Source organism: Allosphingosinicella sp., from assembly GCF_036403745.1.
Taxonomy (GTDB): Bacteria; Pseudomonadota; Alphaproteobacteria; order Sphingomonadales; family Sphingomonadaceae; genus Allosphingosinicella.
In genome coordinates this window covers 1-57,374 of the sequence record NZ_DASWQI010000005.1, presented here as the reverse complement: position 1 = coordinate 57,374, position 57,374 = coordinate 1, and the positions used below count along the sequence as shown (strand labels likewise).

At 64.5% G+C, this 57,374-nt stretch carries 49 protein-coding genes; 20 read left to right on the top strand and 29 right to left on the bottom strand.

The window, feature by feature from the left end:
- The 4 genes from VGC56_RS00705 to VGC56_RS00690 form a co-directional block, all read right to left on the bottom strand.
- The coding region (locus VGC56_RS00705) for a chaperonin GroEL (RefSeq protein ID WP_464122619.1) at positions 1–1,610 on the bottom strand (1,610 nt) is incomplete at its 3' end.
- Positions 1,610–2,173, bottom strand: coding sequence for a hypothetical protein (locus VGC56_RS00700; protein ID WP_464122618.1), 564 nt, complete (start codon positions 2,171–2,173; stop codon positions 1,610–1,612). The genes VGC56_RS00705 and VGC56_RS00700, both read right to left, overlap by 1 nt.
- Positions 2,170–2,910, bottom strand: a complete 741-nt coding sequence (locus tag VGC56_RS00695) for a hypothetical protein (RefSeq protein WP_464122617.1) — start codon at positions 2,908–2,910, stop codon at positions 2,170–2,172. The genes VGC56_RS00700 and VGC56_RS00695 overlap by 4 nt, the downstream gene beginning before the upstream one ends.
- Before the next feature lie 366 nt (positions 2,911–3,276).
- The gene (locus VGC56_RS00690) at positions 3,277–3,495 is read right to left on the bottom strand and encodes a hypothetical protein (protein ID WP_464122616.1); all 219 of its coding nucleotides are present in this window, start codon (positions 3,493–3,495) and stop codon (positions 3,277–3,279) included.
- 423 nt (positions 3,496–3,918) lie between these two features.
- Between VGC56_RS00690 and VGC56_RS00685 the strand changes: the two genes are divergently transcribed.
- From VGC56_RS00685 to VGC56_RS00670, 4 genes are all read left to right on the top strand, one after another.
- On the top strand, positions 3,919–5,526 hold the full coding sequence (locus tag VGC56_RS00685; protein WP_464122615.1) for a copper amine oxidase: 1,608 nt from the start codon (positions 3,919–3,921) through the stop codon (positions 5,524–5,526).
- A gap of 618 nt (positions 5,527–6,144) precedes the next feature.
- A complete protein-coding gene (locus VGC56_RS00680; RefSeq protein ID WP_464122614.1) occupies positions 6,145–6,768 on the top strand; it encodes a hypothetical protein in 624 nt (207 codons plus the stop codon).
- A 12-nt stretch (positions 6,769–6,780) separates the two neighbouring features.
- Complete coding sequence (locus VGC56_RS00675) at positions 6,781–6,951, top strand: hypothetical protein (RefSeq protein WP_464122613.1); 171 nt, start codon at positions 6,781–6,783, stop codon at positions 6,949–6,951.
- Between the two features lie 428 nt (positions 6,952–7,379).
- Positions 7,380–7,622, top strand: a complete 243-nt coding sequence (locus tag VGC56_RS00670; protein WP_464122612.1) for a hypothetical protein — start codon at positions 7,380–7,382, stop codon at positions 7,620–7,622.
- Positions 7,623–7,864: 242 nt separating this feature from the next.
- Here VGC56_RS00670 and VGC56_RS00665 read toward each other — a convergent pair whose 3' ends face one another.
- Positions 7,865–8,473, bottom strand: a complete 609-nt coding sequence (locus VGC56_RS00665) for a hypothetical protein (protein WP_464122611.1) — start codon at positions 8,471–8,473, stop codon at positions 7,865–7,867.
- Positions 8,474–9,531: 1,058 nt separating this feature from the next.
- Here VGC56_RS00665 and VGC56_RS00660 point away from each other — a divergent pair.
- Positions 9,532–10,902 carry a serine hydrolase domain-containing protein gene (locus VGC56_RS00660; RefSeq protein WP_464122610.1) on the top strand — a complete coding sequence of 457 codons (1,371 nt, stop codon included), beginning with the start codon at positions 9,532–9,534 and terminating at the stop codon, positions 10,900–10,902.
- Here the strand turns inward: VGC56_RS00660 and VGC56_RS00655 are convergent.
- Positions 10,893–11,156 carry a hypothetical protein gene (locus VGC56_RS00655; protein ID WP_464122609.1) on the bottom strand — a complete coding sequence of 88 codons (264 nt, stop codon included), beginning with the start codon at positions 11,154–11,156 and terminating at the stop codon, positions 10,893–10,895. The two genes, VGC56_RS00660 and VGC56_RS00655, sit on opposite strands and share 10 nt — an antisense overlap.
- The gene (locus VGC56_RS00650) at positions 11,153–12,346 is read right to left on the bottom strand and encodes an MFS transporter (RefSeq protein WP_464122608.1); all 1,194 of its coding nucleotides are present in this window, start codon (positions 12,344–12,346) and stop codon (positions 11,153–11,155) included. The genes VGC56_RS00655 and VGC56_RS00650 overlap by 4 nt, the downstream gene beginning before the upstream one ends.
- 517 nt (positions 12,347–12,863) lie before the next feature.
- Here VGC56_RS00650 and VGC56_RS00645 point away from each other — a divergent pair.
- The 4 genes from VGC56_RS00645 (at position 12,864) to VGC56_RS00630 (ending at position 17,757) form a co-directional block, all read left to right on the top strand.
- Positions 12,864–13,307, top strand: coding sequence for a hypothetical protein (locus VGC56_RS00645; RefSeq protein ID WP_464122607.1), 444 nt, complete (start codon positions 12,864–12,866; stop codon positions 13,305–13,307).
- 150 nt (positions 13,308–13,457) lie between these two features.
- A complete protein-coding gene (locus VGC56_RS00640) occupies positions 13,458–15,053 on the top strand; it encodes a hypothetical protein (protein ID WP_464122606.1) in 1,596 nt (531 codons plus the stop codon).
- Positions 15,037–16,272, top strand: coding sequence for an aminotransferase class V-fold PLP-dependent enzyme (locus VGC56_RS00635; RefSeq protein WP_464122605.1), 1,236 nt, complete (start codon positions 15,037–15,039; stop codon positions 16,270–16,272). Before VGC56_RS00640 ends, VGC56_RS00635 begins: the two co-directional genes overlap by 17 nt.
- Before the next feature lie 48 nt (positions 16,273–16,320).
- Positions 16,321–17,757: an amidase gene (locus VGC56_RS00630; protein WP_464122604.1), complete on the top strand. Its 1,437-nt coding sequence runs from the start codon at positions 16,321–16,323 to the stop codon at positions 17,755–17,757.
- On the opposite strand, the gene VGC56_RS00625 is transcribed toward VGC56_RS00630, so the two are convergent.
- The 9 genes from VGC56_RS00625 to VGC56_RS00585 form a co-directional block, all read right to left on the bottom strand.
- On the bottom strand, positions 17,721–19,400 hold the full coding sequence (locus VGC56_RS00625) for a homocitrate synthase/isopropylmalate synthase family protein (RefSeq protein WP_464122603.1): 1,680 nt from the start codon (positions 19,398–19,400) through the stop codon (positions 17,721–17,723). The genes VGC56_RS00630 and VGC56_RS00625 overlap by 37 nt on opposite strands.
- A 44-nt stretch (positions 19,401–19,444) precedes the next feature.
- Positions 19,445–20,200 (bottom strand): class I SAM-dependent methyltransferase, encoded by a 756-nt coding sequence (locus VGC56_RS00620; protein ID WP_464122602.1) that lies wholly within the window; start codon positions 20,198–20,200, stop codon positions 19,445–19,447.
- A complete protein-coding gene (locus tag VGC56_RS00615; protein ID WP_464122601.1) occupies positions 20,193–21,176 on the bottom strand; it encodes a TauD/TfdA family dioxygenase in 984 nt (327 codons plus the stop codon). Before VGC56_RS00615 ends, VGC56_RS00620 begins: the two co-directional genes overlap by 8 nt.
- Positions 21,173–21,760, bottom strand: a complete 588-nt coding sequence (locus tag VGC56_RS00610; RefSeq protein WP_464122600.1) for an alpha/beta hydrolase — start codon at positions 21,758–21,760, stop codon at positions 21,173–21,175. The genes VGC56_RS00615 and VGC56_RS00610 overlap by 4 nt, the downstream gene beginning before the upstream one ends.
- Positions 21,757–22,470: a phytanoyl-CoA dioxygenase family protein gene (locus VGC56_RS00605; RefSeq protein ID WP_464122598.1), complete on the bottom strand. Its 714-nt coding sequence runs from the start codon at positions 22,468–22,470 to the stop codon at positions 21,757–21,759. The genes VGC56_RS00610 and VGC56_RS00605 overlap by 4 nt, the downstream gene beginning before the upstream one ends.
- Complete coding sequence (locus VGC56_RS00600) at positions 22,467–24,002, bottom strand: class I adenylate-forming enzyme family protein (protein WP_464122596.1); 1,536 nt, start codon at positions 24,000–24,002, stop codon at positions 22,467–22,469. The genes VGC56_RS00605 and VGC56_RS00600 overlap by 4 nt, the downstream gene beginning before the upstream one ends.
- A complete protein-coding gene (locus VGC56_RS00595; protein ID WP_464122594.1) occupies positions 23,986–25,500 on the bottom strand; it encodes an asparagine synthase-related protein in 1,515 nt (504 codons plus the stop codon). The genes VGC56_RS00600 and VGC56_RS00595 overlap by 17 nt, the downstream gene beginning before the upstream one ends.
- Positions 25,501–25,679: 179 nt before the next feature.
- Entirely contained in the window at positions 25,680–26,546 is an 867-nt protein-coding gene (locus VGC56_RS00590) for a beta-ketoacyl-[acyl-carrier-protein] synthase family protein (protein WP_464122592.1), read from the bottom strand.
- A gap of 154 nt (positions 26,547–26,700) precedes the next feature.
- Positions 26,701–26,931 carry a hypothetical protein gene (locus VGC56_RS00585; protein ID WP_464122590.1) on the bottom strand — a complete coding sequence of 77 codons (231 nt, stop codon included), beginning with the start codon at positions 26,929–26,931 and terminating at the stop codon, positions 26,701–26,703.
- Positions 26,932–27,872: 941 nt separating this feature from the next.
- Here VGC56_RS00585 and VGC56_RS00580 point away from each other — a divergent pair.
- From VGC56_RS00580 to VGC56_RS00555, 6 genes are all read left to right on the top strand, one after another.
- On the top strand, positions 27,873–28,400 hold the full coding sequence (locus VGC56_RS00580) for a hypothetical protein (protein WP_464122587.1): 528 nt from the start codon (positions 27,873–27,875) through the stop codon (positions 28,398–28,400).
- 48 nt (positions 28,401–28,448) lie between these two features.
- Entirely contained in the window at positions 28,449–28,793 is a 345-nt protein-coding gene (locus VGC56_RS00575) for a hypothetical protein (RefSeq protein ID WP_464122585.1), read from the top strand.
- 31 nt (positions 28,794–28,824) lie between these two features.
- Positions 28,825–29,253: a hypothetical protein gene (locus tag VGC56_RS00570; protein WP_464122582.1), complete on the top strand. Its 429-nt coding sequence runs from the start codon at positions 28,825–28,827 to the stop codon at positions 29,251–29,253.
- 71 nt (positions 29,254–29,324) lie between these two features.
- Positions 29,325–29,654, top strand: coding sequence for a winged helix DNA-binding protein (locus tag VGC56_RS00565; protein WP_464122581.1), 330 nt, complete (start codon positions 29,325–29,327; stop codon positions 29,652–29,654).
- Positions 29,655–29,945: 291 nt separating this feature from the next.
- Positions 29,946–30,338: a hypothetical protein gene (locus VGC56_RS00560; protein ID WP_464122579.1), complete on the top strand. Its 393-nt coding sequence runs from the start codon at positions 29,946–29,948 to the stop codon at positions 30,336–30,338.
- Positions 30,339–31,170: 832 nt separating this feature from the next.
- Positions 31,171–31,737 carry a hypothetical protein gene (locus tag VGC56_RS00555; RefSeq protein ID WP_464122577.1) on the top strand — a complete coding sequence of 189 codons (567 nt, stop codon included), beginning with the start codon at positions 31,171–31,173 and terminating at the stop codon, positions 31,735–31,737.
- A 30-nt stretch (positions 31,738–31,767) separates the two neighbouring features.
- Here VGC56_RS00555 and VGC56_RS00550 read toward each other — a convergent pair whose 3' ends face one another.
- A complete protein-coding gene (locus VGC56_RS00550; RefSeq protein ID WP_464122575.1) occupies positions 31,768–32,232 on the bottom strand; it encodes a Ros/MucR family transcriptional regulator in 465 nt (154 codons plus the stop codon).
- Between the two features lie 102 nt (positions 32,233–32,334).
- The gene (locus tag VGC56_RS00545) at positions 32,335–32,790 is read right to left on the bottom strand and encodes a helix-turn-helix domain-containing protein (RefSeq protein WP_464122572.1); all 456 of its coding nucleotides are present in this window, start codon (positions 32,788–32,790) and stop codon (positions 32,335–32,337) included.
- Between the two features lie 292 nt (positions 32,791–33,082).
- Here VGC56_RS00545 and VGC56_RS00540 point away from each other — a divergent pair, with 292 nt between their 5' ends.
- From VGC56_RS00540 to VGC56_RS00530, 3 genes are all read left to right on the top strand, one after another.
- Positions 33,083–33,760: a GntR family transcriptional regulator gene (locus tag VGC56_RS00540; protein WP_464122570.1), complete on the top strand. Its 678-nt coding sequence runs from the start codon at positions 33,083–33,085 to the stop codon at positions 33,758–33,760.
- Positions 33,761–34,273: 513 nt separating this feature from the next.
- Positions 34,274–34,654, top strand: coding sequence for a lasso peptide biosynthesis B2 protein (locus VGC56_RS00535; RefSeq protein WP_464122567.1), 381 nt, complete (start codon positions 34,274–34,276; stop codon positions 34,652–34,654).
- A gap of 55 nt (positions 34,655–34,709) precedes the next feature.
- Positions 34,710–36,413, top strand: coding sequence for an asparagine synthase-related protein (locus VGC56_RS00530; protein ID WP_464122565.1), 1,704 nt, complete (start codon positions 34,710–34,712; stop codon positions 36,411–36,413).
- Positions 36,414–36,416: 3 nt separating this feature from the next.
- Here the strand turns inward: VGC56_RS00530 and VGC56_RS00525 are convergent, their stop codons facing one another.
- The 4 genes from VGC56_RS00525 to VGC56_RS00510 all read right to left on the bottom strand — a co-directional run bounded on the left by VGC56_RS00525 (position 36,417) and on the right by VGC56_RS00510 (position 43,529).
- Entirely contained in the window at positions 36,417–38,822 is a 2,406-nt protein-coding gene (locus VGC56_RS00525; protein WP_464122562.1) for a S9 family peptidase, read from the bottom strand.
- A gap of 51 nt (positions 38,823–38,873) precedes the next feature.
- Positions 38,874–41,789 (bottom strand): TonB-dependent receptor, encoded by a 2,916-nt coding sequence (locus tag VGC56_RS00520; protein ID WP_464122560.1) that lies wholly within the window; start codon positions 41,787–41,789, stop codon positions 38,874–38,876.
- A gap of 212 nt (positions 41,790–42,001) precedes the next feature.
- Positions 42,002–42,988, bottom strand: a complete 987-nt coding sequence (locus VGC56_RS00515) for a FecR family protein (protein WP_464122558.1) — start codon at positions 42,986–42,988, stop codon at positions 42,002–42,004.
- Positions 42,989–43,001: 13 nt separating this feature from the next.
- Positions 43,002–43,529, bottom strand: a complete 528-nt coding sequence (locus VGC56_RS00510) for an RNA polymerase sigma factor (protein ID WP_464122555.1) — start codon at positions 43,527–43,529, stop codon at positions 43,002–43,004.
- Between the two features lie 634 nt (positions 43,530–44,163).
- On the opposite strand from VGC56_RS00510, the gene VGC56_RS00505 reads away from it, so the two are divergent.
- Positions 44,164–44,883: a hypothetical protein gene (locus tag VGC56_RS00505; protein ID WP_464122553.1), complete on the top strand. Its 720-nt coding sequence runs from the start codon at positions 44,164–44,166 to the stop codon at positions 44,881–44,883.
- Positions 44,884–45,094: 211 nt separating this feature from the next.
- Here the strand turns inward: VGC56_RS00505 and VGC56_RS00500 are convergent, their stop codons facing one another.
- From VGC56_RS00500 to VGC56_RS00480, 5 genes are all read right to left on the bottom strand, one after another.
- The gene (locus tag VGC56_RS00500) at positions 45,095–46,198 is read right to left on the bottom strand and encodes a Fic family protein (RefSeq protein ID WP_464122550.1); all 1,104 of its coding nucleotides are present in this window, start codon (positions 46,196–46,198) and stop codon (positions 45,095–45,097) included.
- Positions 46,199–46,434: 236 nt separating this feature from the next.
- Positions 46,435–47,412 carry a helix-turn-helix domain-containing protein gene (locus tag VGC56_RS00495; protein ID WP_464122547.1) on the bottom strand — a complete coding sequence of 326 codons (978 nt, stop codon included), beginning with the start codon at positions 47,410–47,412 and terminating at the stop codon, positions 46,435–46,437.
- On the bottom strand, positions 47,409–48,569 hold the full coding sequence (locus tag VGC56_RS00490; RefSeq protein ID WP_464122620.1) for a type II toxin-antitoxin system HipA family toxin: 1,161 nt from the start codon (positions 48,567–48,569) through the stop codon (positions 47,409–47,411). The genes VGC56_RS00495 and VGC56_RS00490 overlap by 4 nt, the downstream gene beginning before the upstream one ends.
- Positions 48,570–48,914: 345 nt before the next feature.
- Positions 48,915–49,586 carry a papain-like cysteine protease family protein gene (locus VGC56_RS00485; RefSeq protein ID WP_464122543.1) on the bottom strand — a complete coding sequence of 224 codons (672 nt, stop codon included), beginning with the start codon at positions 49,584–49,586 and terminating at the stop codon, positions 48,915–48,917.
- A gap of 36 nt (positions 49,587–49,622) precedes the next feature.
- Positions 49,623–50,906 (bottom strand): hypothetical protein, encoded by a 1,284-nt coding sequence (locus VGC56_RS00480; RefSeq protein WP_464122541.1) that lies wholly within the window; start codon positions 50,904–50,906, stop codon positions 49,623–49,625.
- Positions 50,907–51,409: 503 nt separating this feature from the next.
- On the opposite strand from VGC56_RS00480, the gene VGC56_RS00475 reads away from it, so the two are divergent.
- Positions 51,410–55,051, top strand: a complete 3,642-nt coding sequence (locus VGC56_RS00475; RefSeq protein ID WP_464122539.1) for an AAA family ATPase — start codon at positions 51,410–51,412, stop codon at positions 55,049–55,051.
- Here the strand turns inward: VGC56_RS00475 and VGC56_RS00470 are convergent.
- Together VGC56_RS00470 and VGC56_RS00465 are read right to left on the bottom strand one after the other, a co-directional pair.
- On the bottom strand, positions 55,045–56,157 hold the full coding sequence (locus tag VGC56_RS00470) for a DegT/DnrJ/EryC1/StrS family aminotransferase (RefSeq protein ID WP_464122537.1): 1,113 nt from the start codon (positions 56,155–56,157) through the stop codon (positions 55,045–55,047). The two genes, VGC56_RS00475 and VGC56_RS00470, sit on opposite strands and share 7 nt — an antisense overlap.
- Positions 56,158–56,165: 8 nt before the next feature.
- On the bottom strand, positions 56,166–57,296 hold the full coding sequence (locus tag VGC56_RS00465) for a glycosyltransferase family 2 protein (protein WP_464122534.1): 1,131 nt from the start codon (positions 57,294–57,296) through the stop codon (positions 56,166–56,168).
- Positions 57,297–57,374 lie beyond the last annotated feature (78 nt).

The window sequence follows — 57,374 nt, the reverse complement described above, 5'->3', positions numbered from 1 at the left end:
CGCGTCTGCTCGTCATTGGCACCCGTCAGGCCGGCCAGAGCCCTCGAGGCATAGAGAAGCGCGGTGCCGCCGCCGGGGACGATGCCCTCCTCGACCGCGGCGCGAGTGGCGCTGAGCGCGTCGTCGACGCGGTCCTTGCGCTCCTTGACCTCCAGCTCCGACGAGCCGCCCACCTTGATGATGGCCACGCCGCCGGCGAGCTTGGCGAGGCGCTCCTGGAGCTTCTCCATGTCATACTCGCTGTCGGAGCGCTCGATCTGGCCGCGGATCGCCTCGACGCGGCCCTTGATGGCTTCCGAGGTGCCGGCGCCGTCGACGACGGTGGTCTTCTCCTTGTCGATGGTGACGCGCTTGGCCGTGCCGAGCATGTCGAGCGTCACCGTCTCGAGCTTGATGCCGAGGTCCTCCGTGATGACCTGGCCGCTCGTCAGGATAGCCATGTCCTCGAGCATCGCCTTGCGGCGATCGCCGAAGCCCGGCGCCTTGACGGCCGCGACCTTCAACCCGCCCCGCAGCTTGTTGACGACGAGGGTGGCGAGCGCCTCGCCCTCGATGTCCTCGGCGATGATCAGGAGCGAACGGCCCGACTGCACCACCGCCTCGAGGATCGGAAGCATCGCCTGGAGATTGGACAGCTTTTTCTCGTGAATGAGGATCAAGGGATCGTCGAGTTCCACCTGCATCTTGTCGGGGTTCGTGATGAAGTAAGGCGAGAGGTAGCCGCGGTCGAACTGCATGCCCTCGACGACGTCGAGTTCGAATTCGAGGCCCTTGGCCTCTTCGACGGTGATGATCCCGTCCGTTCCAACCTTCTTCATCGCCTCGGCGATCTTCTCGCCGACGATGGTGTCGCCGTTGGCCGAAATGATGCCAATCTGCGCGATCTCATTGAAGCCAAAGCCCTGCCCTCCGCGGGAGACCATCGCCAGGGCGGAAATCAACTGCTCTTGGATGGTGAGAACGGAGTCGGCGATCGCGGCGACGTCCACGGCCGCTAGGCCGGCCTGGAGGCAGGTGGCGGTGAAGCCCTCAGGCAGGACCTCGGCCTCTCCGATCCGGTAACTCGCGAGTGCGGGTGGAAGCCCATCGACCCCGACGCGCCCCGCGATTTTTCCGATGGTGGTCCCCCGGCGGGTGAGGAAGTCCGACCGGATGTCCCGTAGCGCGCGCTCGACGTCGGCGGGAGGACGGATCGAGCCGCCTATCGAGCGCTGCCCGAGGTGTTCAACCACCTGCGCCACGGCAATATCAATACCGCGCTTGAGGTCCATCGGGTTCATGCCGGCCGCGACCGACTTCATGCCCGCGTGGACGATCGCCTGGGCGAGGACGGTGGCGGTCGTGGTGCCGTCCCCAGCTAAGTCTTTGGTCTTCGAGGCTACCTCGCGCAGCATCTGCGCGCCCATGTTCTCGAACTTGTCCTTCAACTCGATCTCGTTGGCGACGGTGACGCCGTCCTTGGTGATGCGCGGGCTGCCGAAGCTCTTGTCGAGGACGACGTTACGGCCTTTGGGTCCGAGGGTGACCTTCACCGCGTCGGCGAGGATGTCGACGCCGCGGAGGATCCGCTCCCGGACGTCCCCGGAGAAGCGAATGTCTTTCGCTGCCATCAGCCCTTGCCCCAAGCCATAAAGTATCGGCAATGGCTCAAGAACCGCCGCGCCTCCTGCGGAAACAGGTTCCCGGTTGGAATATATTCTATCCGCGGTTGCTCACGGAATGCGTTGAAGATCGTCTTTCTCGCGTCCGAAACCCAGGGGGCGAGGCCTTCAATCTGGATTCCGTGGGTGAGGAACCAGATTTCGAATTGCTCGACCTTTCGGATTAGAAGGTCGTCGCGCTTGGCGGCGCCGAGGATCCGGATGCAAAGCTGCTCGAGTTCCTGCATCTTCTTTCGGTAGAAGGAGGCATCATCCGGGTCCGCCGAGGCGTCGACGATGGCGCCCACGACGCTGTGCAGCCGCTGCGACTGGAGGATGCTCGCAACCGGCCTGATGATGGCCTGAAAGCTGGCTTTCGGCTCCGCCTCCTTGAGGCCGAGGTTCGACAACAGCTCGTCGAGCTGACGGCACGCCTCCGCAAGGGTCGTAGGCTCGCCGTACCATGGTTGCCAGGCGGCGGGCTCCTCGCCGTCGAGAACCGCGAAGTAGAACGTTTGTGCGGGCTGGCTCATAGCGCGACTGCGTTCCGATTGCGCCGGCGGCGCCCTTCACACAGGGTCGCGAGATCGTCTTTATGGGCGGCTCGAAGCGATCCCAGGGTTTGCTCGATGCCGGCGGTCGGAGCATCTTTGAGGATCGTCGCCAAAGTCTTCGCGGCTTCGACGTAGGTGCGCGCAAATGCGGCTTCGTTCGGCTCCACCACCAGGCTGAGCTCCTCGGCGGTCGATCCGATCACCTCCAATTGCGCCTTCACCGGGGCATACGCAGCCTCGTAATTGCTTTCGTGCAAGCGGCTCTTTCTGATCGCCGCGGCGAATGGCCTTATCGACGCGGCCGCCTTCTTGAAGGCCCGCACAGCGTTGGCCTCGGTCCTTCGAAGCCAGTAAGCCGCGAAGAAGAGCAACGTGGCGAACTGTCCACCAATGAGGATCGTGACAACGGTCCTCCAGTCGATTGCTCGCCATGGGTCGAGGGCATAGGCGCCCGCGAACATTCCGCGGATCAGCATCGCGAGGCTAAACGACAGCCCGACGATCACAACTGTCCCCGACACACGCGGTAAGCCGTAGCGACCCCGCAGGTAGTCGTCTCGTGCGTGCGGCCAGACCAGCGCGAGGTTGAGCAGGGCCATCGCCGCGAGGCCGGATGCCAGGAGCCATGGCGTCCTGTCCGGCGCGATCGTCGCCGGCAGCTTGAGAACATCAAATCCGAGAGCGAGCAGCACGAAGACCAGCAAAAGCCCAAGCATGTTGATGTAACGGTCCTCTCCGACGCTTGGTAGCCATATCAAGCAATTTCGCCGCAACACTCCCTCCAGTTCGGGACCCTTCGAAGCCGGTTCACGCAAAAACTAAAGAAGGCTCGCGGTCTTCGCACTCCACGCCCCCGCTGTCGTTCATGCCTGTCGTGGTGATCCTGCGCAAGCGCGGTCTAGTCGGGATAGTACGCGCGGTCGCCTCAGCTCTGCGCTTCTGCTTGTCCGGCGAGGCGCTGGTGGACCGAAAGCTCTTCGCCGGGGCGTTAGGTTCTGGGTAACAGGGATCGAATGCAATCGGCAGCCACCTCCGGCGGCCGCGCCCCGGCACCCGGAGAGGGTGAAGAGGCGAACACGAGCCTAGCCTGCTGGGTTGGTGAACGCATACGTCTTCGCCGGCGTCTCGCCGGGCTGCTTCAGGTCTTTGAACCGTTCGTGCTCGCCCTTCGTCACGAGAATGCCACTCCATTGGCCCGAGAGACTCGTCCCCAAGAACCGGACCAGCAGAACAGAAGGCATCGGACCGCGTGCAAGCATTGCTTGCTGAATGTTGGGCGCAAAGCCGAGAAAATCGAGCACCTCCTTATCGGAATGGAGCCTCGCATCGGAGCGGCGCGGCCGCGCGAATTGCGTAGCGACCGGCGGTGCTTCGTGCTGCTGGAGCAGGCCTACGTTGGAAGCCGCTATTGGTCGCATTACCCGTATCGGCGCACCTGAGCTCGATTGGCTCTTGGACCGTACCGGAGTGTTGCGGGATTTGGTTGGTCAGGCGTGTAGTGACCGTCTGAGCATGCTGGCGAAGCCACCGAGCTCGGGCGCCACGGCAGTGTAACCGCGGATCTTAGCTAGCCGGCATTCCACCGTTTCGGTTGCGAAACTCATAGGGGGCGCCGAACGGATACCGTAAGTTGCGCTGCTTCTTCATTCTAGAAGACAAAAGACGAGGAGGGGGGCATCCTCCGTAGACTCGTCCAGTGCGCATCCTAACGGGGGAGGACGGTTATGGCCGACAATAGAATAGATGTTTCCGTACAGCCGTTTGGTCCTACGACGGAAGAGCTGACCAGGATCGGTCGTCAAGTGCTCGAACATTCTGCGTTGCAGAAATTCGTAGGGCACGCTGGAGCCCGATTGCTTTACGTAGAGGCTCTCGACGATCGCGAGAAATCCCCAGACGGCGCGCCGAAAGCGCCGACGCACTTTCGCGCAACGCTCTACGACGACAGGGAGCGCCGGGCGATATTCGCCGATGGCCTGCTCGGCGACCTCAAAACCTTGTCCGTTTCGGAATCCGGGATACCACCGGCCCCGTCCGATCAAGAATATGCGGCCGCAGTCGAGTTGCTCCATCGCGATGAGCGGCTGGCGGCCTCCTTGAGGGCAGAGCATGTTCAGCCCTACCCGCCCATCCCCGCGATGATCCTCACGGAGTTACCGGACGGCACCTTCGAGCGGCGCATTGCTGTCGGCCTCCTCCCGCGCGGCGGCGATGTCCGGCACGAAATCGTGGCGGTGGATCTCGCCCGTGCCTCGGTCATTCGCTTTCCCGGCGGGACACCGGGCACCCCGCATCCTGAAGACGCCGGCCTCTGCGGCGTCCCGCACGACGCTCACCAAGCCACGGCAAGCAAGGGAACGGCAGGCCAGGTGTGGGTCACGATCAAACAGGGAGGAACCACCCTCTGGCACTTCCTGGCGGTGCGGCCGGCCGCGTCGAGCGGAACGAACGGGTCGGGAATCGAGCTACGGTTCGTCGATTATAAGGGAAAACGCCTCCTCTACCGCGCCCACGTCCCGATCCTGAATGTGAAGTACGATCACGATGCATGCGGTCCGTACCGCGACTGGCAGTATCAAGAAGGGATGATCCAGGCCAATGGGACGGACGTCGCCCCCGGCTTCCGACTCTGCACCGGGCCGGCGCAGACGATCATGGAGACGGGGTCGGACACCGGGAATTATCTTGGCGTCGCCATCTACGTCTCAGGCAGCGATGTCGTGCTGGTCAGCGAGATGCAGGCCGGCTGGTATCGCTATGTGAGCAAATGGACGTTCGCTGCCAACGGCACCCTAAGTCCCCGTTTCGGCTTTGCGGCGATCGAGAGCCAGTGCGTCTGCAACGTCCACCACCATCACGCCTACTGGCGGCTCGACTTCGATATCGGCACCGCCGCGAACAACCGCGTCCAGGAGTTCAATGATCCGCCGCTGGTCGGCAACAGCAACTGGCATACGAAGACCTATGAGATCAGGCGGCGCCGCGACTACGGCCGCAAGCGCAAATGGCGCGTCTCAAACACGCGCACCGGCGATGCCTACGACATCGTGCCCAATGCGAACGACGGCGTCGCCAGCGCCCAGAGCGATGCGCCCTACGGGCGCGGCGATTTCTGGGTGTTGCGCTACCGCTCGACGGAGATCGATGACGGGTCCGTTGCGATCGGCCCGCCCTATGAGGCGAATATCGATCAGTGGGTAAATGGCGAGCCGGTGTCGGACCATGACGTGGTCGTTTGGTACGGAGCGCACTTCACGCACGACGTTCAAGGTCACGGGCCGTCCGATCCTGCGCATATCGTCGGCCCGGACCTCAAGCTCGTGAAGTGGTGACCGGGAAGCTCTCGACAGCCGCTCCTCGAGATCGCGTTCCGCCCTTGCGCAGCTAAGTCATTCAGAGGACGCGCACGATATGCTGGAGCTCACTCCCCTGGAGGCGGGCGGTTTGAGCTCGGTGCGGATCATCTACACGATAGCGCCCCCGGCGAAGAAAGGGCAATGAAGGACGATACGCCTTAACCAACGCGCTCAGCGTATCCTAACAAGCGGCGCGGCCCCGACATCAAGTCTGAAGGCCGAAATGGCTCATTCGGCCCCCTTCTATGAGTGACGGCGGCGGCAGGTGGTGAAGCATCTGCTCATGTGTTTCAACGAAACCGAAAACTATCTTGCATTCAGTCATCGGAAATGCATTATTTGGGTCGCTTCCACAACAGTGGAGGTCGAGGCTTGACACCCTTGCGGCTGGAACGGTGGCGGCTTCCCGCCAACCGGATGGCGGGCGCGCATGTCCAGGGCCGAGCGGCCTAAAGGCGCCCGCGCCTGTTCAGCCCAGGTTGTCAACGTCCGGTCCGCGGGGGCCGGCGGGGCCTGACATCGGGACGGCGGCCATGTTCGCCGGCAGGGAAGGGGGCGTCGATGATAATTCGTAGGTTCGGTTCTTTTGTCTCGGTGGCGATCGCTGTGGCTGCGGCTGGACCAGTCCGCGCGCAGGATGTGCCGCAGGCGCCATGGAAGATCGCCGACATCGGCCTTGGCGACACCCCCGCAGCTGTGGCGGCCACTCTTGCGCGTGCCGGTTATCGGCGGGACTGGCAGCTTGAAGGTCGCTCTTGGGAAGCTGAGGTCGCGGCCAAAGCCGCCTGGCTGAGGGGGATCCATGCTCCGCCCGAAACGCACGTAACCCAGAACGAGGTGTATCGGAAGGACCAGGAACGCCTGTTTGTCGATTACCTCGCCACTCCGGCCGGCCCCCTCCTCTGGCGCATCGAATATCGTATCCTTGCCAGGCTCGTCGACGAGGGGCGGTTTCGGGCGGCCGTCGGTCAGCGATACGGAGAGCCGAGGCGGCGCTGGACAAACGAACTCGCCTATTGCTCGCCGGCCGGGACGTCCTGCAACCTCTCCATATCGCCCGATGCACGGCAGCTGCCGACCCTCACAGTCCGGTTCAACGACATCACCGACCGCAGCATTGAACTGTCGCACGGGGAGCGGGCGGAGCGAAACTACGCGCAGGCTGTCATCCAGGAAGTCGATCGGCGGTACCCGAAGAAGCAGCAGCCGTCGTTCTGAGAGGAAGCCCAGATGCCCGACCTGGAGGAGCTCAAGGAGGTTCGCGCCGACGCGAGGCGTCTTCTCGGGCGCATGGATCTGCTCGAGCTCCACCTTCCGGCAGCGCATCTCTCGCTCGCACTCGCAGCGCTCGATGCCTATTTGAGCGATGCTGCTGAAAAGAGGCTAGCGCAAATTCACTGACGGCGTGCGGCGACTAGAATGTTGCCACACCGACCGCCAAGTGCCGCAGGGGAGATCAGGGGAAGGAGGCTGTAAAGCCGTTAAGTGAAGGAAAACTTGGCGGCGCTCACGCAGCCGAGGTCGCCATGCAGTCTCCCACGAAGTCTCCTATCGGGCAGCCCGCCGCGCAGCGGCGCGTCCGTGCGCTCATCGATCTCCTCGCGACGACGATGGCAGGGCGTGCCTCGATCGGAATCGATGATCCTCCGCCGGCCGCGGTTGCGGTTCAGCATCTATCGAGTCAGCGTCTCGATATTGCTGTCGCGCGGTCGGCGCGGGGCGAAGACGTGTGGCCGCAACAGGAGAGGGAGTTCCTCTCGTGGGTTCGTGGAAGGCGAACCTCGCTCATCGTTGCGCACCTGCGAGATTCACACCTAGGGAAGGCCGACGTGAGCTTCACCGTCATGCTCTTTGACGGCGGGACAGCGATACTTGAGGACTACGCGCTTTGGACCCGAGACAGCAGCAGCTGGTGGCTCGCAAGGGACAGCATCATCGCACTCCGATTGAGCGACCGAGGTCCCGTTCCGATGACAATCGTCCCTTGGAATTCCGCTGAGGAGAAGTTGCAAGGCTACAAACTGGCCGCCGGAATCGTGAGAGAGAGACTCTGGCCAAAGCCGGCGCGCTAGAGCCGAGCGAAACCGCCTCCTGGGAGCTGTTCCAGCAGACCTGTTCATCGGTGCTGCTCGCGCGCAAGTCGACAAAACCGTCCACGACGCACAGACAGCGCTGCGGCCGATTAGGAACGAGACCGACTGCAAGGGCAGGTGTCCGTGATCTGTCCTGCTCGAGATCATCGAGTGGCGGCGCGAGTTGCCAACGGGGAGGGCCAGCAGTTTAGACGGCGCCTGCGGTCGCGGGCGGGACGTCTTCAGGGATTCCTGGCGGGAATATGGCCCTCGACGTCGGGAGTCGGCCGGAAGGCCTGGAGCAGGTAAGCGCGGACATCGGACATGTCCTCGTGGCCGTACAGGTCCGGCCGCTCCTTCTTCAGCCTGCGGGCGATCTTGTCGAACGCCACTGCATTCGGCGTGTCAGGCGCGGAGGGAGCCGTCCCGGCCGCGGCTGCAGTTGCTGCGACCGGAGCGGCGATCGGCGGCATTGGCGGAAGTAGGTCGCTCCGCGCAGTCGCCGACAGCGCCGCCGAAATACGACCCGTGAGGTGCCCCTGGCGGTCGTTGACCCCAACCGAGTAGCCGTGTCCGGGCGTGAATCTCTCTGCGAGGAAGGCAAGGAAGGACGTGTGATCGAGGTCGGCGGAATAAATGCTGCCGGGTTGCACGAACGGAGAAACGAACCCGAATGGAAGATGGCGGCGATTTGGCTGGGGCCGATTCTCGATGATCGTTTTCTCAGCGGAAGGTACGAATTCAGGATCGAGTTTACGGATCGAGACGGTAAATTGAATATCTGTGCCTCGGACCCGTTCGAAGTCACACGGGACAGCGCCACGAAACCGCGCGCGCCGCACGACGCCCACTGCTTAACCGCTCCCCCCAAATCTGCTAGCCGCCTCACCTCGGCTACCCGCAGCGGTTTATATCGACGCCAGACACGTCTCGATAAATGAGATAGCGTACTTCGTCGGTTTCGCGGAACCAGCCTTGTTTTCTCGCGCCATCGAGCGGTGGACAGGCAAGAACCCTAAGGGCATTCCGTTCTCGAGAAGCGGAGGCGAAGAGCGAAAAATCATCGTGACGCAAGCTGGGGACCACTGGCCAGAGGCATCAAAATGATCTCTCACGAGCCTTGGGGGGCTAGCGAACGCCCTATTTCTTATTCGAGTTGATTTCAAAGGCGGGAATATTGAACTTGCGCCGGAGCTTCTGGAGGGTTCGGCAGCTCGGCGGCGTGGGATGTTCGAGGAACTGCTCCGAGCATGGCGGTCGCTTTGATCATGTCTCTCCGGAAACTCGGCATGCCGCATCCTTCAGGCGGAAGATCGGGGCCACCCGCCGGTAGCCGCAGGCACTCTGTAGCAGCCGAAATGCTGAAACTAAGCATGAGAAGCCCCGCAGTCGTCGCGTCTAATGCGTCACACATTTTGAGGCTGGAGTGGGCGGCCTGGGCGGCAAGTTGCGTGGTCGGGCTCAGCATGACTCGCAATAAGGGTTGGAAGGTTTTGCTGGGGCTGCGCTTGGTCAGCGAGTTCGGAAATATCCCTGATTGACAACGTACCTGAGCGTGCCTAATCTTTGATACGTTAGTTAAATAGGTGAGTCTTGCTTGTCAAACACACCGCTCAGATCTCTGAAATTCTGGCCGATTGATGCGGTGGACCGACTCGATAATAATCTTGTTTTGGTCCACACCGCTGAGCAGGTAATTTACATCTCGCGCCGATTGTCTGGAAACCGCGCCGTGGCCGCAGTGACTGGTCTTCCCCCTTGGGTCGTCGCCCTGCTTGTCAGTCTCTCGGAGCAGGTTCTTGGCGGAGCCCTGAGCCAGGACGCCGCGCGCAATATGGTCGAACATGCAGGAGCATTGGCCGTTGCGCTCCCTGCGGCGCGGCTCGAGCAGTAGCGCTGAGGACGGCGGGTGCTCCGTCGCGAACAGCGAGAGCAACTACAGGCTGTTGCACGGGGCGAGGGCGTCAATGCCGTCCACGCGCTGTGCATCCAGGGCGACGCAGCCTGGGAACTTGCGGTGGACGCGTGCCCAGATCGATCCGGTTTCGATCCCAGGGTTCTCTATCCCTTATGGTCGGCGACGAAGCCGTTCACGGCCATGCTGGTCGCCTCGCTGGCCGCGGCCGGAGAACTCGGTTTCGACGCGCCGATCAACACGATCATCGCCGTCGGTCCCGGCTTGCTCAGCAATGTCACCATCCGCGACCTTCTCTCCCATCAGACCGCTTTGCCCCCTCTGATCGGGGATGCATGGACGTCGCTGGCCGAGCGGATCGCGGCCGCTGCAGGAGCGACGGCGAGGTCCGCCGGCCCGCTTCTGAACTACCAGAGCTTTCACTACCTCCTCGTCGGCTATCTCGCGCAAGAGGCTACGCGCACGCCGTTCGAAGCCCTGTTAGCACGCTATATCCTGCATCCGGCGGGCGCACACGGTGCCTCTGTCCGGCCCGCGGGGTTGGTCCCCGAAGGCCGCCTGATCCAGCCGACCGGGACGGTGCCGCTTCCGCGCGAGTATCTCTGCGAGAATGCCGCGGCGCACGGCCTTCATCTCACCCCCGAGGCCATGGCCGCCCTCTTGCGCTGGACCCTCCAGACGGTGCCCCAGCTCGACGCGGCTACGAAATTCCTCACCCCCCGCGCCACCGCCGCCGGCTCGCTCCTGTTTCGGGTGTCGCACCCCTTCGTGGATGAAGTTTCGTACACGTCCGGCTGGTGGCGGGAGGTCTACGCTGGCCACGTGTTCTACCACCATCCGGGCCTCGGCTCGGGAGGCGAGTCCGCAATTGGCTTCTGCCCCGAACTCGACGCGGCCTATGTCATCTTCTCCGATACGCAACACGGCCCGCGTGCACAGACGAACGCTATTCAATGCACCCGATGGGCGATCTACGCACATTTGTGCGGAACGTCGCCGCCTTCCTTCCCAGCCGCGGCGAAGGGGCGCGCTTCCCTGATGCGATCGGTCTTCGCCGGATCGAGCGGCAGCGCACGAACCGCGCTCGCCGCCGACGAGGCGCGTGCGCTGTGCGGACTTTACGCGGCCGGCGACCGCCATGCGATCGAGATCGGTATCGAGAACGGTCAGGCCTATGTAGATTTCAGCGATCCGCGTCTGAAACGACGCTGGCTCTTCGGATCAACCGAAGACTGTGTCGGACGGCTTCTGCCGCGACAGGAGATAGACATCACCGGACCCGCCACTCCCTCGATCGTTTTCGAGTCCGCCGATACCGCCCGTACCGTTGCCGTGCAGGGCAGGCGGTACGATCGTCACGCCTGAGGGAGACGCGATCGTAGAACATGTTCCAAGGACGCAGCCATTACGGCTGGGCTGGAAACGTCAAGATCCGCCAGTGCTGCCCATTCGATGCCGAGGCCCGTCTCGATGAGAAGGAAGAAGCCGAGCAGGGTTACCGAGTCGATGCCCATGTCTTCGAAAGGAATGTCCCATAGGTCTTGACAACCTGCGGGACGCGGAAACGTCGCGGCGAGGCAATCTAGGATGGTGCTGCGGATGGTGGCCGCGTCGATCATCCGGCCTGCTTCCCCTTTAAGGCTCCGGCATCGCCTCCCTTGCCGGCGCCGCCAGAGGCTGCGAGCAGCCAGATCATCATCAACCCCGGGGCGATGGCGAAGCCGAGCGCATAGCCTTCGCGTTGCACGAGAGCGGCGAGCAGGAGCGGGCTGCCGCGATACCCCACTTCCGACAGCGCAACCATTCCCGCGATGATGCGGCCGTGTTCGGCCTCTTCTCCCATCTGAACGGCGTCGCTCGTCAGGCGCGGCATGGCGAGCCCGTAGCCGAGTCCAGCCACCAGACCGAGCGCCGGAAGCGCAAGGACAGTGAGGGCATTCCCGGCCGCCGTAACGGCCGGGACGGCAAGCGCAGCCGTGGCCAGAGTAAGCAGGTTGAACCGCGGGTTCAGGTGAAGGCGCCCGACAAGCAACCGACCTGCCGCGCTCCCGAACAGCGCCGCTGGGAGCAGGGCGGCAGCCCCGGTGGCCTCATTACGGGTAGAAAGGGTGGACGCCCAGGCCGGGCTGAATTGCGCCAAGACGCCGAAGCTGGCCGCCGCGAGCGCGAAGGGAACGCTCAGCGACCAGGGTACGATCCTGTGAACGGCACGGGGCGCACGTGCTCGATCCGCAGTGACGGCAGCCGAGGGTTCGGCGGATAACGGAATGAGCAGAGGGACCGATAGCGCGGCTCCGGCGAGGCCGATCAGGAGAAACGTGCCGGCCTCACTGCTCAGGATGCGCGCGCCGCAGGCGGCGCCGACCGCCGCGCCGAACTGGAACGCGACGCTGAGCTTACCGAAGCCGGCCGCCCGACGCGCCGGCGGCACTGACCGGCTGACATAGGCGAACATCGGCGTGATCGCGACGAGATGCCCGAAGCCCTGCAGAGCGCGCAGGCCGAGAAGGGCCCCCCGTGCATTCGGGCCGACCGCGGCCATGACCACCTGCGCGAGCATGAACAACAGTACTCCCGAGGCCGAGACGAGGCCAAGTCGTCCTACGCGCGAGACATGGTCGCCAATTCGGGTGGACAATGCCAGGAAGGGCAAAAGCGACACTGCGACAAATGCACCGATGAACAGCGCATCTGCACCACTTCGCCTGAGGTGGTAGGCAAAAACGACGGTGAATGTGCTCGTGAACGCATAGGCAGCGGCAGCAAGCAGCACGGTTACCTGAAGATGCGGGTTTTCACCACCGTTCATGCGAGAACGGCTCGCAGACGATTGCCGCGGCGGATAACCGCAGAGCTTGAGAGAAGCCCAAAGCCCCGGCGGACCTGTAAAGACGCGATCACAGCAAAGACAACTCCCGGTAGTTTTCGTCTGTAAGGGCTACTGAACCCTAGTCCCTGATGGGAACCAGAACGGCTAACGGCTAGCGATGACCCTCTCAAGAATGACAGCGATAACAAGCAGACGCCGCGGTGGCGGCAGAGGCTAGGTCGATGACGCCGCCAGCATCAAGGTTGTTTTCTATGCCCAGCCGATTCCATAACGCTCCGAGTGCCATCGTGTAACGACTCACTATTTTTCCAAGCACTTGGCCCCTTTGACTACCAGGAATCCGAGTGGCCTCGAAGAACATTAGCAAGAATGTGGCTAGAGTCGAGACAATCCTCCAACTCGTGCTTGACATGGTGCAACATGAAACCCACACTCGTTTCGCCTCGGAAATCATAATCGATTCCGAGTCATCGACACGATCAAGAAGGGGCTGATCATGGGCACGGGCAAATCTGGAGGCGGAACTTACAACCGCGAGCTTAGCCAGGAGGAATTCGATTCAGTGGTGAGGTCCGCGGGCGGCATGGCCGCGTCGATGCGGGGCGTGATCGCCTCGCTGCGCGGGCAAATTGCGTCGGCAAGAGGGATTCACGCCTCCTTGCGCGGCGTCGCCAGTTCGGTTGCAGGCATCAGCGGAAGCTCGGTCGGCCTTGCCGCCTCGATGCGCGGCCTCGCCGCTTCGGTGAGCGGTCTCGTCGCCTCCCTGCAGGGCGTGGTGGGTTCGGTCCGTGGAACGGCCGGTTCGCTCGCAGGATCCATGCGCGGCGGCGCGGCTTCCGTTCGGGGCGGCGCGGCTTCCGTTCGGGGCGGCGCAGCTTCCGTTCGGGGCGGCGCAGCTTCCGTGCGAGGCAAAGCCGCTTCCGTGCGTCCCGCCAAGTAAAGCCGTCACGGCCGGGCTTGATGCACGGCCGCTGGGCCGAGCGGTTGCCGGCGCTGGAGACGATCGCGCGAGCGGGGTCCGGCGCGGACGTGCAACCCGCTCCGCCCGAAGATGGCCTCGGCGGTTTCTGCCGGAAGGGGTGCCGCAGCGATGATGATACGTTCTCTGACGAGACTCGCCGGCGTGCTGGCCGTCGCGCTGTTGCTCTGCGGCGCACCCTCCGCGTCCGCGCCGGGCGGGAGCACGAGGCCCGGGTCCCCCGGCACGAGCCAGCCCGGCAATGTCGATTACGACATGTATTTCAACAGTCCCGTGTTCGACGATCCGCAATGCGCGATGGAGGCGGTCGACGGCCGCCTGCGCATCGACCCGGCGCTCACCAACGCTGCGATGTCGTGTCCCGACATGCTCGCGTGGAAGGTGTTCATCGAAACCGTCCGGCAAAATTTCATAACCGAGTGGACGAGCGGGGACCTGATGTGGCCGGCCGAGCCTCTGCCGCTATGCCCGTCGGCGCAGGGGCAGCCCTGCTGCATGCCGGGCAGCAGCAGCAATCCGGGCTATTCGGATTCCAGCGACCCCGGCCGCCACTGCCCTTTCTATACCGGCGGTCGCAATCAGCCGGTCGTGGCGGCGCTCACGGCGCACCGGAAGGACAATTCGCGGGTTGTGGGCCTCCCGGAAATGCACGGTCCGGTCTCGATCACGACGAAGCCGGTCTCCTTCTACAACCGGTCGATGTACGACTATGCGTTCAAGAACAATCTCTACAACAGCGACGGCCTCGTCACCGTCCTCAACAACGCGAACGCGGATCTCGACACCAACTCGCCCTTCCGTGTGCGAAGCGTGCCGGGCCGCCTTACCACCATCTCCTTCAAGATCGACGGATGGATGGTCCGCTCCCAATGGATCAGCAAACAGGACGCGATTGCGGCAGGCGTCAAGGACGATCCGCAAAATCCCTTCATCAGGATCGTTCTTGGCGCCCACCGCAATTATAACTTCAACCCTGAAACCTTCCCACCGGGCGAATATTGGCTGATGTCCTTTCACCTGTCGACGAAGGACATCCCGGTGTGGTTCTGGGCGGATTTCTGGCACGTCAACGCCCCCGGACGCTGCGACTATACCGGCTGCAACGACAGCTACGGCTATTTTTCCGGCTCCAACGTTCCAGCCGGTGTCTCGCGCAATTTCATTCCCCCCGCGACGCGTCAGGCGCCCGCGCGCGACGGCGGCATGGCCCAGCTCTATATCACCGGAACAACCTATCCCGCCGGCACGGCAACTCCGGCACTCGCGACGCTGCTTCGCAAGATGGGCATCGGCACCGGCGCTGCGGCGGGCCCCATGCCGGCACCGGGCGATCCGGCTTGGCTCAGCTATCGGCTGCGGGGCTCGCAATGGGACTTCACAGATCCCGCCGGGCGGCCTTCCTACGTCGGAGCGACCGCTTCGAACGGCGGTATCGTCACCGGCACGTCCTGCGTCAGCTGCCACGCGACGGCAGGGACGCTGGCGACCGGTCCATCGCCCCAAGTGCTCGGGGTCTATTTCAACTGGGCAGGGGCACCCAATGCGGCCAATTTCAACCTCAACGCGCGGCCGGCGACGAACCTCATCCTGCAGAACGATTTCGTCTGGGGGTTCATGCACACCGTGCCGCTTAAAGCTGCGCCGGCTCCGGCAGGCACGGCGGCCGGTCGCCCGTCCCCGGGAGGGCGCCGTGGCGGATCTCGCTAACGATCCGTGGGCGGGAGTCGCCGCCGAATTCTCGTTCGTACCCGGCCTCACTTATCTCAATACCGGCTCCGAAGGATCGATGCCGAGGCGCCTCCAGGCGGTGCTGGGCGAAGCAGTCGCGAAATGGGCGTCCAGCCCGTCGCAGGCCTTTTTCTTCGATCCGCTCCTCGACTCGAAGGAGACCGCCAATCGCGCGCGGATGGCCGCGTTCGTTGGTGCCCGGCCGCAGGAGATCGTCCTTACCGACAACACGACCATGGGACTTGCCATGGTGATCATCGGCTTTCCGTGGCGGCCGCGCGACGAGGTCGTCACCACCCAGCACGATCATTTCTCAATGTATTCGCCGCTCGGCGTGGCCGCCAGCCGCGTCGGCATCGACGTGGTCGAGCTGCCGCTTCCCAGCCCCCCGGAACGCCCCGCCCAGATCATCGACGCCTTCGAGGCGGCGATCACCCCGAACACCCGCGCCTTCTGCTTCTCCCATATCACCTTCACGACGGGCTTGCGGATGCCGGTCTCGCAGCTGTGCGCGCTCGCCAGGTCGCGCGGCATCGCGACCATCGTCGACGGCGCGCATGCCTTGGGGATGCTGGATCTGTCGCTGCACGATCTCGGCTGCGACTTCTACGCCGCCTCGGGCCACAAGTGGCTGAACGGCCCCCCCGCCACCGGCATCCTCTATATCCGAGACGCTCAGACGAACCCCTGGAATCTCGCGGCGGTCATCTCGGAGAAGAGCGCCTCGGTCGGCAACGGCCTCACCATAGCGGAGGCGCTGCAGAAGCGCGGCGAGCTCGGCGGCCCTGCCTATCTGACGCTCGCCCGGACCGCGGACTTCGCGGACACGATCGGCAAGCGCGCCATCGAGACCCGTATCCTCACGCTGTCGGACATCGTGCGCCGCCGCGCGGCCGAGCTGTGGGGTGAGCAATGTCTCTACAGTGTCGGCACAGCGGCGGACACGGACGCGATGCGGTCCGGCCTCGTCGCCTTCCTGCCGTCCCGCGACCCCCTCAGGGCCTATGACGCCGACTTCGTCAACGGCATCGTCCAAACCCTCGTTCAACGCGGCATCTGGGTGTTGTGTACGCAATTTCCGAACGCGGCGGGAGACACGACCCGGCAGATGAATGCGTTGCGGGTTTCGACGAGCCTCTACAACAATGAAGACGATGTGGATCGGTTGTTCGCGGCGCTCCGGGCGATCTATGACTGAGCGGGCGGACCCAGACGGCAGGGTCTCCTGTCGCGAGGGAGATTGGAATTGAACGGCCCGCAGCACGAAGCAACCGCCCTCGAACTAGCGGCAATGCTCGCCAGCGGCGAAATTTCGTCGGTCAAGCTGACGGAGTATTTTCTGCGCCGGATCGACGCGCTCGATCCTCGCTACGGCGCGTTCCGCCTGGTTCTCACCGAGCGCGCCCTCGCGCAGGCGCGGGCGGCGGACGAAGCCTTTTCCCACGGTAAGCGGCTGGGTCCGCTGCAGGGCGTTCCTTATGCCGTGAAGGACCTGTTCGACGTGGCCGGTGTACCGACGACGGCGGGCTGCGATCTTCTGGCGGACAACAACGCCGCCACCTCGGCCGCCGTGGTGCAGGCGCTCGACCGGTCGGGCATGGTCCTGCTGGGAAAGACCAACCTCGTCCAGTTCGCCCACGGTTCGCTCGGCATCAACCTCAACCAGGGCACGCCGCTCAACCCTTGGGCGGCTGTTCCTGTCGCCCCGGGCGGGTCGAGCAGCGGTTCGGCGGTGGCGGTCGCGACCGGCATGACGCCCGTTGCGCTGGGGACCGATACCGGCGGCTCGATCCGTGTACCGGCCGCGCTCAACGGCATCGTAGGCCTGAAGACGACATACGACCGCATCAGCCGCGAAGGCGTCTATCCGCTCAGCCCCACGCTCGACACCGTCGGGGTCCTGGCGACCTCGGCGGCCGACGCCGCGATCCTGTTCGAACTCATGCTTGCGGCCCCGCACCGCGCGCCCGCGAGGGCGAAGCTCGCGCCGCCGACCGTGAAGGGCCTGAGTCTGGCCTTCGCCGACAGCTTGTTCGAAGGCGTCGACGAGGATGTCGCGCGCGCGGTGATGGAGGCGGGCACTCTGCTGGCCGAGCTCGGAGCGTCCATCGAACATATTCCCTTTCCCGAGGCGCAGGCCGCCGTGGACGACAATCCGCACGGCCTGATCAGCGCGGTCGAGGGGTACCGGCAGAACAGCGCTCTCATCGCCACCAACTCGCCGTGGCTTGACCCGATGGTCGTCCAAAGCTTCGCCGCCGGCTCGACCGCGCTGGCGGTCGACTATTATGACGCAATCAGCGGGCTGGCCCCGTTGCGGGCGAAGACCGCGGCGGCGCTCGGGCCCTATGACGGCCTGCTGGCTCCGACCTTGCCGACAGCGGCGACGCCGATCTCGCTCATCAGCCAGTCGGGCGACGCCTACGAGCAGGAGAATTCCACCTATGCGCGGATCACCAGGGTGGGGAACGTTCTGAACCTGTGCGGGGTCAGCGTGCCTTGCGGCTTCTCGGCGGCAGGCTTGCCGATCGGTCTGCAGATCATGGCCACCGCGGATCGTGAGGCCCTCTTGCTGCGCATCGCCGGAGACTATCTGCAGGCGAGATGGGGCGGGAGGATACCCCGCCCGCCGTCACAGATGCGCGATCACTCGGCCGCCTCCGCCTGCACGAAGGTGTCGTAGATGCTGCGGATCGTGCGCACCGACTCGAAATTCACCGCGCGGCCGGCGAGCGGCGCGCCGGTCAGCTTCTCGAGGAAGGCGTAGAGCTCAAGCAGGCCGAGCGAATCGAGGACGCCGGTCTCCAGCAGGTCCATCTGGTCGGTGAAGCAACCGGGGGACAGGCCGGACGTCGTTGCCAGGAAATTGCGGATCGCCCGCGTCTCCGCATGCCGTGCTTCGGGCGCGGCCGAGGCGTCCCGGCCGCACTTCGCCGCCTGCCCCTCCGGCGGTAGTCCGGCTGGCGGATCGAGCAGGCTGCCCTCATAATCGCCATGGGCGACATGGTTGATGTAGCAGCCCTCGCCGCCGAGGACGCGATAGGAGTGAAGGGCGCCGGCCGGAATGAACATCGCCGCCGGGCTTCGCAGGGCGCGCACCTCGCCGTCGAGCATCACCTCGACCTCGAGGCCGGCCAAGCCCGGCCCGCTGCCGAGGAACATGAAGAGGCTGTCGCAAACGTGGCGATGGGGGTCGACATGGCCGGGCGCCGGTCCGTCCTGGTGCGGGATCTCGCGGACGATGCAATATTGGCGGGCGTGGCGGACGAAACGCTCGTCTATCATGACGTGCCGAAAGCCCGGGCCGGCACGGTGATGGCGTAGCTCGGTCGCCGATATCACCTTGGGTTTGACCACGAACTCGTCGATCGGCCGCTCCGCCGCCGGCTCCGCCACCGCAATCGTCCGCCCGACCCGCTCGGCGTCAAACACCGCATAGGCAAGGGGAGTCCGGAGCACCGCCTGCGTATGAAGCCGGGCGGTGTGGGTGAAGGCGTTCTTGCCGACGATCGGCCGCCGCTCATCGACCGGCGACCGCGTAACGGCGGCGACGTAGCGCGACAATTCCTGGAGCAGCGCCGGAGCGCGGAGAGGACGGTAGCCGGCGAGATCGAGATTGGCGAGAAAAGCGGTGAGATCGGTGATGCCGCACCGCTCGCCCAGGCCATTCACCGACGTCGAAACCCATCCAGCGCCCGCCTCGATCCCCGACCAGGCATTGGCCATGGCGAAGCCGCGATCGTCGTGGACGTGGATTTCCAGCTCGGTGCCCGGGAGCGCGTCCCGGATCGTCGCGATTGTCTCGGCGAAGCTTGCCGGCGTCATCGCCCCGAGCGTGTCGGCATAGCAGATACGATCCGCCCCTTCCGCCACCGCCGCGCGCAGGACATCGATCACCAGATCGAGCGGAGTGCGGGTTCCATCCTCCAGCGTGTAGCGCACCTTCAGGCCCTGCGCGCGGGCGAACGCGATCGAGCGGCGGATCATGTCCAGCACCGATTCCCGCGATTTCCCATGGAGCCGCGACAGCCGCGATATGCGATTGACCCCGCAAAAGATGCCGACCCAGTCGGACCCGCTCTCCTTGGCGGCGAGGATATCCTCGTCCCGCGCCCGCGCATGCGACAGCAGCGGCACCGACAGGCCGAGCCGCGACAGGGCCAGGATCCGCTCGCGCTCGTGCGGACCGACGATGGCGTGGCCGCATTCGATCATGTCGACGCCGAGGCCCTCCAGCATCCTCGCCACGTCCACCGCCTGGGCGTTCGTGAAGCGGACGCCCGGCGACTGATTGCCCTCCCGCAAGGTCGCATCGATGATTTTCACGGTACCGTCCATGAGAACATTGCCTCCACGTCTTGCGGTCAGTCTCACTCGATGTAACCGGCAACCATTTTGAGCGGCATGGCGATTGAGAGTGGTGGCCGCCCGGCGAATTCCTTTTCAGCCTCTTCGACGATGCTTGCGAGCTTGGTCGCGGTCCGATCGTCTTCCTGGCTTCTCTTGTAGGCCGACCAAGTCTGCATGTAGGCGATCAGCTGGGGAAGGGTCCATTTGACTTCGATCGCGAACGCCGGCGTCTGCAGCCGCCTGTAAGGAAAATGAATGTCGGCATTGCCGTAGCCGCGCCACAGAATGGCATTGTTGCGCGCCCAGAAGGGTTCGATCAGCGCGCGGAACGGCCGGACCAGCCGGCGCTCGACGTCGGGGTCGCAATCGAACCACGCATAGCCCCAGGCGCAGAACAGGGCGCCGGGCTTCGATACGCGCGCCGCTTCCGGCCAGAACCTCTCGTAATCGAACCAGTGCAGCGCCTGCGCGACGGTGACGAGGTCGAACAGCTCGTCGGGATAGTCGGTCTTCTCGGCGGCGCCGGGGGCATAGACGATATTGGGCCGCTTCTCGCCGTGCGCCACCTGCTCGACGCTGATGTCGCTGGCGTGGACGACTTTGAAATACCGGGCGAGATCGACCGCCGCCTGCCCGTTGCCGGTCGCGCAGTCCCACGCCGCCGCCCGCCCGGGGCAATGGGCGAGGAGCCATTCGTAGAGCGCGATCGGATAGCGCGGCCGGAAGACGGCGTAGGCATCCGATTTCTTCCCGAACGTATCGCGTGCATCAGTCATGATCGATCCTTCCGGCGGCGGTTCCCTGGCCTGCGTCCCGGCCAGAATGATGCTCGTACGCGGGCGCCACCCCCCCGCGGTTCGCGCCCGGCTCGCAGCAGCCGGTCAGCGGATGGAGGAACAGGGGCAGGCGCTCGCTGGCGAAGGGGGCGATCCACGTGCGCAGGGCCAGGCGCCGCCGGGGACCGTCGTCGGCGAACGAGGACCGCGCGTGCATCACCCGGTAATTGCCGAGTGCCAGCAGATCGCCGGGCAGGGGCGCGAAGCTGCGCTCCGCCCGCAGCGCGTCGAGAACGGCGTCGAAGCGGTCGAGTGCGTGGGCCTGACGGGAGGTGAGCCGCGGGCAATCGCCATGGCGCTGCGAGTCGGTGATGAAACGGCGGATGTAGTGCCCCCGGATGCCGCTCTCGGTCCGCCACAGGATAGGCCGCCAATGCCAGGCGATCGACGGGAAGGCGCGCTCCTCCCGCAGGTCGAACGGGAAGCCGTCGAACAGGGTCGCGCAGGCGTCGGGATCGACCTGCTCCAGCCGCGCCGCCGCCTCGTCATAGCCGACGACGCTGATCTCGCCGCCGGCCTGTGCGGCATGCACGTAGAGCAGCAGGTTCACGTCGCAGCGATCACTGTGGAAGGCGAGTTCGGCGCCGGTCTGGTGCCCCCGCGTCTTGTGGCTGGCATAATCCTGGCCGGCATCCTCGATCCGCGCGAGCCGGGTGCCGGCGGCGGTCTGCGCCACGATGAAGCCGAGTTCGGCCGAAATCTCGAGGAGGAGACGTTCGAGACAGCGCTCGTTGACCACGTCTTCGCTGTCGAACAGACGCAGTCTCACCCAGCCGCATCGGTCGAGCCGGTCCTGGACAAGGGCGGCAAGCGGCGCCGCCGCCGTCGAAGGAGCGCCGGCGCACCCGGCCGCCGGAACGGCGACAGCGGCGAGAACCGCGCAGGCAAGGGCTGAATCCAGCGGCGCCGCCCTCATTGCGAAGCCTCGGCAAAGGCGGCGCCTTCCACCCAGGCCGCCGAGAAAGCGTGGGGCAAGCGGGCGGCGACGCGATCGCGCACGTCGCTTATGCCGGCATCCCTCAGCCGTTCAACCGTGCGCCGCACCTGGCCGCGGCGGATATACTGATCGCCCTCGGAGGAATGGAGGTGAACGATGGTGTCGTGCCGCGCCGTGCCGCGCCGCGGCGGACCGCCCGCGGGGAGGTAAGCGGCGAAACTGTGCACCGCCGCGATCGGCAGACTTCCGCGGCATGCGAGGTCGAGAGCCAGCATCCCGCCCTGCGAGTGGCCGAACAGGCGGATCGGCCCGTCCCCGTCCGGGCAGGTGCGAAGATGCCCGGCGATCGCCGCCTCGACCCGGTCGGCGGATTCGGCCAGCATCGCGGCGAGGCGGCTCTCGACACCGCTGAACGGGAACCAGCGGCGATGACCCGTGAGCGCCTCCGCCTCAAACCCGTCGAGGAAGACGGCGCCTGGGGCCAGCAGGGGCGCGAACGGCTCCCATTCCTTGCGAAACAGCGCCGCCGAGCTGCCGAAGCCGTGCAGCAGGAAGTCCGTCATGCCGGACCGCCGATTTCGCGGCATCCACCCGACCCGATCTCGACGGCGGATTCGTTGAGAGCGGCGGGCGGGCAGACCGCGAACGCGAGGACGAGGCCGGTTCGCTCGCGCGCCGTTTGGTTGCGGCCACTCGAATGCACCGCCCTCTTGTCCATCAGGATGCAGTCGCCGACTTCGGCACACAGCTCGACCGGCTCGCCCAGCGCCGATACGTCCATGACCTTGTGATAGGGGTGCGACAAATCAACGTAGAGGGCGCCCGGCGGCCGCTTGTGACTGCCCGGCAGGAACCGCAGGCAGCCGCTGCCCGCCGGCACGGGCGTCAGCGGCACCCAGGCGGTCAGCCCGGCCGCCGACGCATGGCCCCAGAGATCCTCGTCGCAGTGCCAGCCGACGGTCGAGTCGCTCCGCGGATATTTGATGAAGGCGGCCGAGCGGATCAGGAAGGGCCGCTCCCCCAGCGCCCGCACCACGAGCGGAAGCACGCCGCTGCGCTCGAGGAAGGCGCTCCAGAAAAGCGGGTCCGCCTGCCACAGCCGCCGCAGCTTGATCGGCCGCGCGTCGGCGCGATTGAACAGGTCGAGGGTCGAAGGAATATCGGTCCGCGACCGGTTCCTGCGCAGCCAGCGCAGCGCATCGCCGGCGGCCCGTGGGTCCACGACCCGCTCGAAGCGGGCGAATCCGCGCGCCTCATAGTCGCTCTCGGTCATCCGCGAGCCTCCTCCCGCAATCGTCCTTCGCGGTGCATCTGCATCAACAGGTTGCGCTGGATCTTGCCGTTGGAGTTGCGCGGCAGCCCCCGCTGCCAGACGTAGAGCGCGTTGGGCAGCTTCGTCGGCCCGAGATTGTCGCGCACCCAATCGAGCAGCACGCCCTCCTCGACCGGCTCCGAAACCTGGACGACGACGCAAAGCTCGTCTCCGGACGGCAGGTCGCGGCCGCGGAACGCGCAGGCGTCGACCACGTTCGGCGCCCGGCGCAGATAATGTTCGAATTCGCCCAGATAGTAAGTGTAGCCGCCGCGCAGCACGACGTCCTTGAGGCGTCCGCGGATATAATATCGCCCATCCGCGTCGCGCTCTGCGATGTCGCCCGTCTTCAACCAGCCCTCCGACCAGGACGCTTCTGTCCCGGCAGGATTGTGCAAATAGCCATCCGTCAGCATCGGACCGGCGATCAGCAGCTCGCCGGCTCCGGGGCCCGATAGGTCGCGTTCTTCGGCGTCGATCAGCCGGGCGCGTATGTCGACCGGATAGCCGATCGATTCCGAAGCGCCACCGTCGGTCGCCCGGCAGCCGAAGAAGACGGCGAAGGTGAGCTCGGTCAGGCCGTAGCTGTTGTAGACCGTGACCGGATAAGCGGCTTCGAGGCTGCGAAGCTCCGGCTCCGCGACCGGTGCGGCCGAGCAGAAGGCGAGGATGGGTCTCCCGCCCGGACGCGGCGGCAGCGCGTTGAGCAGCCGTACGAGTGGCGGCACCAGATAGACGAAGTCGGTTCCGTCCTCGGTCGCCGCCCGCCATGCCCTCGCGGCGTTGGCGATGGTGAAGGACGGATAGATCGTCGTCCCCGCCCCGACTTCGCGCGGCAGGAGGAAGCAGACGCCTAATATGCCGAGGGAATTCAGTTCGAACAGACAGGCGCACCGCTCCACCGCGGCGAAATCGTGTACGGAAAGGCAGGCGCGGTAGGCGGAGCGGATCCGGCGATGGGTTATCGCCACGCATTTAGGGTTGTCCGTCGTGCCGGAGGTCGCCGCATAGAGGGCCACCGCGTCCGGATCGACGGACGGCGGCAGCGGCGCGAAGGTCGCTCCGTCCGCGCAGGCGCGTGCGGGATAAGGGCGAATGGCGGCCGCGTATCTGCCGGCCGCCGACCAGCCGGCTTGCGCGAAGATCGTGCGGCAGCCGACCAGCGCGATCAGGTCCTCGACGATCGCCGGGCCCCAATTGCGGTCGATGAGGAGGACCCCTGCGCCAAGGCGCCAGAGCGCGTTGACGAGGACATGGAAGGCAATTCCGGTGGCGCAGACGATGGCCACCGGCTTGCCCGCGGCTATGTCGCTGCGCAGCATCCCCGCCGCCGCGGCGACCTCGGCGTCGAAGCCGCGCCAGTCGAGCTGCTCCTCCGCGCCGGCGGCCGTGCAGCGCAGGGCCATGTCGTCCGGTCGGCGCGAGGCCCAATAGGCCGCCACCCCGTCGAGGGTCAGCTCCGTGGGCGCGATCCGGTTAGCCGCGGTCGCCATCCGCAGCTCCATTTTCGATCAGGAAGGTCAGCGACATCAGCAGGCAGGCGCAATCCGCGTCGAACGAGTCCGGCCGCGACAGCAGGCCGAGTGCTTCATCCACTCGATCCGCATCCAGCACAGCCCCGGCGGCGGCAACGATCCGGCGGTGCAGCGGCGCGCGCGCCAGGCAGCGCATCAGCATGTCGTCCGAGGTCTTGAAGCGGACCTTCGGACCGTGCGCGCGCGGCCCGAGATCGTCCGCATAGACTTCGCGCAAGGCGGTCTTGCCGGGCGCTCGGCTCAGCTCTTGCCACGGAATGGACATGGCCACGGCCGGAATCCCGTTGTGCAGAAACGGCACCCGGCCCTCGATCGAGCGCGACATAAGGCAGAGGTCGCTGCGAAGCAGCAGGCGGGTAAGCCGCATCTGCACCTCGATCGTGCGGAGATCCGCGGCGCCTGCGTAAAGCTGCCCGAACCGATCGCGAACCGCGTCCGCGGCGCTTTTGCCGAACAAGGCGTTCACGATCGCATCCCGGGGCGGGTGCCGATAATAATTCAGCTCGGCCCCGCCACGGACCTTCGCATAGCTCGCATAGCCGGCGAAATATTCGTCCACCCCCTCGCCGAGGATCAGGGCCCGGACGCCCGCCTCGGCCGCGCCATCGGCAAGGCGCTGGTAGAGGGCGAGGCTCGACATGGTGGTGGGTTGACCGAAGGCGTGCGCCGCGCTTTCGAATGCGTCCAGGAAATCGGCATCGTCGATCGGGATGACGACGTGCTTCCAGCCGCGCCACACGCCCTCGGGCAGGCCAAGCTCAGCGAGCGATTCGAGCCCGTCGTCAGCGCCGTTCGCGCGGACCGTGACGCAGGTGAGATCCTCGACGCCGAGCGCGTTCAGCTCGTAGGCGAGGATCGTTGAGTCGAGGCCTCCGCTCAACGCAAGGCCGAGCGGTCCGATGCCGAGCGTGCTGCGGGCGACGGATGTCCTGATCCTCTCCCTCAGCATTCCGGCGTCCCCGCGCGGGGCGGGCGGAGCCAGGGCGCCGTTCTTCGGATGAAGGCGGACCATGCCGTCCCTCACCTCGACATCGTTCTTCCAGGCGAGGAAGGCGTCGCGCACCCACGTCTGGTCGCTCAAATACCAGCCATAGGCAAACAGCTCGGCGAGCGCTCCGGAATGGACGCGGGGCCGCCCGCCCAGCTTCAGAAGGGGTGCGAGCTCGGAGCAGAAGCCGATCGCCGCGCCCTCGCGGCGGAAGAACATCGGCTTGATGAAGTGGGGATCGGTCGCGAGGACAAGCGCGCCGGCATCGCCGGTGTAGCGGGAATAAGCGTACATTCCGTCCGCGTCCCCGCCCCGGAGCGCTTCGACTTCGCGCTCGAGACCGTCTTCGATCCCGCAATAGCCGCCGGGAGCGAACTGGCCGTAAATCTGGCCGTTATAGGCTGAGATCGCGTCGCCCGCGCGGATCGGGAGCTGTGTGTCGGGCCCTCTGAATCTCAGCCGATGCATGCCCATCTGCAAACGGTGGTCCCGATAGACGCCCGCTGCGTCGGGGCCACGATGCCTTACGGCCGCGAACAGTCCCTCGAAGCCCGCCCCGGCCCCGTTTTCCGCATAGATGCCCGCTATTCCGCACATGGCGACGGCCATTGCGGTTCACAGGTCCGATCCGCCCGCCGCCCCACGGCCTACACCGTCTCGAGCGCGATGGAGCCGCACGAAATCGGGCCGCACAGGAACAGGAGGATCGATTCCGAGGGGCCGAGAACATTCTTCTCCTGAAGATCGCGCAGGCTGATCAGCGGGTCGAAGGGGATATGCCCCATCTTACCAACGTTATCGAGGAACGTGCGCTCGGGCGGGAACCCAAGCAGCTTCGCGTATGTGAGGGTCGTTAGCTTGTTGTAGTCGCCTAGGATCGCCCACTTGAAATCGGCCGGCTGGCGGCAGCAGCTGTCGTAACAATCGGCAGCGGCATTCTTCATCGCGCGAAACATCTCCAGCAGCCGGCTCGCCATATCGGCATCGGCCTGAAATTTCCGGTATGGAGCGGTTCCGACGTGATCGAGGACAAAGCCCCCGGGGGCGGCGTCTCCATTGACGATGCAGGTGGCCACTCCGTCGCCGGCGATCGATATGGCTTCATCCATCAGGCGGGATTTGATCGAACCGAACCGTTCCGCCGCGACAATGAGGACATTTCGGCTGAGTCCGCTTCCAACCATCGCCCGGGCCAGCATCAGCGCCTGCAGCAGGTTTGTGCAGCCGCCATAGGTGGCGCAGAACAGGGAGGCGCTGTTGATGCCGAGGCTGGCGAACAGGTCGAAGGACGCGTTGCGGACTTCGCGGAAGCCTTCGCTGTTTTGGGAATGGCGGGCGTCGAATAACTGGAAGAAACTCTCCGTCGCCAGGATGACGACATCGATATCGTCGGAGGCGAGCCCGGCCAGGCCCAGGGTTTCACGTGTGCATGCCGCGATGGCGTCCGCGAGCGTACCGTGGAATGAGGAATAGCCGGTAACGCCCCGGCCCAGCAGCTCGTCGACAGTCTCCACCGGGACCCCTTCCGGGATCAGCGACCGAATGGACTTCAACTCGCCCAATTCGTAGCTAATCGCCCGCAGGACCGCCGGACCCGCTGTCATGTGGCTTGGCCCGGACGGACGTCCGCCCCGTCGAGAGCGCTGCTCGCCAGCGACTGGATCGAAATCATTGCGTCTGGCCCTCCGTCAGACGGCACAATTGGCCGACGGTCTCGCACGCGACGACGGCATCCAGCGACAGGGAGGAGCCCTTCAGCTCTTCGAGGTAAAGGAACATATCGATGAAGGCGAGAGAATCGAGCACGTCCACCAGAACGGTGTCGAGCGTCACCGTATCGTGACCCGGCCGCTTCCTGAAAAACGCCAGGATTTCTCCCGAGTGATCCGTTTCATCCACTGAATTGATCCAATCCACCCGCTACAGGGCCTACCAAAGGCCGATTCTGCCATGGAACGAACAATGTCGCGCCGGAGATACGATTAAATCACACTAAGTTGGCAATCCCCCCACCTGCTTCAGGCAATTCGCTGATGCGCGAAATCAAGTCAAACGAATCGCCGGATGCCATTCTTGCCGGACTTATCCAAGATCGTCCAGAGCGGGGGTTCGGCGTCTCCAAAGTTCGTCCATGAATGTTTCTGCGACGACGTTTCAGTGAGCGGGCAAGTTCGAGGGCCGCGACGGGCTCTTCTCGGAATTTTAGGAGGCGCGCATGGTACGCGTCGTGCGCCGAGGTCGCGCCCTCATCCGTGCCGCCCGCAAGAGAAGCCGGAGATCTGCCGATCGAGGCTAATCGCACGCTTGCAGAAGTGGGGCCTGCGGAAGGCCCTCGGCGGGGAATCTGCGGGATGGCGACGGGGCCTTTCCCTTGGCGCAGCCGCGCCACGCGCCATCCTTCTCCATGTAGGCCATGAGTCTCAACTGACTGACGCAGCATTCTGCGAGGAGTAGTTCCACGGCTTCACATATTACCGGCTATGGGCGACCTCGGGTGATCCGTGACACAATCTTGCGCGAAAACTGAGGGTCGCCTTCCGCTAGCTGCGGTGGCGGTAGGGGCGTCAGCCGCTGCCGCGTGAGTGCCGCAAAGTAAGTGGACTTGGGATCAGTTTTCTCCAAAACAGACACGGGAACGGAGCAAGGCGCAGCTGACGCGCCGCATCGAGGGTCGAATGTCTTCTAAGTCAAACTCTCGCCGCGGTGTGCACCAACGGCCTCTCGCCTGCTCCGCAACCGCTGAAGCGAACAACTCCGCGCCGGGGGTCGTGCTCCTCGCCCGATCTCTGGTCGGATTCGGCCGTTCGATCCTCGGGCTCACGCACGGGTTGCGGCTTGCCATGGCTGAGCGCCAGATGAGCCGGTTTTCGAAGCTGACGGAGAGGGAGGTGGAATTCCTGGTCCTCTACGACCGGCCTCTCCTTATCAAAGAGATCGCGTTTCGATGCGGCGTGGGAGAACCAACGGTCCACAAGGCTTTCGAATCCGCGAGGCGTAAGCTGGGCACGCGGACCACGCGCGAGGCTGCGCGCCTCGCAGTCGAATGGCACGAGCGGGAGAAATCAATAGCTGGTTTTCATACCCTTGGAAGCTCTGCGGAATCCGTCATGCTGACCCCGTCCAACGAGGACCGGGAGGGGCTCCCCCGCCAAGACGCGCCATCAGTTACAGAAGAGCACGAACATCGCTCTTCAAAGGCACGTTCGTGGGGGATTCTGTCCGTGCTCTGGGGAGGAGGACAGACGTTATCGCCGGGGGAACGCGCTGCAGCCATCGTGCTGCTCACATTCCTGATATCCGGGATGCTGGTGACGATCGGCCGCGGCCTCGGCTATGCTGTAGCCGCTGCGGTCCACGCGCTTCGCTGAACCCCTTCTATAACAAGGAAAGCGGGCACCCGCCCGTCAGGGGAATCTATGACCAAACCCATCATCGCGTGCGCAAGAGAGATCGCCGCTGATCTTCGCGCCCAGGAAAATGACGTGGACGACACCCTCGCTGGCCAGGCGCGGCTCATCAGCCGGTTGGTCGAGGCACGCCGGTCTGCGGGGCTCTCGCCCATGGCAGGCGCGGACATCGTCGATCAGGCCATCGTTGCAGTCTCGCAGTGCGGTGAGCTTCGCAGGACCGTGCGCCCCCTTCACCAATCGCTGGCTGCGCTCGACATCCGCTCCATCGGCGACACCGTCGACTGCCCCGACGTTCTGACGGGAGGCCTTTCGGCAATCTCGAACGCTGAGGCGCAACGCGCGCAGGCTTGACCGGGAAGGGCCTCCGTGGTCGCTCGGCCCCATGCGCATCGCCTTATTCTACTTTCTCCTCGGAACAGTAGTCATCTATGCTTTCGTCTCGGGGAAAAAGCCGGAGCGGATTGGTGCGTCGATCATGCTCGTGGGGACCGTGGTCGGGCATCTCGCATGGTCGACGGGGCCTCAGCGACTCGCCCACATTGAAGCGGGGGCACTGGCCGTCGACATCGCTGCTCTCGCAGCTTTCTCCGCGCTCGCGGTGCGCACGGACCGAAACTGGACATTATGGCTCGCGGCGCTCCAGCTGATCGGCACCCTGGCGCACCTCGCAAGGGCCATCGATCCGGGGATGTTGCCGGCAGGGTACGCGTTCCTGCTGGTGATCTGGAGCTATCCGATGCTGCTGACGATCGCGCTCGGGACCCGAACCCAGCAGAAGAAGAAATTTTACGGGCACGCCTTCGGGAGCTAGCGCCCCAGCTGCGGGAGCTCGCTGAGCTCCTTCTGCCGAGGATCGGCGAGGAGGGAGTCTCCGCTGAGTGGGTGCGCGGCATCTTGAAGGCCCGGCGGCTGCGCGAGAGGTACTTCGAGCGGGATTTGTTCGCCGACCCCGCCTGGGACATCATGCTCGACTTACTGGCGGCCAAGCTCGAGGGGCGCCGCGTCTGTGTCTCCAGTTTGTGCGTGGCGGCGGCAGTGCCTCAAACCACCGGGCTACGATGGATACGGCTCCTCGGTGAGCGAGGTCTGATCGAGCGATCGGAAGATATGCAGGACGGCAGACGGATCTATGTCAGTTTGTCTGCGTCGGCAGCGGAGCGGCTCACGGCACTGCTCGCCTCGGTCCGGTCCTCCTGCGTGCCGGCATTATGAGCGGCTGCGGCGCAGCAGCCGTTAGAAAGTCATCGATAGCCATGCCGCCGATAGGCGGTCCTGACTATGGGCAGATTCAGAGAAATTAGTGTGAGCGGCATTGGCCGCCAGAAGTGACGAAATGGAAGTAGCGGCCTCCAGCCGGAGCCGTTGCATGCCTGAGCGCGACCATTCGAATGTCCTCGACTTCCATCAAGATTGCGCCTCCGCCGCGCCCTGGATCTGATCGCGAGCCTCGGCGGAACGGTCCGTGCGCAGCGCGTCACTGCCCTCGGACGGCCAGCTGCGGACATGTACAAGGTTTTCCCAAGCCGGCTCGAAGTGGGAGTCACGCGGGCTGCCGTGCAGGCGCAGGAGCTTCTTGCCTGGTCCCGGCTCCGACAATCCGACGTCATTCTGGCGCGGCTTCGCGATCCAATCGAGCCGCTGGTGGAGATAACGCTCGATCTTTGCCTGCGCGACGGGGGGGGTACATTTCTATCCGGCTACCGTCCTTTCCTCGCCGATGCTGGCGCGTGGTGGCTCGTCGGACACGAAGGAAGTCTGCTGTTCAAGGTGGCCAGCGGCGAGCTCATACCGAGCCTTACGCGTCCGTGGCGGGCGCAGGAGACGCCGTGGCGCGGCATTGATGCCGCCGAAGTCTATGCTGGTCTCCAGATCTGGGAGCCGTCGCGCGGCGGGTAGAGAGCGGTGATCTTCCACGCCAAACGCGACGGCAGCCTAGAGCCCTATCCCTCGCCGTAGTGCGGATTCGCCCAGGCGCCGCGCTTTAGCGGACGGCTTGCGCAAGCGAAGACTCGCCGCGGATCGCGCACCTGCGCCGTGAGCATGACGAAGTCAGCTGGCGTGATTGAAAATCCGGAAGAGTGGAGGGGAGGGGAGGGGAGCGTTCACGCTCCACAAGAGGAAAAAGGCAAATGCTTCTCACTGAGCTCGCTCACCCGATGGCGGTTCCCCAATCAATACGGCGTTCCGCCCAGGCCGTCTCCGTTACTCTCTCGCTTATCGGCGGGTCCACCGCGGGCAGGCAGGTCGCTCGTCCGTGCTCCGGCTACGTCGCTGTCGATATGAAGGAACTCTCCATCTGGGGAACCCGATGCGACGCGCCGCTCCTCGTTGATCAAGCGGAAGCGGCCGCGCGCGCATCATGTAGAGACATACTCATCGTTCGTTTGAGGGCAGCGCTGGAGAATCGATCTCCCGTCACTTTCGACTGGGTCCCGTGTAACCGTACGATCCCGCACCGGTGCGGCCTGCTTCCTGCAATGACGTTCGGTGGAGGACTGGCTCTAGTCGCCGACCAGAACGAGGAGCTACGTCTCGACGTCTCCACCGGAGGAGTGGCGGTTGCACCTCTCGATACCTCGTGGGGACTTCAACGCCCGTTGGCGACTGCAAGAGCGATCGCCGTCTTCAGCAACCAGCTGTGGCGGGGGCTCTGACGATGGCGCGCACGAGGAAAAGCTCCGCGGGGACCGGAGCCCGCTCCGTTGAAGGGCGCTCCTGGGCCCCCAACATGTTTCTCGATCCCGCTGGCTCGACGCCTGGGTTTCACTATTCTGTCCTGCGCAGGACATATATGGGGCGCGAAAATAGTGCGTCGAGCTTCGTGCGACAGAAGCTCTACCCAGTGGACGCCCCGCCGGGGGGTGCCTGGGAGCCGCCGTTCACCTGCTTCAGGTATGATGTGCTGCTGCCGAAAGGCGGCGTAGACGCCTTCATGTGCCCCGAGCGTCTGCTCGAAGCGTACGAGCGACATCTGTTTTCGTGGCGGCAAGGGCTGCTTTGCGTCCTGAAAGTGGACCAACCGATTTCCGAGCCCCTTCAGGCCTCTTACGAGCGCATCCGGGATGCCGCGCGACAATCGTTTGCGCTTAAGAGGAACCTGCCGGTTGTGCTCGTCGCCCACGCGCCATTCCTGGCGGGGGCGAGCCCGGTGAACCGCGGCCCGCACTGTCACGTGATCGCGCTGACCGCGGAGCTTTCGATCCTCGGCTTCACCACGACCAACGACGAGATCACCTCCGATGCGGGCCACTTGGTACTCTATCGGGAATTCCAAGATGCTGGGGCAATCTCCTGATGAGACATCGCCCCTTACTCTGCCAAGCAGTCAGCGTTCGCGGGCCGCCTTAGCAGTCCTCGGACGAGCGGCGGGCTTGGCAGCCGGTTTTCGACCAAGACCAATCTTTTTCGCCATGTCCCGTCGCGCCTGCGAATAGCCGGGCGCGACCATCGGATAATCCGCGGGCAAGTTGTACCGGGCACGATACTCCTTTGGAGTGACGCCGTGCGTCGCTAGGTGCCGCTTCAACGCAGCGTAGGGCTTGCCGTCGATCATCGAAATGATGCGCTGCGGATCGGCGAGGGACTTGCGGCGGGTGACAGCCGGCTTGAACTCCGCTTCCGCCGGTGTCGCGTCCGCAGCAACGGCGGACTTTGCAAGCCCCGCGAGAGCGCCATGGGTTGATGCGATGACCGCCGGCAGGTCGTTCACGCTAACATTATTGTGAGATACGTAAGCGGCAACAATGTCGGCCGTGAGTGCGGTCAGCTCCGCATTTTCGTATTCTGGCATGTGCCCTCCTCATCGCCGGCAGCCACACGCGCTTTGAGAATCCCGCGCCGCCGGCCCCGAGGTCATTAGGGCAGTCTTCAGGAATGCGCCAGATTTTGGCGGTCATATCGTTCGTTTTCGCCACGGAGGTGCCGAGATCGGTGAGCCGCCGTGAACCTTCGTGCTCTTCTCCTTGAACCATGCTTCGGCGTAGCGGTCGCGGCTCCGCACGTGCTGCACCAGGTCCTTCTTCACGCTGGTGAACGCGCCAATCAGAGTGGCAGCCTCAAGGAATGCGATGTCGTCGCCAAGGTCCTCTTCGAGCTCCGCGATCGCGATGAAAAGGATCATCATCAACTTGTTATCGGCGCACCGTATCGCAAATCGGGGCGACCGCAGCGGAATGGCCGCGAGGAGCGCGACGGGATCAGACTCGGTCGCTTCGGCGAAGCGTACGAGGCGATCGTAGGAGATGCGGCCGTTCCCCGCCTCGAAGTGCTCGTACGAGCGGAGCGGCATGTTCATCGCACGCGCGACGTCACTTGCCCTCAGACCCCGTTCCTTTCGAATGGTCCTCATCGCTTCGGATAGAAGCGAGGCTGCTGCTCTGTCCCCGGGTGATTTCATACCGGCGCCAGACATTACATGAAGCGAAGGAAATGAGAAGTATGCCTGCTATAGCCCGTTCGGCATTTTATGACCTAAAACACGCAAATTGTTGCGGGTTAGTGGCGACCTGCGGCGTCAGACAGACAACCGCGTTACGGGTTTCTGCAAGTGTGTCGAAAACTAGGGCAGTGAACCCTCTTTACTCTGGACAGGGAATAACGGTGACGAGCAGCGTCCTCGCAATCACGCGAGGAATGAAAAAATGGAAGATGCCAGTCGTGACAGCTTTGGCCGCGCTTACGAGTTGCTGCGCCGTAAGCTGGCAGAAGGCGAATATCGCCCCGGAACTCGGCTCGCTGTCGACGGGATTGTCACCAATCTGCGCGCGATCAGCGCTACGCCCGTAAGAGAAGCTCTCTCGCGGCTGGCGGGCGAAGGCCTGGTCGAGAGCCGCCGAAAGGACGGCTACTTCGCTCCCCTGCCGACCGCTTCTGAGATCATCGATTTGCTTGGCATGTCCGAGTTGTACCTGCTGGCCGCCGTGAACGAAGCCGCGGGTCGGTCCGCAGTGCGGCCGATAGCACCCGAATGGGTCAACTTGGATCAAGAACCTGGCCCACCAAAGGCGAGCGGCAGCGAAAATGTCGAACGTGAAACAAGGCTGCTCTTCCGCAGCCTGCTGCTGCTTTCCGAGAGCCGCCTGTTGGTCTCGTCCGGTCTCGCGACAGTCGAACGCCTTGGATGGCCGCGAAGGGTGGAATTCGATCCCAAGCTATCGGTTGACGAGACCGCGGCCATGCGAACGGCTTTCGATGCCAAAGATTTCAAGTGCCTGCGACACCTCATCCGTGCATATCATGCGGTCCGTCGCGACGCCGCGATGCGCCTTGAGCGGGCGCTGCAGAGCGTGGCGGACAAGCGAAAAATAGGCGGGATATGATTTGTCTATCGAATGGGAGGATCGTCTTCCTTCGCCTGCCGCGGGTGTGTCTTCGCGGCGGATCAAAGGAGACGGAGATGAAAAACGCCAAATCGCCCCTCGTGCGCGTCGGGAAGGTGAGCCGCGTGACGCGCGCGATCGTGCTCGCCCCGCTGAAGGAGTTCGGCAGCGAGACGCTCGGCTACCCGATGTAGCATGGGGACGGGGCGGCGCCCTTACGCCGCCCCGCTTGCATTGTTCAGTCTCGCACTTCAGGTCCACGCCGTCGAGATAGGTGGAGATCTCATCCTGATGGATGCGGGTCGAAACCAGTTTTGGTGCATCGCCGCAAACACAGCCACAGGCGCCATCCGCTTGCTGGCTGAGCCAGAGGCTGCACAGGAGCCGCTCCACGATCCTGTAATTGTCGATCTGGTCGAGCAGGGACTTCTCGGACGCGGCACGACCGCTGCCCGGCCGCGGAGCCCCTCCTTACCCGGCGCTAGGTCAGGCCTGTCGTCTTCAACAGGAAGAATGAAAATCCCTTGGACCGACGTCGTACTGGTGCTCCTCGCGGGGGCCCTGACATTGTTCAAGTTGAAGGCTCTCCCGCCGCGTTACTGGCTGCGGCTGGCCCCTGCGGCCAAGCGAGCCTGCCGTTGCGACGATGCACGGCTTTCCCAGCTCGCTCAGCGGTTCGATGTCATGCGGCCGTATTTGCCGGGCACAAGCCGCTGCCTCCCGCGATCAATGCTTTTGCTCGAATTCTTAAGGCTGAAGGGCGAGGAAGCAGCGTGGGTTTTCGGCGTCCGAACCCATCCTTTCTCCGCCCATTGCTGGGTTCAGTGCGGTGAAACCGTCCTCAACGACACAATTGACCATGTCCGCTGGTTCACGCCCATCGCCGTCTTCTGACGACCGCGAGCCCTCCTTCCTCGCAATCTTGTTCACGGCCGGCGCCGGGGCAAGGGTGTCCGAGCTTGAGCGGCAAATCGAACGCCGGTGGCCCGGGCTCGGCCGACCCGCAAAGAGCAGAGGCCTCAGTCTCTACGGAGCCGATATCGCCGTTCTGGACGGGGAACTCGGACGTGTCATTATCGCCGGCGATGTGTGGTGCGCCGGGGGGACAGAAGACGCGGACCTCAGCGCTCTCCTCAACGCGGGCAACCTGCTCGATGCGGGAGCACTGGCGGGAGCCGTTTGGGGCAATTACGTAGCGATATTCGAGGAGGCGGGGAGAGGGTCTGCTTCGATCTTTCGGGATCCCTCCGGCGCCCGGCAAGCCTACGTCGCAGCCGATCGCGGGATTGCTATCGTCACGTCGCGCCTTCCGCCGTGGCTTGCCCATGCGCTGAACCCGGCCATTGGTCCCGACTTTCACGTCCTCGCGGGGGCGCTCGCCGCGCCGCCCGTCGCTGCCCAGGCGCTGCTGCTTCATCAGGCAGTGAGTGTCCCCCCAGGATGGGTCGCAGACTGGAGCAGAGGGGAAGTCCGTCTGCGCTCCGAGTGGAGACCGCCCATTGGGTCCGAGAGTCCTGATCGGGAAGTGGGGGCCGCGAAGCTTCGAGGTGCCGTAGTCCAGGCTTGTTCGGCTGTCGCGCGCAAGCACCAACGCATCCTTCTCCAGCTATCGGGCGGCCTCGACTCGGCCGTCGTGCTCGGCGCGCTGGCGAGCGCCGATCCGCGCCCTGAAATCATCTGCGTCAATTTCTCCAGCCAATCGGAAGCGACCGACGAGCGTACCTATGCCCGGGCTGCAGCGCATTTCTGGGGCGTTGATCTTGTCGAGATCAAGCTTGACCATCGATCTTTGGACTACTCCAGGCTTGCGTCAAATCCCGTCGGGGCGATGCCCGCGCTCTACGGCCTCGACAACAATATCGAGGACGCACAAGCCGCGCTCGCCCTCAGCAAGGGGTGCACAGCGTGCGTCACCGGCCAGGGCGGAGACGCAGTCTTCTTCCAGTTCCCAACATTGCTGCCCCTGATCGACAAGCTCGAGATTCTGGGCCTGCGGGCCCTATTTTCGGGCGGTCTTGCCGATGCGGCACGGCGATCCCAGTCGACGATATGGACTGCTCTTCGGCTGATCCTCCGATACCTGGTCATCGGAGTGCCTGAGGCCGCGCCGGTGCCCCACCTCGCCTTGCTCGGGACGACTGCCCGCGAGCGTTTGCTGACGGCGGCGAGGAAGCTCTCCTCGCTGCAAGTCCACCCCGCAATAACGCCGGGTAAGGCCTTCCAGCTCGAAGCCATCGCGAACGGGCAGATATTCCATACCCTCAGCTTCGCAGGCAGTCGGCTTCCTGTTCTGCACCCGCTGCTCTCCCAGCCAGTCGTCGAGGCGAGCATAGCGATCCCCACATTCGAACTCACATACGGCGCCGCTGACCGTGCGCTCGCGCGGGATGCCTTCAAGGACCTGCTTCCGGAAGAGATCTGGAACCGACGCGGGAAAGGTGAGACCTCGGATTATCATTATCGAGGGCTCGTCCGGAACCTGCCGTTCCTTCGGAAATGGCTACTTGAAGGGAGGCTCGTCGCGCATGGCCTCCTCGACCGAGACGTACTGGACGATGCACTCACCGAGGAGGCACTCGTCCATAGCGACCTCGGCGGGATGGCTCTGCCCTATGCCAGCATAGAAGCTTGGGCACGCGCGTGGGGCCTCTAGCGGCTATTTGGCCGCCTTGTCGCCCTCGCGCCGGAGGAAATCATCGATGCGTTTCCATTGGTCCCGGATGTTCGCGGGGCTCCAAAGCACGTGCCCTTCGCCCACGTAGCGGATCAGCTTGGCGTCCTTGCCGGCTCGATGCAACGCCGAGAACATCCTCTCGGCGATATGCACAGGAACGTAGTCGACGTCGCCATGAATGAGGAGGACCGGCGCGTGCACCCGCTCGACGCCGAAGAAGGGACTGTTGCGCAGATATCGAGCGGCGTCCTTCCAGGGAGGGGAGCCGAGTCTTCCCTGACCAGCTTCCGCCCAGCCGGCCGAGAGGGTGAGCACCAAGCCTGACTCGGCAGGGTCGCTCTGGGGCAGGAGCGAGCCGTAAAGGTCGATGAGATCGTAGGGACCATGAGACGCAATGACCGCTGAGAATGCATCTGTCTCTTCAGCAAGGACCATGGCGCCGTATCCGCCGAAGCTGTGCCCATAAACGGCCGGCCTTGCCTTCGACACGAGACCGGTCGCTTGCGCTGCTGCGAGCGCATCCGTCACCGGCCGTGCGACGTTGGCGGCAGCATCGGTCGGCGCCTCCGCCAAGGGGATGCTCGGGACGAGGACAGCGTAGCCGAGTCCGACGAGAATGTTGGGATTGGCTTCCGGATTGAAGTCGGCGGGACCGGGAGGCGGAGTGTGATCGCCGCCGAAGGTGAACCCGGGGTAGGGGACCACCACGAGCGGCGGAGGAGGCCCCCCGGTCGGTGTCGGCAGAAACAGCCAATGGTGGAGCTCGGCGCCGTTAGGGCCGGCACTGGTCAGATGAACCACTCGCGGTGCGTCCACCGCTGCCAAGTGGCCATTGATCGTGTCGACCGGAGCTAGGCTTCCGGCCTTTGACAGCAGCAGGCTTCCGACGCCCCGGCTGTCGACCCTGGAAACGATTGCGACATGCGTGCTCGGCGCGAAGGCTACGACTCGATCGCTTGGTTCAAGGGGGACGGCCTCCGTCGCGCCGGCCGGAATGAGGCGTGGAGGGCCGGGCGTGCTCCTGGTTCTGAAAAAGACCTTACGCGGCCAGCTATTCAGGAACGGCCTTGAGCCAACGCTGTAGGGATCAAGGGCGTCGGGCCGCACTGCCTCGACCGACGGTTCAACGAGCCGCGCCGCGCCGCGCAGGGGCTTATTCCAAAGCTTTCCGCCGGAGAGATACTGGATTGCCGAGTCGTCCACTGCCACCAGGCGTGCCCCCGGGGGGAGGAGCGGGGTCGCGGCTCCGGAGGCTGGGTCGACGCGGGTCCACTGAGTGGTGCTTCCCGAGCGCGCTGTGCTGCCGAGCGCGATAATCTGGTTCCCCCACCAGGTGGCGTGGACTTCCAGCGAGCTTCCATATTCCACGGACACCGCGGGTTTGAACTGACCTGCGATCGGATGGTCGCCCGTCGTCGCATCAGCGACATGCAATTGCCCGTCGGACCAGTTCCCGGCCCTGGAGCGGGCGAAGAAAAGCAGCTTCGAGCCGTGGCCGGACCAGCTCAGAAGATCCGGCGCAACATCGCAGTCCGGGCAGATCGGCGCCTCAAGCCCGCCGGCGAGGCTGACGAGGTGCAGTCGGCGGCGTCGAGCCTGAAATCCCGGAGCAACGGTCTCCGCTGCCTTCGGCCCGACCGCCTCCGCGAGCACGACGATGGCGGCAAGGCGAGCATCAGGAGAGATGGCGAAATCCGAAACCTCGCCGGTGAAGACGCCGCGGCCGGACCGCTTCTTGATATCGTAAACCACCAGGCGGCGAGGAGCGCCGCCGATCCCCACGTTCTGGAAATGCCCAGTCCCCAAGGCACGGGCCGAAGGCAAGGCGCCCTCCTCAGCCTCGCGCCACAGCGCCGGAGTCTCGCTCTGGGGGAGAAAGGCGTAGCGAAGCGCATTTGGCAGGCGGCCGTCCGGGAGAGCTGAGAAGGCGATCGTACGATCGTCCAGCCAAACGGGTGCCGGACTCGCGGTCGGTAAATCCACCGCATAGGGGAGCCATTCCACGCGGCGGCTGGCGATCTCGAGGATTCCGATACTGACTACGTCCTCCTTCAGCCGAAAGATCGCGAGCCGATCCCCGGATGGCGAAAAGGCAGCGGCCCAGTAGCCGGCACCCTCTTCCACATCTATTAGCGGCTGGAGCCCCTTCGGGTGCGCCAGATCGGCGATCATGACGCGTGAGACGAGTCGGCTCGTGAAGAAGCCGTATCGGAAGGTCTTGGCGCTTTGGAAGGCGCTGCGGCGGTCGACGACGGCCCATCGCTCCTTCGCGTCGATCAGGACCTCACCATAGGATTCCAGCTTCAGAAGATCGTCGACGGAATAGGGTCTTGCGTGCGCGGAACCGGCAGCCAGCAGGCAAAGCAGCAACAGGCCTGAGAATCGCATTCTCGAGCTTCCTTTCTTCGAGGGTGTCCAGGGCTCAGCCCCGAGGGCGATTCACCAGCGGGTGGTCACCTGAAGCGAGATGTATCGACCGAGCGGATCCGCGTTGGTCGCGTCGTAGCCATGCCCGCTTCGGCGATTGGCGAAAGGCGGGTCGGTGTCGAACAGGTTCTGGATCGACAGCGCGACGGAGATGTTTTTCCACGGTCCCGAACGGCCGTCATACCGGAGCTGGAGATCCGCGGTTGTCCACGAGCCGACCGGACGAGCCGGTACGCTGATGTTGTCGATGTAACCGTGAACGTAGTTCACGCCAGCGTAGTAGCCGAACGCGCCTTTGGTCCAGCCAAAGCTCCCGCGCGCGCGCAGGTCCGTCGGATTGCCGATCGTCGCCACCTGATCAACTGCCGCCGCAATGGGCGTTAGCCGCCGCTTGTAATCGATGAGATAGGTTGCGTTCAGCGACCCGTTGGCCGTGCCGCCGCCGAGCGGGAATGAGTGGCTCGCAAGCAGGTCGAACCCTCTTACGAACAATTCCCCCGAATTCACGTATCGGCCGTCGACGATGGCCTGGAAGAGCTCCGGCGGGAAAAAGCTCGGCACGTTAGAACCAGGCCGCGACATGAGGTCGAGTACCAGCGCTCTGTCCGCCGGACTGGTGGCGGGGTTCACGAACTGCACGAATGGAGCGTAGGCGGGGCTGCCGAGAACCAAGCTTGAATTCTCGAGCGCCGGCTGCTCGATCCGCCCCCGAAATCTGGTGGCGAAGTATGTCGCTTGAAGGGTCAGGCGCGGCACGGATGGCGGCACCCACCGTAGGGAGGCGTTGACCGATTTCGCGCGCTCTGGCTGGAGGTCGGGATTGCCTCCCGAGAGGAAGATGACCGGCGTCTGGCCGCCTTTTCCGTTCGGAAGCTGCGTTGCCGAGACGCCCAGACGATCCCGCAGTTCGCGGAGTGCAGGTGCGCGGAACGAGGTTCCATAGCTGCCGATCAGCGACACGCCGCTGAACGGCTCCCAGAGCAGGCTGACCTTAGGATTGGTCGTGCTGCCGAAGTCGCTGTAGCTTTCGTGTCGGACGGCGCCGGTCACCTCGACGCGGCGCAGCCCAGGAGAGCCGGCGCCGTCGCCGACGAGAGGGAGCAGGACCTCGGCGAACACCGCTTTCACCGTCCGCGACGCATCGGTGCGGCTCAAGCTCACGGGTGTGACGCCGGAGAGGAAGGACTCGCCTTCGCGCAGGAAGTCCTCGTCTCGAATGCTTGCCCCAATGGCCGCACGGGCCTTGCCGCCAGGGAGTGCAAAGAGCGGGCCGTCTGCCTTGACGTTTGCGGCACGTATCTGGCTGCGGAAGCGCTCTGCAGTGAACCCTTGAGAGATGAAGTCCAAAATCGCCGGACTGTTCACCCGGCCGGAGCCGAAGAGATTGAGGAAGCCATCATGCGCGGTGGAGAATGACGTTTGCGGAAGGTCGGGGCTGGAGCCGAGCGCCTCGTTTACGTAGCTCGAATTGAGCAGGTTCTCCGAGCGGGTGCTCGTCCGCTCCCGAGCCGCATTGACGTACAGCTCCGCAAGCCAGCCAGCCGGTCCATCGACCTGAGCGCCCGCGGTCCCGCTCCATGCCTGCACCCGGCCGACATTATGGCTGGGCCCTAGCTCGTCGTAAAAGGAGTAAGCGACGATGGTGGAGCTCGCGCCGGTCGGACTCACGAAAAACGGATTGATCGGGGTGATCTGGAACGCACCTACAGCGCCTGGTCCGTCGAACTCGTACTTGCGCTGTGCGAAGCGCCCTTCAGCGAACAAGCGGACCTTTGGAGCCAATTCCTGCTCTGCTGCGGCATAGCCGACATGATGCTCCTGGGTCGGGAGAATGTCGGATCCTTCAAGCTGGTTCTGGAAATTTCCGCCTGGGAGGAAGTCCTGAGCCTTGAGGTTGGAGCCGTTCTGCCCGACGGGAACCCCATACATTGGCACGAGCGCGCGCGTCTTCGGGTCGACGTCGAGAATTGTTGCCGGATTCGAGAAAAAGAGCCGCCAGTCGCTGCCCCCGAAGGGCCGAAGATCGGCGGACTGGGTGAAGCGTCGCTGCCACGCCCCGAGCTTCTCGCGCCGCTCGTAATCATACGCGGCGATCAGATGGCCCGATCGCCAAGAAAGGCCGAACAGCTGGCCGGCCTGCACGTCCTCGCCGCCGCCTTGTGTGCTCGCACCGACGCGAACTCTCGTCTCGGCGCCGGTGAAGCTCTTTCGCAGGACGACATTGATGACGCCTCCGACCGCATCCGAACCGTATATCGCTGAGGCACCGTCCGGAAGAACTTCGACCCTTTCAACCAGCAGCAGCGGTATCAAGGAGAGGTCAGTGAAGTCTCCCTTGCCGCCGGAGCCCGCGACCCGGCGTCCATTTACCAGCGTGAGCGTCGCGTCGCTTCCAAGGCCCCTCAGGTTCACCCCCGAGGCCAGACTGTTGTTCAGGGAGCGAGTGTCGGCACTGGTGAGGCTCGTGTCCTCCGTCGCCGTGCCGCCGAAATTCTGGGGAAGGCCGGCAATCGCCTCCGCAAGCGAGCCGGCGCCTGCTCGCTCGATTTCAGCCCGGGTTAGGGTGATGACCTCTGTTGACGTTCCGCCGGGCCGGCGCAGGTTAGAGCCCACGACAACGATGGTCTCCTCGTCAGGTGAGCTTTTAGCAGGGGTCGATGCTCGGCTCGGTGTGGCGCTCGCGCGGGCGGACCCTTTCGGCTGTTTCTTCTGCGCAGCCGGTGCGACCGTTCGACCACCCGAAAGAATGAATGTGTTGGCGCCGCTTCGCCGGACCTGGATTCCGGTACCTGCTAAAATCCGGCGGAGTGCGTCGTCGGCCGTGAAACGTCCCTGCAGGCCGCGCACGACGCGCCCTTGGACGGTTTCACTCCGGTAGAGGAGCTGGCGCCCTGTGATACGGCCATACGCTTCGAGCGCCGCCGACAACGGACCGTCCGCAACGCTTATCGAGTATTGCTGCGTAGGCGCGGCACCGGCGATGGCCCCGCATGGCAGCGCAGCCGCCGCAATGAGCAGAGCGACGCGGACACTGAAGGTTCGATCTGACGGCGATAGCATTTAGGCCCCCTGCCACGGTTGACGGTCGAGGGCGGCCCGCGGCTTTCCGAGCGGTGGGCCCCCCTCCCACCTCCTAACGTTCAGGGCATGGTGGCACCCTGAAGCGCATCTCGCTTAAGGGCCTTCAGAACGATGCGACCATCATTCTGTTTCTCGCGATGCAAGTTGAAGAGCTCCGTGAGCGCAGACGCAAAACCTTCGGCGTCTCCGGTCGCGAAGGTCCCGCTAACGACTTCACCGCCAATACCTGGCGCGTCGAGCTCGATCGGATGGAGCGTGTAGCGATTGACCTCGGTGAGGGCTTCCGACACCGGCGTCTGCCTGAAGACGAGGCGGCCGCTCACCCAGGCAACGGCATCACCAGGATCCAATTTCCTGACGGTTCCGCTGCCGTCCTCCGTCACGGTCACCGCCTGACCGGGCTCAAGCCGCACCGTGTGACTCGAACTGCGAACGAGCACGCTCCCTTCGAGCAGGACGACGCGAACTCCGGCTTCCGTGCGGCGCACGTCGAACTTCGTGCCCAGCGCGGTCACCTCGACGTCAGCGGCAGAGACGATGAAGGGCCGACTGGCATCATGCGTGACGGTAAACAGCGCCTCGCCGCGCTGAAGTTCGACGCGCCTGGACCATTTGGAGATTGTAACGGCGACGCGACTGCTCGTGTTCAGGCGAAGATCGGAGCCATCGGCGAGCGAAACGGCTCGTTGCTCTCCGGCTTTGGTCTCGTACGCGCTGCTGTGTGGATAAAGGTAGACGGCTCCGAAGGCGAACAAGCCCCCAACCGCGACCATGAGCGCCTGACGCCTTCCATACCATCTGCGCCTCTCGACGGGACCGCGCGGACGCTTGAGCGCGCCTTGGAGCGCTTCGTCGATATCAGGGTCGTCGCGCAGGCTCTCAGAGGTGTTCCATACGCTCTCGACGTCCGAATATGCTGCTGCATTGCCAGGATGGCGACGCCACTCGTGGAATCGCGTCACCTCCTCCGCCGTCACGGAGCGCGAGTTAAGCCTCTGCAGCCAGTCCGCTGCTTCTTGAGCAGCTCTCTCATACTCGTCGTCCATGGATGGGATCTCTTTAGTCCCGCAGTCGAGCAGCGCAGATCGCCAACGCTTTCGTCATACGCCACTCCACCGTCTTTACCGATATGCCAAGATGAACCGCGATTTCGGCATAGGTCAATCGCGTAAAACGGCTCAGCAGAAAGACATCTCTAAGCGGCTCCGGAAGCGACATTACAATTCGCTTTAGCTCCAGGAGCTCCTCTTGGTCCGCCGCGCACGCCGGCTGAACGGCGTGATCCCTGTCATCTAGACCGACTACCAAGCGCGCGTCCTTCCGGAACCGGTCCCGGGCGAGGTTCAGTCCGATCCGCAGGAGAAGCGCCTTTGGGTATCGAGCCACGTCGGCCGAGGAGTACCGAGCCACCCTGATATACGTGTCCTGGACGAGGTCTTCGACGTCGGAGCCGCTGAAGCGCAGCTTGCGCTGGAGCGCGAACCCCAACCAGCTCGAATATCGCCGGTAAAGTTCGTCGACAGATGCAGCCTGCTCCGGGCACAGACGCACTTGCGATTGCTTTGGTGGTCCGACCGTCTCGGGCATGCGCGCACCTCTCCCACTCGCGGGGGCGCTGTGGCAGCGTCGCTGCCGGAAACAGATGGGCGGCTAGGCGCATCGCCGGCGATGACCGGCGAAGTCGCTATTCGTCGCAGCAGAGGTTTCCACGCCCCGCCGCCAATGCATGGCGGCAGGACCAATGCTGACGAGTCGCTCCGTGCAAGGCAAGAGGAAAGGGGGGTCGGGCGGTGGAATCCCTGCTGCTTAGCGGGACCCGCTTATTCCAGCCGGCTCGCGCCGCTCCGCACGCGGAGCCCCCGGCTAGAAAGCCGGCCTATATTCACGGCACCCGACCGGCGCCTTGATAACGACCCGCCGCAACGTTTCAAGGGAAGTGGCCTTCGCAACGACCTTGCCTTCGGCGGCTGCTCGTGGTTTCAATGCTTGTGTCGCCGTGAGGGAGGCGTGCCGGGGCTTTCGAGCTTCGTCCAACAGCAGCGCCTGCGCGCGAGCCTTCCTTTCACGTGCCGTCCTCCGCCGCCGCGATGCTGTTCGTCGACCGCCTCAGCCAAGCCTTGCTGGCTTTGCAGGCCCCGTCTTTTCCGAACCGGGCGACAGCACATGTCGCCCTTTCGAGCGGGGCGCCCTCATGCCATCAGTTCCCGATACAATCTCTCCTGTGATCGAACTCGACGAGGCTGCCGCGATTACCGCGGCCGTCACGGCACAGGAGCGGCTCGAATCGTACCTTCCTAGAATTCTTCGATGGGGAATGGTCGCAGCCGCGGCGGCCGCGTTGTTGCACAGATCCAGTGGCAAGGTGACGGGGCGCGTGCTTGTGGGTTCGCTAGCTGCCTTTCTCCTCAGTTCGCTAGTGATCGCAGTCGTGAGGAGGCTGTTCCTGTCGCCGTGTCGATGGCTCCGGTATCGCCGTGCTGAAAAGATCCTTCGGCGCGCGGTCACTGGTGCGGGTGCGAGAGCCGGGCTCGTTTGGTCCTGGACGCTCGGATCTCCCGGAGCGGCGGGCGTGACGGCTCGAGGCCAGCTCCTTTTGGCCGGGCGATCCTCTGCGTTTCACTTATTGCGGCTGGACCCCGAGCACATTGTTGACGCCAAGGTGGAGCGCGACGTGACGCTCGTCACCGAGACGCGGCACGGCGGAAGCACGATCATCGGACTCTCCGGCCAAGGGTGGATGGGCGGCTTCACGACAGGCAGTCGCTCCCAGTCGGTCACTCGACAAGACGAGCAGGCGTGGGCGGAGATCCACTATCAAATCGAGCGGAACGGCCGCGTCTGCGTGGCTATAATACCCTTCGGGGCGGACCGGGTGGGAGCAGAAAGCTTCTGCGCTCTGGTGACACGATTGCAGAGCCGTGTCGACAAGGAGGGGGAGTGACGACCGCCGCGAGTGCGTGGGGGAAACCGCGACGGCCGCCGGAGTGGTAACGAGCGGCAGGGCCTTCATCCCCGGTTCGCGATCGCTTCCGAAGCGACTCCGAGATCAATGACCATAACTCCTTCGCTCTCCTAGCGAGGAGACGAAGCTTGGTCTCACGGTGGGGCAGTCGTCAAAGATCGTTGAGGTTCTGACATGGCCGGAGAAGGCCCTACCTCGCGTCGACGACCAGCGAATAGCTGGTGCTGCGCCCGCCGCCCACATCCTTTTGCAGCGCGCCCTTATCGATCAGATCAGCAATGTCGCGCGCAGCGGTGTCTTGCGAGGTTTCCGCCAGCTTCGCGTACTTCGAACTCGTCAGCTTACCCTCGAAGCCGTTGAGGAGGCGGTTCAGCACCCTTCGCTGGCGATCATTGATTTGCACCGCGGCCAGCTTGTTCCAAAATTGCGCCTTTGCCAGGACAGCGTTGAGCATGCCATCGGCCCCCTCGATGGCGCGGCGCAGGCATTCGAGAAACCATTTCAACCAAGGAGTGATGTCGAGGTCGCCCTTTTGCGTGGTCTCGAGCATATCATAGTATGCGTTTCGCTCGGCCCGGATCTGTGCGGACATGCTGTAAAAGCGCTGCGTGCTATCTTCTGAGCGCGCAAGCGACATGTCGGCAACCGCGCGCGCCATGCGGCCGTTCCCGTCCTCGAACGGGTGGATTGTGACGAACCACAAATGGGCAATGCCGGCTTTGAGCACCGGATCGATACCTCCTTCACCCGCAAACCAATCGAGAAAGCGCTCCATTTCCCGCTTGAGCTTATTCGCCGCGGGCGCCTCGTAGTGGACCTTCTCCTTGCCGATGGCCCCCGAAACTACCTGCATTGGACCGCTCGAATCGTCGCGCCACGCGCCGACCATGATACGGGACATGCCGCTGCGCCCGGTCGGAAACAGCGCCGCATGCCATGCGAATAGGCGTTCGTCGGTGAGCTCCTTCTCATAGTTCTGCGTCGCGTCGAGCATCATCTCGACCACGCCTTCCACGTACCGGTCGGCGGGAACTAGGCCCGCGATGTCGAGGCGGCGCGCGATCGAGGAGCGAACCTGATCCTCATCCAGCTTTTCGCCCTCGATCTCCGAGGTCTTTAGGACGTCTTCGGTGAGCGTTTGCAGCAGCGCTTCGGTGCGCAGGCGGAACCCCAGCCCCTCCATTCGGCCGAGCAATCGCCCCTGTTTGTGGCGCACATCGGCGAGCAACGCAGCAAGCTGATCGTCGCGCCACGTGAATTTTGGCCAAGCTTTTCGTTCATAGATGTAGGCCATATTCTCCGCACTCTCTGCGGAGATTGTAGGCCACATTCTCCGCAAACGGAAGCCTGATTCTCCGCACTTTGTGCGGAGAATGAACGGCCTAATCTCCGCAACACGCCGCTGGCTGCGGGGCAGATTGGGAGTGTCGCATATCGGGCGGCGTGCGGCGATCAGGGGCCGCGACGTAGTCGTAGCGATGACGGCGTTTGATAGACGCGCACCGTGCCGGGCGGCCTGGCGAGGCTCTCCTAGCGCCGGCGGGCGGCGAGCAACTCCGCAAGCTCCTGAGCCACTAGCGATTCGGTTAGTCGGTAACCATCGAACCGCTCGTAGAGCGGGACGAGGAAGCGCGTCAGCGGCCCCTCCAGCGCTTCGAGCGCCTCCCGCACTGTCAGGCTTACCCCCACCGTCGCGGCCGTGGCGCGGGCGCGCCTGCCCGGCTCGACCACTCCGCGCAGCAACGGTTTCGCCCAGGAAGCGAGTTCACGTCCTTCTAGGCCGGTGAAGCCCGCCCGTATGTGGAGGGCTGTGCTGTCGGGCGCTGCAAGGCGGTGCGCGAGCGCCGCCGCGTGAAGGATGACCTCCGCAGCACGCCAGATCGGAAGCGTGATATCAAAGACCGCCCCTGGCTGGAGATTGTCGGGGCCGTCCTCCTGATAACCGCGACGCAGAAAGGCCCGGCCCTCATTCGACACGCGCCAGAAGTCACTGTGCGCGGCGTCCGCGAAGACCCGGTCCCGCCGTGCGCCGAGCCAGCATTCCACCAGGCCGCCGCGCGTGTAGGGCCGTAGTCCTTCCTTTTCGGGCACCCAGAAGGGTGGCCAGCCGGTATGGCCTTCGACCGAACGTAGCTGTTCGAGGAGATCTCCCGCCGGACCGGCCTCGACATCCTCGATCACATAGTCGTAGCTGACATGACCGAGTGGCAGACGGGCCGGATCACCCTCCGGAAGCGCCGAGACGAGGTCCTGCCAGCGATGCTGCGCCGCCTGGACGAAGCTGTCCTGACCGTCGATCGGGCCGACGCCTTCCAGGAGTCCCAGCGCGCCGAGGATGTCGAATACCTTGCCCAGCTGGAGATTGGTCTCGCCGCGCTCGAACAGCAGGACCGTCGCCCGGCTGACGCCGGCGATCGATGCGAGCCCCGCTTGGGTGAGGTTCTCCGCTTTGCGCCGCCGCACCGCTTCCTCGACGAGTCCGCGCCAGTTGAGGGCCGACTGGTTCATCGCAGGATCCTTTGCTCGTGGCGCCGTACTACTTCAGCATAGCGGCTCCGGAAATCGCCGGGCGCGGCGGCTTCGCATGCCGAGAGCGTGGGTGACCGCGCGAACCCCCGCCGCAGATCGGCGAAGGCGAGCTCCACGCCGCTCTCCTTGAGGCCGATGTCGTCCCCAAGCTTGCGAAGAAGGGACGCCGACACCTCCTCGAGCGCCCGCACGCGTCCGTCGATCGCAAGCGCCGTGAGCGCGTCATATCGACCATACACTTCCGTGTTGAGCAGGTCGTACGCAGGGCTTAGGCGCAGCCCCTCTCCTCGCTCGAGCAACGAGAAGTTTTTCAGGTGCGCATCCGCGTTGCCGACGACGAGGTTGAACAGGACGAGCCGATAGAATCGTACGAGATCGATCTGCGCCCTTGCCGAATATCGCCGGACCGCTTCCGCGGCCTCCTCGTAGCTCGACTCGTACTTACCTCGAAAATCACGCCCGCGCGGTTTGCTCAGCACCTGCGCGAAGTCCTCGAGGCGGAGCAGCCGGTCGCCGTCCCTGTCGAAGCGCTCGACGAGCAGGGCGATTCCTTCGACCCCGTGCAGGGTACCGATAGCGGCACCGGTCACTTCGGAGGCCCCCAGCACCTCGCGCGCAATCTTGAGAGTCAGATCCTCGTTCTGCACGAGGGTAGGCTCGTCGCGATCGTTGAACTTAGCGATGTGCGTCGCGGGCTCCTCGAATCCGATCGAGGGGAGGAAAGCGGCTTCCTGGCGATAGGCGAGCAGCTTCTTTTGTACGCCCGAAACCGTCCTGCGGGCCTGCACGGCTGCTTCTTCCGGCGGAGCCGCCTCGTTTGCTTCCGCTGGACCGGCCGATGCCGGCTCACTGGGAAGCACTCCTACGGCCCCGATGCAGTCGGCTCCGTAGCGGATCAGAAGCCCCAGATCGTCCTCGTCTGCAAAATGACCTGCGCGTGCTTGCCGACTCCGAAGCCACCCTTCGGGGGCGAGATGCTCGAAGAAGGGGTGTAGCCCCTGCGCCCATCTATGCTCGCGCTCGGCCGCGGGAAGTGCGCAGCCAATGTCCTGAGTGGCGCCTTCGTCATAGATGAAGACAGTCCCACCGCTGTCGGTTTCTAACAACGTGCCGACGCGTTGCCGCTTAAATGTCACCAAGGCTGTACGGATTGGGATGAGCTGAGTTCTCCTGTCCACCTTCCGGTGCTTCTACGGCAACTTTCACAAATATGTCAATATTTGCGTACATATTGTTGCCGCGAGCCCCATTCGGAGCGTGATTTTGGGCCTACGGCAGAGGGACCTCGGCCGTTCCATACCCCGTGCCCACCTGGGAAGCGCTACGTCTCGAGCGGGCGGAGCGCCGTCGACCGCTCGTGCTAGCTTATCGGGGGCGTTTCTATGATCGCCAAGCCCGCACGCAGTGGTCGGAAACGATAACCGGACCATATCTTCGAGGACGAGACTCGCCGGAGTTGAGCGGCGGCGGCCCACGAGGCGTCAGCTGGCGCTGGCGGCCCAGGCATCGGTATTCCGGCCTAGGAGGCCGTTCGCGGGATAGTCGGCAATGAACTCGTCGTAGGGCATGTACCGGCTCTGGACGGGTAGTCGTGGCGGTTGGGACCAAGGGTCGCAAACGAGCACCTGCCGCGTCCCGTTCGGCGCCACCCACCATCCCGTTATGCACAGGTAGTGGCCGTCATTCCCGAACGCCATTCGGCAGATGATCGGACGACGTGCGGCGATCTGAGCGGGGAGGGCCTCGAAGGGGACCGGCGCATCCTCCGCCAGCACAGTGGTCGCGATTCCCCTTTCCCCGAGTACGCACGTCACGTCGTGGTCGCCGTTGCATTCGGCGGCGCACCGGAACGCCGCCGCGCAGCGTCCGCCCCCAGTCCGGCTTGCTTCGGGCGGCGCGCAACTGGCGCCAGGGCGGTTCTGGGAGATGTGATGGGTGGCAATCTCCTCTTGGCTGTATCTTGCTTGGCGCAGATGAATCTCGATCGCCTGCGTCACGGCTGCCCAGCACCAATTCGTCTGCTCTTGGCCCACCATTTCGATCGCAAAGGCATCCCCCTGCGCCTGAGCTCCGGCTCCTCCGGCCGCTGGAGCGGCTGCAGACGCCGACGACGGACCAGGGGATAAATCAGAGTCGGCGAAATCGTCACTCATGATCCAAGCTCCCGTTCAGGAGGGGAGGCAAGTTGCTCACTCGAGCACAGACGGCGTACATGTCTGAGCTCTGGTTTTTTGCGATCTGCGCACGGTCGCGTTCTGGACGTCTCGAAGGTTGGTTAGCGCTGTGCGGCAGACGAGGTAGCCGCTCCTGAGGAGTTGCCCCGAGCGCGGCTCGGTGAGACTGTAGCTGACCACCAGGGCTCCCGTGATTCCGACGGCCGGCGCTCCAAGGGCGGTCCAGACGTTTGAGCGCTTGAGTATGCTCCCCCCGCCCTTTTCGACTGCGACCCGCAGCACGCGTGGCTCTCCCTGCATGAGAGCCTCGACGCGAATCGCTTGGGCGAGCGGCGTCTGGCCGTTGTCGTCGCGCTTCAGCAACTTCGCTTCAAGTCCGTCGATGGAGGCGAGTGCGGCATCAAAGGCGGCGAGTTTCTTGGTAAGCCATGAGCTCTTCTTCTCCTTCGCAAAGCGTTCGCGGCATTCCTGGGCCAACGCGCGGGCTGCCTTGAGATCGGACCACGATTGGGCGAGGACGCTTCGCTGGGGCGTTGCCACTGCTGCCGAAGGGATGATGACGTCGTAACCTGCGTCCAGCAGTCGCCGTCCGGTCGCAGCGACGAGCATTCGGTGCACGAGCGGCACCTCGACCCCGCTGATTTCCGTGTCCGTCTTGAGGAGATTGAGTCCGGCTCCGATCACGGCGAGCGGGATCCCGCCACCGGTCTTGTCGGTCGGAGCAACGCTGTTCGTGGTACAATATTGTGGCGTTCCCTGGGTGAGGAGCCGTCGTACGTCGGCGATCTGGCCGGCGACGTTCTCTGAGAGGTCCAGAGCTAGAGGTTCGTCGACGGGTACCAGCAGGATTGAGTGGCTCGCCGCACGCGGTGCCCCAACGGTCGCCCGCCCCGGCAGAGTCGGCGGAGGCGGCGGTGCATTCGGATCGTTTGACGGGGTAGGGCCGTCCATCCCCGGGGAGCCACTGCTCCTCGTATCTGCGGCGCGGATATCCGTGGCGATGAACTGTCCGGCAGCGTCAAGTGTCGAAGTCGACAGCATCCACGCTTCGATCAGACCGGCATTGGCTCCGAGGCTGGTTTTCCCCTCCGCCTGCGGCAGTCCCAGAGCATCGGTTTGGGCTTTGAGCCGGGCGGTCGCTGCTGTCGTGGCGGCGGCAGCGGCGGTGTCGCGCGCCGCTCGCGCGTTCAGCTTCGCCGTCTCTTGCGCGACGGGATCGGGAGCTGGACTGGACCCGCTGTCCTGGCCGGCGGCGGGCGAGGCGAGCAAAACGACAGTGGCGAGAAATATGGGTCTCAATACGGCCTCCCCCCTTAGAAGCTCCCTGGACGGCGTATGGCTGATGATCCGCAGGGCGAAATCACCATGAGTCGCCAGAAGGAGAGGTTGCCAGAGTCGCCATTCGAAGAAAAGACCCTGGGCACAACGTGGCCCGATTAGGAGCAATAGTTATCCCCCAGAACCAGCATCCACGCGGGGCCCCGGGTCACATTCTGTATGAAGACGGTTCATATCCGGGCCGACGATGTCAGCGATCATCGCTCTTGCCCGGTCTAGTGTGCACCCCCGAGAGCAATCGACCTCGTTCAGCTTAGTTTTGCCGCTCGCTTCGGAGTCGGCCGGTCGCGCGTAAGTTCGCCGAAAGCATGGCTGCGGGTGTCTGCTTAGCGCCGACGGAATCTAGATGAGCTGCGGACTGAGTTCATTCGGGCTGCGCGCAGACCGACTCTGCTCGGCCTGACCCGGACAAAGAGCAGCCGGGCCGCGCACCGCGCCCGATTGATAATCGGGAATTATAGAGCTTGACCGACCAGGTTCTTGCGCCTGAATTTGGCGAGGTTGAGGTGTGGGATCTGATGACCCGCGACCTCAAGCTGGCGGCCGAGGAGCTGGTGAGCGCGGGCATTGAAACGGAGGTGCCGCCCCGGAGTGGCGCCTACGCGGAACGGCAATATCAAATCTTCGAAGTCGTCACCGCGATCGTTTTCTCGAAGCTTCGGCCGGATTACCGCTGGTCCGTATCGCCCAGATCCAAAGACGGCGGAATCGATTTTGTCGGACGAAGCGACTTCCTGAAGTCGATTCCGCTCGGGATCGACGCTTCGATCATCATCGGCGGGCAATGCAAGAAACGCAATCGCGCCGGAAAGCTGCTCGACGAGCTGGCCGGCAGCCTGATCGCCATGGGGCGGCGCCTCCGGCCGACCTTCTTCATCGCGGTGGTATCGGCACGGCTCAGCGAGGAGCGCGTGACCAGCGCGAAACGTGATCTGGAAGGGGAGCTGCGCAGGCACTGCCATATCTTTGATCGCCGCGGGATCGAGGCGTTGATCGCTGATCAGATCGACGCCGTCGCGCCGATCCTCCGCGCCGGGCTTTCCAAGCCGCAGTCAGACGGAGTCGTCCGCTACTTCAGCCGGCGCGGCGGGTCGAAATTCTCGCTCCACGTTGCGCCCGCAGCACGTTCGATGCAGGCAGGCGCTCCGTTCCGGCTGGTCGTCGATATCCGCCATCAAGGCGCCGGGAGCGCTCCGCTCCGGCTTCGCTGGGTACCGGGTCCGAGCGGCCCGGCGCCGACGCTCGTCGCTCCGGTCGGCGGCGATTTTCCTGAGGGCGCCCCGCTCAGCCTCGGCAAGGACCCTATCGACCCCTTCGCGGACCGGCTGGAGCTAGAGTTTCTGACGTATTCTGTCGGCGTGATTCCGCTCGGATCCGTCGAAGTCCAGGGGCCGGGATCGATATCGACAAGGGCAACCCTGCCCGACGTGGAGGTGATGCCGAACCTACGGCCGCGCTTCTACGCAACTCCTTATCGCCGGCAGCTGGAGGCGATAACGGAGGCGCTCGGCCACGCCGAGGCCGGCGAGCCGACCGTCCTCGCCGTGCTCGGCAACGGCGGCAGCGGCAAGACCAGGCTCTGCCAGGAGGCAGGGCTGGAGGGACGGCGCCGCGGCGCCGAATATATTACCGCCGAGCAGGTCGTTTCGATCGAACGGCCGTATCGGATATTCGCGGAGCTGCTCATCGCCCTTGCTGGGCCCTCCTTGTCGAGCGAAGATCCGGCAGCCGACGTTCTTGCCGATCTGTCCCGGCTTCAGCCCCCGTTGGCCGAGCGGGCGCGGCCGCTGATCACCGCCCTAGTCGGCAGCACGGGCAAGGCCACGATCGACGACGACCAATTGCTTCTCTCCTGCTTCGTCCTGCTGGCGGTGGCGCGGTCGCAGTCGAAGCCGCTGATCATTCATCTGCAGAACCTGCACTGGTGCACCGGCGAAGCGCTCGAATTCGTCGAGCGGCTGATCTGGCAGTTGCAGCGCGCTGCCCTCGGAGACGGAGTCAACAGTCAGCGCAGGCGAATCCCCATCCTGTTCCTGCTCGAGGGGCGCACCCACGAGCAGCGCCACTCGATGGATCGGCGCTGGTCGACGCGCGCTTTCGAGGAGTTTCTCGACGGCTTGAAATGCCGCCGAATCCGCTGTCCCCACCTCGACGATCCCGAAAGTGCTGCATTCGTCCGGCGGCTGTTCGAGGAACCCTGGAGCGCCGATCGGCAGCTTCCCGAGTCTTTCACCGAAGCGCAGGAAGAGCTGATCGTAACCCTCTGCCGCACGAGCGGAGGCAATCCCTTCCACATCCTTGAACACCTCAGGCTCCTCAAGCAAAGCGGCTTGATCGGTCTCAGTCCGGTGACCGGACTAGCCTATCTGACCCAACCGGTCGTGGGGCAGATCGAGTTTTCCACCGACGTAATAGAGACGATCCGAGCACGATGGATCTATCTTGCTTCACACGCGCGCGAAGCGGCTCTCCTCGTCGCCGCGGCAGCGATGTTCGAAGACAGACTTCCTACCCGCCTGTTCACCAGCCTGTGGCGGCGACTGGCGCCCGCGCTGTCGCGGCCAGAGGTCTTGTCACTCGAGCTGTTTCGTTTCCCCGAGGGCGAGACCGACTCAGGCGATGTCGGATTCCGCCATGAAAATTATTTCCACGCCCTGCACGAGCTGCCGCTCGGGGAGCAGGATCGCCGCGCCATACTCGCGTCCTATCTTGACTGGTTCGAAACCAATCCGGGCGACGATCCGGACCTGATATTCCTTGAGGCGCGGGTTCGTCTCCAGGCTCACCGGGGCCCCGACGAGCGGGCCGCGGCCCTGCTTCGAAGGGCGGTTGAGGTGGGTCGGAACCAGGCCAAGCCCGCAGTTGCCGCCAGGGCGATCACGACTTTGCTCGACGAATTCATGTGGGCTCCCGGAAGGGTCGAAGCGCTGGACGCCGACGGCCTGGTTGCTGTCTGCGACGACGAGCTTGCTCTGTGCGCCTATCTCATCACGGCGGGCAGGCGCGACGTCGCCGGGCGCCGCGTCGATCGCGCTCTGGAACGGCTGGGCGGCCTGCCTGCGATCGATCAGGGCGATTCGGCATCGCCTCTCGAGCTCCAGCGCATGCGCCTTTTGGCAATGTCCGCCCGCATCAAATTCAACGACGGTCAGCCCATCCAGGCGGCCGCGATCAGCGGCGGCCTTGTGCGCCGCCTCGAGCGGCTCGGCGCGAGTCCCGACGAGGCGGGCGCAGCGGCTCGGGACCTAGTCATGGAGGTTCTGCAGGTCCATGCCGTGGCGGCCGCGCTGGCCGGCGATCTAGAGCTGGCCCGCGAAGCGTCGGGGCGCGCGACCTCGCTTGCCCTGGCCATCGTTCCGGCCACGCCCCACGCTGTCGACGTCGTCAGCTGCCATGGCAACATAATGAGCGCGTTCGACGCTCGGGCCGCACTGGACATCCTGCTTCGCTGCGCGGCCATGCCGGGAGCCGACGAGGCCGATCAGCCGACCCTGATGCGCCTGAAGATAAATACCGACCTAGTTCGAATCGTTCTCGCCTACGAAGAGCGGGACCGTGCCCCGGGCCGATCGGCCGAGCTTCTCGCCGAGGCCTGGGAGAGTCTGAGCGCCGTCCATCGCCTCGCCTCGGCGCTAGGACGGTTTTCGACGGCCGCCGCGGCGGCCCTGCTGCTCGGCCTCGCGGCGACCTTGCGCGGCGACGAGTCGACGCGCTGGTTTGCCGAAGCGGTGACCGGAGCGAGCCGGGGTCGCCAGCTGGAGACGCTCTGGCGATCCCAGATCAACCTCGCCCACAGTCTCGACTGTGCCGGCCGCTCTCCACTGGAGAGCGCGGCCGCCGCCATGGGCCTGCTCGAGCAGAGCCTCGACGATATTCCCGATCCCGACAAGTCGCCGCGATTTCGGCTGGTCGCGGTGCCACTGGCGGCGGCGGCGCGCTATTGCATCGTCGCCGGTGACCCCCGGGGAGCCGCGATCCTGGAGAGATTCCCTGCTCTGCGTCACCTGTTCGTGGACGTCGCCGGGGGCGTCCTGCGCCCAGATCGAGGCGGCTTCGCGAGCCACGAATGGTTGCGGGTGGGGGGCCGGGACTATGTCCTTTATTGATCGGCGCCGCCCCTACTCGCCTCAATCGCGACGTTGCAGATGAGTTCGACGTCGGCCTCGCCGAGTTCCGCGTGAAGCGGCAGGAGAAGCGTCAACCGGGTTGCTAGATCGGCCCCCGGATAGTCGCCCCCGTCCTCGTACAAGCGCATCCGGTGGAGAGGCCAGTAGCGAAAGGTGGCGTAGACCCCCCGATCGCGCAGGGCCCAAGCCACGGAGTCGCGAGCCGGCGTCTGGATCCAGAAAAAATATGGGGCGTCCGTCGCCACGAGGTCTGGAGCCGTCGCGATCTCGTCGAAACCGGCAAACCCGGCAGCATAGGATTCGATCAGAGCCGCGCGGCGCTCCACCAACAGAGGCAGTCGCTTCAGCTGGACCCGTGCGATGGCCGCCGTCAGATCGTTCATGAAGGCACGTCTGCCCGGCTGCTGCGGATCCATCTGCCACCACCTTTGGGCATGTGCCGCCGCGTCAAGCCCGGACAATATCCCGCCCAGTCGACTGCTTCGATCGATCCGCCCCCGCAGCATCTCGTCAGCGCACCGGAGCATCCCGCCGTCGCCGGCGGCGAGCAGCTTCATGGAATCGAATGACCAGATGCCGACGTCGCCCAGCGTTCCACAGGCCCCCGCAGGAGTCGTCGCGGCGAGGCCGCAAGCCGCGTCTTCGATGAGCAGGACGCCGTGTCGGCGCGCCAGGGCCGCAATCTCTTCGACCCATCCCGGCCGGCCGCCGTAATGGAGTAGGATGAGGGCACGGGTGCGAGCGTTCAGACAGCGCTCGATCTGCTCGGGGGTGGGATTGAGGGTGAGCGGGTCTACATCCGCGAGCCGGATCCTGGCCCCCGCGCTCCGCACAGCATGCGCCGCGCCGACATAGCTGATCGTGGGCAGCACGACCTCGTCGTTGGGGCCGAGGTCCAGGGCCTCGAGAGTCAGGAAGAGGCCCTCCGTGCAGCTCGTTATCGCGATCAGCTGCTCCTCGGGAACTCCGACATAAGCCGCGAACTCCTGCCTGAACGCCTGCACCCGCGGTCCCGCACCCGGCCAGCCGTCTCGGAACACGCCTGCAACTGCATCGAGCTCCTCGTCGCCGAGCGAGGGTTGCATCCAACGGATCATACCGGAATGCGTTCGGCCAAGAACTCGCTGGCGGTGAAAATGGCGCCGGTCGAGTCCGCGATGATCTCCTCGCCGACGGTCCGGAGGCGGTTTTCGAACCAAAGGCGGTTGCTGGCGAGATCCGCGCAGCCGTTGACGAAGTAGATATAGGGTATCGGTTCGAGGACTGCCCGGTGCGGGAGAAGCATCGGCAGGAGCAGCGGCCCCTTGCCCAGGCTATGAGTACGCCGATGGACGGTTCGGGCGAGCGCTCCGGACCAGCGGCGATCGATCCGGTCGAGGAATATCTCATCGTCCCGGGTGGTCGAAAGGTTGAGGGGGGCGAACGGGTAGCCCGCCAGCTCCGGCCTTTGATCCAGCACGTAGTCGAGAGCCTCGTCAATGTAGTCGCCGATGTCGACTTGCCGAGCGCCGCTCCACTTTATCCAGAACAGGGCGTCCGCCTCTTCGATGCCGGAGAAGCGAGGCGGGCCGGACTGACTGACCCAATGGTAGGCGACGGAATCGGCGACGGTATAATTGTCGTAGCCGAGCTTCACCGCCTCAAGGCAGTGGTCGATGTCCTCGTTGCAATTGTAGTAGCGCTCATCGAGGGGGCCGACGGCCTGGAGAACGGGTCGGGACATGGCGACCGTCGCTCCGGTCACGATCTGCATCTTGCGGGTGCGCCGGCATAACGGATGGTCAGCCGCCATGTCGAAATAGACATGGCACCAGCTGAGCGCCCCGAACGCCATTCCAATATGCTGGACCCGGCCCGTTGTCGGAAAGATCAGCTTTGAGCCGACGATACCGACGTTCGGCGTTCCATCGATCCAGGCCACCAGCTTCTCAAGACAGTCGCTGTGCAAAATCAGGTCGGTATTGAGCTGGATTACAATGTCGCCGTCGGCGGCTTCGAAGCCGCGATTAACGGCAGCCGAATAGCCCAGGTTCATCGGATTTCGGATCCGGACCACCTCGCGATACGGGCTGCCGGAAGGAAACACCTCGCTCACTCGCTCGGACGAGCCGTCGTCCACCAGGATGAGCTGAGTCTCAGGCAACGCAGCCGCCGCGAGGCTGTCGAAGAAGGCGGGCAGGAAGGACAGCCCGTTATAGACCGGAACAATCACGCTCAGCCGCATTCGATAATTCCCGATTATCTTTCGACCACGGCTCGAACCTAGAGCGTCCCCGGCTTGGAAAGAAGTCGGAAAAGTATC

Excerpts from the sequence above, each read along its gene's own strand:
- VGC56_RS00540 (WP_464122570.1), top strand. The coding sequence starts at position 33,083 with ATGGAAGATGCCAGTCGTGACAGCTTTGGCCGCGCTTACGAGTTGCTG.
- VGC56_RS00640 (WP_464122606.1), top strand. The coding sequence starts at position 13,458 with ATGATGATACGTTCTCTGACGAGACTCGCCGGCGTGCTGGCCGTCGCG.
- VGC56_RS00535 (WP_464122567.1), top strand. The coding sequence starts at position 34,274 with ATGAAAATCCCTTGGACCGACGTCGTACTGGTGCTCCTCGCGGGGGCC.
- VGC56_RS00515 (WP_464122558.1), bottom strand. The coding sequence starts at position 42,988 with ATGGACGACGAGTATGAGAGAGCTGCTCAAGAAGCAGCGGACTGGCTG.
- VGC56_RS00550 (WP_464122575.1), bottom strand. The coding sequence starts at position 32,232 with ATGCCAGAATACGAAAATGCGGAGCTGACCGCACTCACGGCCGACATT.
- VGC56_RS00605 (WP_464122598.1), bottom strand. The coding sequence starts at position 22,470 with ATGACCGAGAGCGACTATGAGGCGCGCGGATTCGCCCGCTTCGAGCGG.
- VGC56_RS00645 (WP_464122607.1), top strand. The coding sequence starts at position 12,864 with ATGGGCACGGGCAAATCTGGAGGCGGAACTTACAACCGCGAGCTTAGC.
- VGC56_RS00650 (WP_464122608.1), bottom strand. The coding sequence starts at position 12,346 with ATGAACGGTGGTGAAAACCCGCATCTTCAGGTAACCGTGCTGCTTGCT.
- VGC56_RS00595 (WP_464122594.1), bottom strand. The coding sequence starts at position 25,500 with ATGCATCGGCTGAGATTCAGAGGGCCCGACACACAGCTCCCGATCCGC.
- VGC56_RS00580 (WP_464122587.1), top strand. The coding sequence starts at position 27,873 with ATGGCTGAGCGCCAGATGAGCCGGTTTTCGAAGCTGACGGAGAGGGAG.
- VGC56_RS00615 (WP_464122601.1), bottom strand. The coding sequence starts at position 21,176 with ATGAGGGCGGCGCCGCTGGATTCAGCCCTTGCCTGCGCGGTTCTCGCC.
- VGC56_RS00655 (WP_464122609.1), bottom strand. The coding sequence starts at position 11,156 with ATGATCGACGCGGCCACCATCCGCAGCACCATCCTAGATTGCCTCGCC.
- VGC56_RS00620 (WP_464122602.1), bottom strand. The coding sequence starts at position 20,200 with ATGACTGATGCACGCGATACGTTCGGGAAGAAATCGGATGCCTACGCC.
- VGC56_RS00525 (WP_464122562.1), bottom strand. The coding sequence starts at position 38,822 with ATGCGATTCTCAGGCCTGTTGCTGCTTTGCCTGCTGGCTGCCGGTTCC.
- VGC56_RS00600 (WP_464122596.1), bottom strand. The coding sequence starts at position 24,002 with ATGGCGACCGCGGCTAACCGGATCGCGCCCACGGAGCTGACCCTCGAC.
- VGC56_RS00560 (WP_464122579.1), top strand. The coding sequence starts at position 29,946 with ATGTACAAGGTTTTCCCAAGCCGGCTCGAAGTGGGAGTCACGCGGGCT.
- VGC56_RS00570 (WP_464122582.1), top strand. The coding sequence starts at position 28,825 with ATGCGCATCGCCTTATTCTACTTTCTCCTCGGAACAGTAGTCATCTAT.
- VGC56_RS00700 (WP_464122618.1), bottom strand. The coding sequence starts at position 2,173 with ATGAGCCAGCCCGCACAAACGTTCTACTTCGCGGTTCTCGACGGCGAG.
- VGC56_RS00485 (WP_464122543.1), bottom strand. The coding sequence starts at position 49,586 with ATGAGTGACGATTTCGCCGACTCTGATTTATCCCCTGGTCCGTCGTCG.
- VGC56_RS00610 (WP_464122600.1), bottom strand. The coding sequence starts at position 21,760 with ATGACGGACTTCCTGCTGCACGGCTTCGGCAGCTCGGCGGCGCTGTTT.
- VGC56_RS00685 (WP_464122615.1), top strand. The coding sequence starts at position 3,919 with ATGGCCGACAATAGAATAGATGTTTCCGTACAGCCGTTTGGTCCTACG.
- VGC56_RS00555 (WP_464122577.1), top strand. The coding sequence starts at position 31,171 with ATGTTTCTCGATCCCGCTGGCTCGACGCCTGGGTTTCACTATTCTGTC.
- VGC56_RS00495 (WP_464122547.1), bottom strand. The coding sequence starts at position 47,412 with ATGAACCAGTCGGCCCTCAACTGGCGCGGACTCGTCGAGGAAGCGGTG.
- VGC56_RS00695 (WP_464122617.1), bottom strand. The coding sequence starts at position 2,910 with ATGCTTGGGCTTTTGCTGGTCTTCGTGCTGCTCGCTCTCGGATTTGAT.
- VGC56_RS00510 (WP_464122555.1), bottom strand. The coding sequence starts at position 43,529 with ATGCCCGAGACGGTCGGACCACCAAAGCAATCGCAAGTGCGTCTGTGC.
- VGC56_RS00545 (WP_464122572.1), bottom strand. The coding sequence starts at position 32,790 with ATGAGGACCATTCGAAAGGAACGGGGTCTGAGGGCAAGTGACGTCGCG.
- VGC56_RS00675 (WP_464122613.1), top strand. The coding sequence starts at position 6,781 with ATGCCCGACCTGGAGGAGCTCAAGGAGGTTCGCGCCGACGCGAGGCGT.
- VGC56_RS00465 (WP_464122534.1), bottom strand. The coding sequence starts at position 57,296 with ATGCGGCTGAGCGTGATTGTTCCGGTCTATAACGGGCTGTCCTTCCTG.
- VGC56_RS00470 (WP_464122537.1), bottom strand. The coding sequence starts at position 56,157 with ATGCAACCCTCGCTCGGCGACGAGGAGCTCGATGCAGTTGCAGGCGTG.
- VGC56_RS00500 (WP_464122550.1), bottom strand. The coding sequence starts at position 46,198 with ATGGCCTACATCTATGAACGAAAAGCTTGGCCAAAATTCACGTGGCGC.
- VGC56_RS00575 (WP_464122585.1), top strand. The coding sequence starts at position 28,449 with ATGACCAAACCCATCATCGCGTGCGCAAGAGAGATCGCCGCTGATCTT.